This window comes from Burkholderia sp. YIM B11467, from assembly GCF_052952715.1.
In genome coordinates, this window is record NZ_JBQVSQ010000002.1 from 334,638 (window position 1) to 390,420 (window position 55,783).

General features: G+C 67.3%; 57 protein-coding genes and 2 pseudogenes (2 of these 59 only partly in view). 46 read left to right on the forward strand and 13 right to left on the reverse strand.

Annotated features, from left to right (window positions below):
• Positions 1 to 263 carry the beginning of a DHA2 family efflux MFS transporter permease subunit gene (locus ACTRWB_RS08670; RefSeq protein WP_446901601.1) on the reverse strand. Its footprint begins 1,126 nt before the window's first position, so only the first 263 of its 1,389 coding nucleotides appear in the window; it begins with the start codon at positions 261 to 263; its stop codon lies beyond the left edge, outside the window.
• Positions 264 to 422: 159 nt separating this feature from the next.
• Between ACTRWB_RS08670 and ACTRWB_RS08675 the strand changes: the two genes are divergently transcribed.
• The gene (locus ACTRWB_RS08675) at positions 423 to 1,283 is read left to right on the forward strand and encodes a LysR family transcriptional regulator (RefSeq protein WP_129515037.1); all 861 of its coding nucleotides are present in this window, start codon (positions 423 to 425) and stop codon (positions 1,281 to 1,283) included.
• Between the two features lie 60 nt (positions 1,284 to 1,343).
• Here the strand turns inward: ACTRWB_RS08675 and ACTRWB_RS08680 are convergent, their stop codons facing one another.
• The gene (locus ACTRWB_RS08680; protein ID WP_129515036.1) at positions 1,344 to 1,694 is read right to left on the reverse strand and encodes a VOC family protein; all 351 of its coding nucleotides are present in this window, start codon (positions 1,692 to 1,694) and stop codon (positions 1,344 to 1,346) included.
• 260 nt (positions 1,695 to 1,954) lie between these two features.
• Between ACTRWB_RS08680 and ACTRWB_RS08685 the strand changes: the two genes are divergently transcribed.
• From ACTRWB_RS08685 to ACTRWB_RS08720, 8 genes are all read left to right on the forward strand, one after another.
• Positions 1,955 to 3,094: an LLM class flavin-dependent oxidoreductase gene (locus ACTRWB_RS08685; RefSeq protein WP_129515035.1), complete on the forward strand. Its 1,140-nt coding sequence runs from the start codon at positions 1,955 to 1,957 to the stop codon at positions 3,092 to 3,094.
• A 166-nt stretch (positions 3,095 to 3,260) separates the two neighbouring features.
• Positions 3,261 to 4,454 carry an acyl-CoA dehydrogenase family protein gene (locus ACTRWB_RS08690; RefSeq protein ID WP_412024434.1) on the forward strand — a complete coding sequence of 398 codons (1,194 nt, stop codon included), beginning with the start codon at positions 3,261 to 3,263 and terminating at the stop codon, positions 4,452 to 4,454.
• A 10-nt stretch (positions 4,455 to 4,464) separates the two neighbouring features.
• The gene (locus ACTRWB_RS08695; protein WP_446901602.1) at positions 4,465 to 6,225 is read left to right on the forward strand and encodes an FAD-dependent oxidoreductase; all 1,761 of its coding nucleotides are present in this window, start codon (positions 4,465 to 4,467) and stop codon (positions 6,223 to 6,225) included.
• A complete protein-coding gene (locus tag ACTRWB_RS08700; protein ID WP_048251065.1) occupies positions 6,222 to 6,740 on the forward strand; it encodes a flavin reductase family protein in 519 nt (172 codons plus the stop codon). The genes ACTRWB_RS08695 and ACTRWB_RS08700 overlap by 4 nt, the downstream gene beginning before the upstream one ends.
• A gap of 39 nt (positions 6,741 to 6,779) precedes the next feature.
• Entirely contained in the window at positions 6,780 to 7,007 is a 228-nt protein-coding gene (locus tag ACTRWB_RS08705; RefSeq protein WP_446901603.1) for a hypothetical protein, read from the forward strand.
• Positions 7,008 to 7,017: 10 nt separating this feature from the next.
• A complete protein-coding gene (locus ACTRWB_RS08710; RefSeq protein WP_446901604.1) occupies positions 7,018 to 8,061 on the forward strand; it encodes a 2Fe-2S iron-sulfur cluster-binding protein in 1,044 nt (347 codons plus the stop codon).
• Between the two features lie 40 nt (positions 8,062 to 8,101).
• On the forward strand, positions 8,102 to 9,688 hold the full coding sequence (locus ACTRWB_RS08715; RefSeq protein ID WP_446902035.1) for a FadD3 family acyl-CoA ligase: 1,587 nt from the start codon (positions 8,102 to 8,104) through the stop codon (positions 9,686 to 9,688).
• Positions 9,689 to 9,720: 32 nt separating this feature from the next.
• Positions 9,721 to 10,494 carry an SDR family NAD(P)-dependent oxidoreductase gene (locus tag ACTRWB_RS08720; RefSeq protein WP_446901605.1) on the forward strand — a complete coding sequence of 258 codons (774 nt, stop codon included), beginning with the start codon at positions 9,721 to 9,723 and terminating at the stop codon, positions 10,492 to 10,494.
• A 126-nt stretch (positions 10,495 to 10,620) separates the two neighbouring features.
• Here ACTRWB_RS08720 and ACTRWB_RS08725 read toward each other — a convergent pair.
• Together ACTRWB_RS08725 and ACTRWB_RS08730 are read right to left on the reverse strand one after the other, a co-directional pair.
• Positions 10,621 to 11,151: pseudogene (locus ACTRWB_RS08725) on the reverse strand (hypothetical protein); the annotation flags it as partial.
• Positions 11,152 to 12,000: 849 nt separating this feature from the next.
• A complete protein-coding gene (locus ACTRWB_RS08730) occupies positions 12,001 to 12,249 on the reverse strand; it encodes a hypothetical protein (protein ID WP_446901606.1) in 249 nt (82 codons plus the stop codon).
• An 81-nt stretch (positions 12,250 to 12,330) separates the two neighbouring features.
• Here ACTRWB_RS08730 and ACTRWB_RS08735 point away from each other — a divergent pair, with 81 nt between their 5' ends.
• From ACTRWB_RS08735 to infA, 23 genes are all read left to right on the forward strand, one after another.
• Positions 12,331 to 13,008 (forward strand): hypothetical protein, encoded by a 678-nt coding sequence (locus ACTRWB_RS08735; RefSeq protein WP_446901607.1) that lies wholly within the window; start codon positions 12,331 to 12,333, stop codon positions 13,006 to 13,008.
• A 394-nt stretch (positions 13,009 to 13,402) separates the two neighbouring features.
• Positions 13,403 to 13,639, forward strand: coding sequence for a FitA-like ribbon-helix-helix domain-containing protein (locus ACTRWB_RS08740; RefSeq protein WP_048251071.1), 237 nt, complete (start codon positions 13,403 to 13,405; stop codon positions 13,637 to 13,639).
• Positions 13,626 to 14,042, forward strand: coding sequence for a type II toxin-antitoxin system VapC family toxin (locus ACTRWB_RS08745; RefSeq protein WP_230684579.1), 417 nt, complete (start codon positions 13,626 to 13,628; stop codon positions 14,040 to 14,042). Before ACTRWB_RS08740 ends, ACTRWB_RS08745 begins: the two co-directional genes overlap by 14 nt.
• 199 nt (positions 14,043 to 14,241) lie before the next feature.
• Positions 14,242 to 15,138, forward strand: a complete 897-nt coding sequence (locus ACTRWB_RS08750) for a VOC family protein (RefSeq protein ID WP_343494476.1) — start codon at positions 14,242 to 14,244, stop codon at positions 15,136 to 15,138.
• 9 nt (positions 15,139 to 15,147) lie between these two features.
• Positions 15,148 to 16,041, forward strand: coding sequence for a CoA transferase subunit A (locus ACTRWB_RS08755; RefSeq protein ID WP_446901608.1), 894 nt, complete (start codon positions 15,148 to 15,150; stop codon positions 16,039 to 16,041).
• Between the two features lie 10 nt (positions 16,042 to 16,051).
• Positions 16,052 to 16,849: a CoA-transferase subunit beta gene (locus tag ACTRWB_RS08760; RefSeq protein ID WP_446901609.1), complete on the forward strand. Its 798-nt coding sequence runs from the start codon at positions 16,052 to 16,054 to the stop codon at positions 16,847 to 16,849.
• An 8-nt stretch (positions 16,850 to 16,857) separates the two neighbouring features.
• Complete coding sequence (locus ACTRWB_RS08765; RefSeq protein ID WP_446901610.1) at positions 16,858 to 17,778, forward strand: enoyl-CoA hydratase; 921 nt, start codon at positions 16,858 to 16,860, stop codon at positions 17,776 to 17,778.
• On the forward strand, positions 17,775 to 18,875 hold the full coding sequence (locus ACTRWB_RS08770; RefSeq protein ID WP_446901611.1) for an NAD(P)H-dependent flavin oxidoreductase: 1,101 nt from the start codon (positions 17,775 to 17,777) through the stop codon (positions 18,873 to 18,875). Before ACTRWB_RS08765 ends, ACTRWB_RS08770 begins: the two co-directional genes overlap by 4 nt.
• A 19-nt stretch (positions 18,876 to 18,894) precedes the next feature.
• Positions 18,895 to 19,704, forward strand: coding sequence for an enoyl-CoA hydratase family protein (locus tag ACTRWB_RS08775; RefSeq protein WP_446901612.1), 810 nt, complete (start codon positions 18,895 to 18,897; stop codon positions 19,702 to 19,704).
• Complete coding sequence (locus ACTRWB_RS08780; protein WP_048251079.1) at positions 19,701 to 20,870, forward strand: acyl-CoA dehydrogenase family protein; 1,170 nt, start codon at positions 19,701 to 19,703, stop codon at positions 20,868 to 20,870. Before ACTRWB_RS08775 ends, ACTRWB_RS08780 begins: the two co-directional genes overlap by 4 nt.
• A 35-nt stretch (positions 20,871 to 20,905) precedes the next feature.
• Positions 20,906 to 21,973: an acyl-CoA dehydrogenase family protein gene (locus tag ACTRWB_RS08785; RefSeq protein ID WP_446901613.1), complete on the forward strand. Its 1,068-nt coding sequence runs from the start codon at positions 20,906 to 20,908 to the stop codon at positions 21,971 to 21,973.
• A complete protein-coding gene (locus ACTRWB_RS08790) occupies positions 21,973 to 23,124 on the forward strand; it encodes an acetyl-CoA C-acetyltransferase (protein ID WP_446901614.1) in 1,152 nt (383 codons plus the stop codon). Before ACTRWB_RS08785 ends, ACTRWB_RS08790 begins: the two co-directional genes overlap by 1 nt.
• Before the next feature lie 33 nt (positions 23,125 to 23,157).
• Positions 23,158 to 24,036 carry an SDR family oxidoreductase gene (locus tag ACTRWB_RS08795; protein ID WP_446901615.1) on the forward strand — a complete coding sequence of 293 codons (879 nt, stop codon included), beginning with the start codon at positions 23,158 to 23,160 and terminating at the stop codon, positions 24,034 to 24,036.
• Between the two features lie 3 nt (positions 24,037 to 24,039).
• Positions 24,040 to 25,293, forward strand: a complete 1,254-nt coding sequence (locus ACTRWB_RS08800) for an acyl-CoA dehydrogenase family protein (protein WP_446901616.1) — start codon at positions 24,040 to 24,042, stop codon at positions 25,291 to 25,293.
• A complete protein-coding gene (locus ACTRWB_RS08805; protein ID WP_446901617.1) occupies positions 25,290 to 26,486 on the forward strand; it encodes an acyl-CoA dehydrogenase family protein in 1,197 nt (398 codons plus the stop codon). The genes ACTRWB_RS08800 and ACTRWB_RS08805 overlap by 4 nt, the downstream gene beginning before the upstream one ends.
• Positions 26,483 to 27,283, forward strand: coding sequence for an SDR family oxidoreductase (locus ACTRWB_RS08810; protein WP_193100422.1), 801 nt, complete (start codon positions 26,483 to 26,485; stop codon positions 27,281 to 27,283). Before ACTRWB_RS08805 ends, ACTRWB_RS08810 begins: the two co-directional genes overlap by 4 nt.
• Positions 27,283 to 27,768, forward strand: a complete 486-nt coding sequence (locus tag ACTRWB_RS08815) for a MaoC family dehydratase (RefSeq protein WP_412025627.1) — start codon at positions 27,283 to 27,285, stop codon at positions 27,766 to 27,768. Before ACTRWB_RS08810 ends, ACTRWB_RS08815 begins: the two co-directional genes overlap by 1 nt.
• Positions 27,769 to 27,791: 23 nt before the next feature.
• Positions 27,792 to 28,997: an acetyl-CoA C-acyltransferase gene (locus tag ACTRWB_RS08820; RefSeq protein ID WP_446901618.1), complete on the forward strand. Its 1,206-nt coding sequence runs from the start codon at positions 27,792 to 27,794 to the stop codon at positions 28,995 to 28,997.
• 148 nt (positions 28,998 to 29,145) lie between these two features.
• Entirely contained in the window at positions 29,146 to 30,105 is a 960-nt protein-coding gene (locus tag ACTRWB_RS08825; protein ID WP_193100425.1) for a WD40/YVTN/BNR-like repeat-containing protein, read from the forward strand.
• Between the two features lie 88 nt (positions 30,106 to 30,193).
• The gene (locus ACTRWB_RS08830) at positions 30,194 to 32,653 is read left to right on the forward strand and encodes an efflux RND transporter permease subunit (RefSeq protein ID WP_446901619.1); all 2,460 of its coding nucleotides are present in this window, start codon (positions 30,194 to 30,196) and stop codon (positions 32,651 to 32,653) included.
• A gap of 68 nt (positions 32,654 to 32,721) precedes the next feature.
• Positions 32,722 to 33,801 (forward strand): Rieske 2Fe-2S domain-containing protein, encoded by a 1,080-nt coding sequence (locus ACTRWB_RS08835; protein ID WP_048251090.1) that lies wholly within the window; start codon positions 32,722 to 32,724, stop codon positions 33,799 to 33,801.
• Positions 33,802 to 34,084: 283 nt separating this feature from the next.
• The gene (locus ACTRWB_RS08840) at positions 34,085 to 34,288 is read left to right on the forward strand and encodes a cold-shock protein (protein ID WP_006483056.1); all 204 of its coding nucleotides are present in this window, start codon (positions 34,085 to 34,087) and stop codon (positions 34,286 to 34,288) included.
• A gap of 471 nt (positions 34,289 to 34,759) precedes the next feature.
• Positions 34,760 to 35,023, forward strand: a complete 264-nt coding sequence (infA, locus tag ACTRWB_RS08845; RefSeq protein ID WP_048251091.1) for a translation initiation factor IF-1 — start codon at positions 34,760 to 34,762, stop codon at positions 35,021 to 35,023.
• A 167-nt stretch (positions 35,024 to 35,190) separates the two neighbouring features.
• Here the strand turns inward: infA and ACTRWB_RS08850 are convergent, their stop codons facing one another.
• Positions 35,191 to 35,997, reverse strand: a complete 807-nt coding sequence (locus ACTRWB_RS08850; RefSeq protein ID WP_446901620.1) for an alpha/beta fold hydrolase — start codon at positions 35,995 to 35,997, stop codon at positions 35,191 to 35,193.
• 416 nt (positions 35,998 to 36,413) lie between these two features.
• Between ACTRWB_RS08850 and ACTRWB_RS08855 the strand changes: the two genes are divergently transcribed.
• Positions 36,414 to 37,661, forward strand: coding sequence for an alkaline phosphatase family protein (locus ACTRWB_RS08855; protein WP_446901621.1), 1,248 nt, complete (start codon positions 36,414 to 36,416; stop codon positions 37,659 to 37,661).
• Positions 37,658 to 37,906 (forward strand): hypothetical protein, encoded by a 249-nt coding sequence (locus tag ACTRWB_RS08860; RefSeq protein ID WP_446901622.1) that lies wholly within the window; start codon positions 37,658 to 37,660, stop codon positions 37,904 to 37,906. The genes ACTRWB_RS08855 and ACTRWB_RS08860 overlap by 4 nt, the downstream gene beginning before the upstream one ends.
• 223 nt (positions 37,907 to 38,129) lie before the next feature.
• On the opposite strand, the gene ACTRWB_RS08865 is transcribed toward ACTRWB_RS08860, so the two are convergent.
• Complete coding sequence (locus ACTRWB_RS08865) at positions 38,130 to 39,488, reverse strand: alpha/beta fold hydrolase (RefSeq protein WP_446901623.1); 1,359 nt, start codon at positions 39,486 to 39,488, stop codon at positions 38,130 to 38,132.
• A 184-nt stretch (positions 39,489 to 39,672) separates the two neighbouring features.
• Here ACTRWB_RS08865 and ACTRWB_RS08870 point away from each other — a divergent pair, with 184 nt between their 5' ends.
• Complete coding sequence (locus ACTRWB_RS08870) at positions 39,673 to 40,575, forward strand: LysR family transcriptional regulator (protein ID WP_446901624.1); 903 nt, start codon at positions 39,673 to 39,675, stop codon at positions 40,573 to 40,575.
• 180 nt (positions 40,576 to 40,755) lie between these two features.
• Here ACTRWB_RS08870 and dmpG read toward each other — a convergent pair whose 3' ends face one another.
• From dmpG to ACTRWB_RS08900, 6 genes are all read right to left on the reverse strand, one after another.
• Entirely contained in the window at positions 40,756 to 41,787 is a 1,032-nt protein-coding gene (gene dmpG / locus ACTRWB_RS08875) for a 4-hydroxy-2-oxovalerate aldolase (protein ID WP_446901625.1), read from the reverse strand.
• A 16-nt stretch (positions 41,788 to 41,803) separates the two neighbouring features.
• Positions 41,804 to 42,703 (reverse strand): acetaldehyde dehydrogenase (acetylating), encoded by a 900-nt coding sequence (locus ACTRWB_RS08880; RefSeq protein WP_129515002.1) that lies wholly within the window; start codon positions 42,701 to 42,703, stop codon positions 41,804 to 41,806.
• Between the two features lie 13 nt (positions 42,704 to 42,716).
• Positions 42,717 to 43,499, reverse strand: coding sequence for a 2-oxopent-4-enoate hydratase (dmpE, locus tag ACTRWB_RS08885; RefSeq protein ID WP_446901626.1), 783 nt, complete (start codon positions 43,497 to 43,499; stop codon positions 42,717 to 42,719).
• A gap of 94 nt (positions 43,500 to 43,593) precedes the next feature.
• Positions 43,594 to 44,976, reverse strand: a complete 1,383-nt coding sequence (locus tag ACTRWB_RS08890) for a DUF1329 domain-containing protein (RefSeq protein ID WP_446901627.1) — start codon at positions 44,974 to 44,976, stop codon at positions 43,594 to 43,596.
• Between the two features lie 41 nt (positions 44,977 to 45,017).
• Positions 45,018 to 46,583: a DUF1302 domain-containing protein gene (locus ACTRWB_RS08895; protein WP_446901628.1), complete on the reverse strand. Its 1,566-nt coding sequence runs from the start codon at positions 46,581 to 46,583 to the stop codon at positions 45,018 to 45,020.
• Between the two features lie 156 nt (positions 46,584 to 46,739).
• Entirely contained in the window at positions 46,740 to 47,519 is a 780-nt protein-coding gene (locus ACTRWB_RS08900; RefSeq protein WP_446901629.1) for an SDR family oxidoreductase, read from the reverse strand.
• Positions 47,520 to 47,657: 138 nt separating this feature from the next.
• On the opposite strand from ACTRWB_RS08900, the gene ACTRWB_RS08905 reads away from it, so the two are divergent.
• The 5 genes from ACTRWB_RS08905 (at position 47,658) to ACTRWB_RS08925 (ending at position 51,624) form a co-directional block, all read left to right on the forward strand.
• Positions 47,658 to 48,494 (forward strand): alpha/beta fold hydrolase, encoded by an 837-nt coding sequence (locus tag ACTRWB_RS08905; protein ID WP_446901630.1) that lies wholly within the window; start codon positions 47,658 to 47,660, stop codon positions 48,492 to 48,494.
• Positions 48,495 to 48,555: 61 nt separating this feature from the next.
• The gene (locus ACTRWB_RS08910) at positions 48,556 to 49,344 is read left to right on the forward strand and encodes an SDR family NAD(P)-dependent oxidoreductase (RefSeq protein WP_048251101.1); all 789 of its coding nucleotides are present in this window, start codon (positions 48,556 to 48,558) and stop codon (positions 49,342 to 49,344) included.
• A 38-nt stretch (positions 49,345 to 49,382) separates the two neighbouring features.
• Entirely contained in the window at positions 49,383 to 50,132 is a 750-nt protein-coding gene (locus ACTRWB_RS08915) for an electron transfer flavoprotein subunit beta/FixA family protein (protein ID WP_446901631.1), read from the forward strand.
• 16 nt (positions 50,133 to 50,148) lie between these two features.
• Positions 50,149 to 51,093 carry an electron transfer flavoprotein subunit alpha/FixB family protein gene (locus ACTRWB_RS08920; RefSeq protein WP_446901632.1) on the forward strand — a complete coding sequence of 315 codons (945 nt, stop codon included), beginning with the start codon at positions 50,149 to 50,151 and terminating at the stop codon, positions 51,091 to 51,093.
• 3 nt (positions 51,094 to 51,096) lie between these two features.
• Positions 51,097 to 51,624, forward strand: coding sequence for an acyltransferase (locus tag ACTRWB_RS08925; protein ID WP_446901633.1), 528 nt, complete (start codon positions 51,097 to 51,099; stop codon positions 51,622 to 51,624).
• Between the two features lie 19 nt (positions 51,625 to 51,643).
• Here the strand turns inward: ACTRWB_RS08925 and ACTRWB_RS08930 are convergent, their stop codons facing one another.
• A complete protein-coding gene (locus ACTRWB_RS08930; protein WP_446901634.1) occupies positions 51,644 to 52,054 on the reverse strand; it encodes a hypothetical protein in 411 nt (136 codons plus the stop codon).
• A gap of 138 nt (positions 52,055 to 52,192) precedes the next feature.
• Here ACTRWB_RS08930 and ACTRWB_RS08935 point away from each other — a divergent pair, with 138 nt between their 5' ends.
• The 6 genes and pseudogenes from ACTRWB_RS08935 to ACTRWB_RS08960 form a co-directional block, all read left to right on the forward strand.
• Complete coding sequence (locus ACTRWB_RS08935) at positions 52,193 to 52,441, forward strand: hypothetical protein (protein ID WP_446901635.1); 249 nt, start codon at positions 52,193 to 52,195, stop codon at positions 52,439 to 52,441.
• A gap of 289 nt (positions 52,442 to 52,730) precedes the next feature.
• A complete protein-coding gene (locus ACTRWB_RS08940; RefSeq protein WP_048251107.1) occupies positions 52,731 to 53,030 on the forward strand; it encodes a hypothetical protein in 300 nt (99 codons plus the stop codon).
• Positions 53,031 to 53,209: 179 nt separating this feature from the next.
• Positions 53,210 to 53,854, forward strand: coding sequence for a DUF1326 domain-containing protein (locus ACTRWB_RS08945; protein WP_446901636.1), 645 nt, complete (start codon positions 53,210 to 53,212; stop codon positions 53,852 to 53,854).
• On the forward strand, positions 53,851 to 54,642 hold the full coding sequence (locus ACTRWB_RS08950) for a DUF2182 domain-containing protein (RefSeq protein WP_446901637.1): 792 nt from the start codon (positions 53,851 to 53,853) through the stop codon (positions 54,640 to 54,642). The genes ACTRWB_RS08945 and ACTRWB_RS08950 overlap by 4 nt, the downstream gene beginning before the upstream one ends.
• 1 nt (position 54,643) lies before the next feature.
• Positions 54,644 to 54,799: pseudogene (locus ACTRWB_RS08955) on the forward strand (copper-binding protein); the annotation flags it as partial.
• 259 nt (positions 54,800 to 55,058) lie between these two features.
• Positions 55,059 to 55,783 carry the 5' portion of a collagen-like triple helix repeat-containing protein gene (locus ACTRWB_RS08960; RefSeq protein ID WP_446901638.1) on the forward strand. The gene runs 610 nt beyond the window's last position, so 725 of the gene's 1,335 nt are visible here — the first part of the coding sequence; the start codon lies at positions 55,059 to 55,061; the stop codon falls past the right edge of the window.

Genomic DNA, 55,783 nt, shown 5'->3' on the forward strand with positions numbered 1-55,783 from the left:
GACGCGAGCACGAACACGAGGATCGCGACCGAGAACACGCGGCGCGTGCCGAACCGGTCGGCGAGCCAGCCGGACGCCGGCGTGAGCATCGCCATCATCAGCGTGTAGGCGACCACGACCGGCTGCATCGCAAGCGGCGACGCGTGCAGGCTTTGCGCGATCGAAGGCAGCGCGGTGTTGACGATCGTCGTGTCGAGCGACTGCATGAAGAACGCAGCGGCGACGATCCAGAGCAGCACGGAGTGAGTGGGTTCCCGGGACATGGCGAAATCGGTGGTGCGAAAGCCCGGCGCGGGTGGCGCCGCTGCGCGGTCGCGCGGTGCCTGCCGGTCTTCAAGCGCTCGATGGTACCGATTCCGATGGTCATCGGGAAGCCGACTGAAGACATTGACTGTCATCGTTTATGCCGATGACAATGCAGGATGCTCAATCCCGTCTGGCTCAAGACGTTCGCGACCGTCACGAACTGCCGCAGCTTCACCGAAGCGGGCCGGCAGCTCGGGCTCAACCAGTCGAGCGTCAGCGAACACATCCGTCGCCTCGAAGAGAGCGTCGGCCGGCGGCTGTTCGTGCGCGACACGCATTCGATCGCGATGACGGCCGACGGCGAGGCGCTGCTCGTGCATGCGAACGTGATCCTGCAGGCGCTGAACCGCGCGGAATCGCAGTTCCGCAAGCCGCGGCTGCAGGGGCGCGTGCGGCTCGGCGCGTCGGACGATCTCGCGCTCGTCGCGCTGCCGGACGTGCTCGCGGCGTTCCGCGCCGCGCACCCCGACGTCGCGCTGGAGATCACGACCGGCATGACGAGCCGGCTCTACGAACTGATGGACGCGGGCGCGCTCGACCTGATGGTCGGCAAGCGGCGGCTCGGCGAGCGGCGCGGCACGCCGCTGTTGCGCGCGCGGCTCGAATGGGTCGCGCGGCCCGGCACCGTCGTCGATCTGGAGCGGCCGCTGCCGCTCGTGCTGGTCGCCGAGCCGAGCGTCACGCGCGCGGTCGTGCTGAACGCGCTCGCGGAAAAGGGGATCGGCTGGGAAGTCGTGTGTTCGAGCAGCAGCCAGCCGGGCTGCATCGCGGCCGCCCGTGCCGGGCTGGGGCTCACCGCGACATCCCAGTATCTGTCGGCGCGCGGCCTGGCGCCGCCCGTGAACGGCGACGGGCTGCCGGTGCTGCCCGACGTCGAATTCATCGCGCTGGCCGCGAAGCGGCTCAGCCAGCCGGCCGGCACGCTGCTTGAACTGCTGGAAACCAGCGACCTGCGCGCGCCGGGCGCGGACGCGTAGCGCGCCTGCCGCACCTGCCACGCGTGATTCGCGCGCATCCGGTGCCCGCGCCGCACATCGTCATGCCGACCGTTTCTGCGAAATCACCAGCAGCGCGCCGTTCTTGTCCTCCAGCACCGCGCGAAATTCGTGCGGCCCGGCCTGCACGGGCACGCGCACCGATGCACCGGCCTTCACGACCCGCGCCATCGCCGCATACAGATCATCGTCCTCGTCGACCCGCAGCGTGAGCGCCGCGCGCTCGACGATCTGCTCGTCGCCGGCCACCAGCGCGATCGTCAGCGGGCCGCCGTCGAGCGCGCAATAGCGGTCGCCGTCGCGGAACTTCACGCTCAGGCCCAGCCCGTCGACGAACAGCGGCAACGCCGTGTCGATGTCGTCGACCGGATACAGCAGCATCGATACCTTCATCCCGGATCTCCCTTGTCTTGATGTGGGCGGCGTGCAATGCGCCGCCGCTCGATGCTAGCGCGCCGTTCGCGCGTTCACGCAGTCCGATCGGATGACCGTGAAACCCCTCTGTCCCCGCCGGCATGCCGTTACTCCAAACAGACGATGCCCGCGCCCGCCCGCGCGCCGACACTCCCATTCGTGGACCGTCGCTATTGGTCCGTATCGTGCGGGCGGGCCGCACGACCCCGACTCGTCCAACAAACATGGAGACGCACGCAATGAAGTTTTCCCTCATCTACGAAGCCCAGACCACCGACGCATCGCGCGAGGGCGACCACCGGGTGTTCAAGGAGACGGTCGAACAGGCGCTGCTCGCCGAGCAGGTCGGCTTCGACACGATCTGGTGCGTGGAGCACACGTCGCTGACCAACTATGCGCACATGAGCGCGCCGGAAACCTTCCTTGCGTACCTGGCCGGCCGCACGACGCGCATCGGCCTCGGCCACGGCGTCGTGTGCCTGCCGCCGGCGATGAATCACCCGATCAAGGTCGCCGAGCGCGTCGCGCTGCTCGACATCCTGTCGGGCGGCCGCGTGCATTTCGGTGTCGGCAAGGGCGGCAGCCAGCAGGAAGCGGGCGCGTTCGGCTACGACCTCAACGAACTGCAGCCGATGATCGACGAGTCGATGTACCTGGTGCCGAAGATGTTCGTGCAAGACGAGATCGAGCACGACGGCAAGTACATCAAGATCCCGAAGCGCCCGATCCACCCGAAGCCGTTCCAGGATCCGCACCCGCCGATGTATCTCGCGTGCACGAACACCGACGCGCTGCTGCGCGCCGGCCAGCGCGGGATGGGCGCGCTGGTGCTCGGTTTCGGCGGCCCGGACGAAGTCGCGAAGAAGAACGCGGTGTACCGCGAAGCGTGGGCGAACCGCAAGCCGGAAGACCAGGTCGGTTTCCGCCCGACCCAGCACCTCGCGGCGCTGTGCCCGACGGTCGTGATGGCCGACGGCCAGGCGGCCCGCAAGATCGGCATCCGCGGCCAGCGTTATTTCATGGAATCGCTCGCGTACTGGTACACGGGCGGCGAGCGTCCGGACCCGGCGAAGTGGGGCGACGACCTCGTGCAGGCCGACACCGGCGAGATGGTGATCCGCTCGCGCTTCGCGTCGGAGGAAGTCGTCGTGAACTTCGCCGACCCGGCGCTCGCGATGATGAACCCGAACCACGCGTACGGCACGGTGGACGACTGCATCGGCTACGTCGGCCGCCTGCAGGAGGCGGGCGTCGACGAAGTGCTGTTCCTGTGCCAGATGGGCACGGTGCCGCATGAAGCGCAGCTGGAGACGATCCGCAACATCGGCGAGCACGTGATCCCGTTCTTCAACAAGGAAAAGGAACGGGCCTGCGCGTAAGGCCGGCCGCGCCGCGCCCGTCGTCCCTTCGGACGATGCGGCGCGGGCGCGCGACGCCGACCATCGGCGGCAGGACCCATCGCTCGCGGCGCGGGCCGCGACGAACAACTTTGAGAGAGACCGGAGCCGGCGCCGCGGCGCGCGCTCCGTTCCACAGGAGACATTCGTGCATCGCGACAACGATACGAACGCACTGGCCGCCACGCTGATCGCCCGGGCCGAGGCGCTTGCGCCGACGCTGGCCGGCCGTGCCGCGCAGGCGGAAGCGCAGGGCCGCATCCCGGCCGAGACGATCGCCGACATGCAGGCCGCCGGCTTCTTCAAGGTGCTGCAGCCGAAGCGCTACGGCGGCTACGAGCTCGATCCGCAGACCTTCTTCGACATCCAGATGGCGCTCGCGCGCGGCTGCATGTCGACCGCGTGGGTGTACGGCGTCGTCGGCGTGCACAACTGGCAGCTCGCGCTGTTCGACGAGCGCGCGCAGCAGGATGTATGGGGCAACGACCCGGCGACGCTGATCGCGTCGACCTACATGCCGGTCGGCCGCGTGACGCCGGTCGACGGCGGTTTCCGCCTGTCGGGCCACTGGAAGTTCTCGAGCGGCAGCGAACTGTGCGAATGGGTGTTCCTCGGCGCGCTGGTGCCGGCAGCCGTTGCCGGCCAGCCGCCCGAATACCGGACCTTCCTGCTGCCGAAATCCGACTACCGGATCCAGCAGGACTGGGACGTGCTCGGCCTGCGCGCGACCGGCAGCCACGACATCGTCGTCGACGACGTGTTCGTGCCCGCGTACCGCACGCACAAGGCGATCGACGGGATGATGGGCACCAGCCCCGGCCTCGCGGTGAACGATGCGCCGCTGTTCAAGCTGCCGTTCGCGCAGATCTTCGTGCGCGCGGTGTGCACGTCGTGCATCGGCGCGCTGCAGGGCGCGCTCGACGATTTCACCGGTTATGCGGCGACGCGGGTGTCCGCGAACAGCGGCGCGAAGACGACCGACGATCCGGGCGCGCAGAACGCGTGCGCGAACGCGGCCGTCGCGATCGACGAGATGAAGGTGCTGCTCAAACGCAATTTCGCCGAACTGATGGCGTCCGTCACCGGCGGCCCGGCCGTGTCGATCGAGCGCCGCGTGCATTTCCGCTACCAGTCCGCGCAGGTCGCCGAGCGCTGCGCGCAGGCCGCGAACGCGCTGCTGCGCTACGCGGGCGGCAACGGCATCTATCACCGCAATCCGCTGGTGCGCCGCTTCCTCGACCTGCACGCGGCCCGCGCGCACTACGCGAACAACGTGGACCGCTTCGGCCAGAACCTCGGCGCCGTAATGCTCGGCCGCGAGAACACCGACTTCTTCATCTGACGAGGCCGAGATGAGCGACCCGCAAGCACAGCAATACGTGTTCGACGTGGTGGTCGTCGGTTCGGGCGCGGGCGCGCTGCTCGCCGCGTGCCGCGCGGCCGACCGCGGCCTGTCCGTCGTCGTGATCGAGAAGACGGCGCTGTACGGCGGCACGTCGGCCGTATCGGGCGGCGGCATCTGGGTGCCGTGCAACCACCATATCGCGGCGCTCGGCGTGACCGATACGCGTGAGGCCGCGCGCCGCTACATCGAAGCGTGCGTGGCCGGCGCGTCGACGCCCGACAAGCTCGACGCGTATCTCGACCAGGCACCGCAGATGCTGCGCTACCTGGAATCGAAGACGCCCGTGCGTTACCAGTCATTGCCGAAGTACGCGGACTATTTCCAGAAGGTGCCGGGTGCGATGCCGGGTTACCGCGCGCTCGATCCGCTGCCGTTCGACGGCGGGCTGCTCGGCGACGAGTTCGACCGGCTGCGGCCGCCGTCGCCCGGCACGCTGATCGGCGGGCGCGTCGCGGTGACGTCGAAGGAAGCGCACACGCTGTTCTCGCGCGGGCCCGGCTTCATGAAGCTCGCGATCGCACAGTTCGGCCGCTACTGGCTCGACCTCGGGATGCGCCGCCGCACGCGGCGCGACCGGCGCCTGACGCTCGGCAACGCGCTGATCGGCGGGCTGCGCCGCGCGCTGCTCGACCGCAACGTGCCCGTGTGGCTCGACACGCCGATGCGCGACCTGCTCGACGTGGACGGCCGCGTGACCGGCGTGCGCGCGCAGCGCTTCGGGCAACCGGTGACGATCGCCGCGCGGCGTGGCGTGATCCTCGGTGCCGGTGGCTTCGAGCGCAACCAGCCGATGCGCGAGCGCTACCTGCCGCAGCCGACGCAGGCGCAGTGGAGCGCGACGCCGCCGTCGAACACCGGCGACGCGATCGCCGAAGGCCATCGGCTCGGCGGTGCGCTGGCGCTGATGGAACACGTGTGGGGCGCGCCGACGGTCGGTGTTGCCGGCGAGGAGAAGCAGCGCGCGCTGTTCGTCGAACGCAACCTGCCGGGCTGCGTGATCGTCAACCGTCTCGGCAAGCGCTTCGTCAACGAGGCCGCGCCGTATTCCGAATTCGTGCCGGCGATGTATCGCGACCATGCGCGCACCGGCGTGAGCGTGCCAGCGTGGATGGTGTTCGACGCGCGTTTTCGCCGCAAGTATCCGTGCGGGCCGATCATGCCGGCATCGATGATGCCCGACTCGCGGATTCCCGCAGCGTTTCGCGACGTACTCGTGAAGGCCGACACGATCGACGCGCTCGCCGCGCGGATCGGCGTCGACGCGGCCGGCCTGCACGACACGCTGCGCGACATGGCGCGCTACGCGGTCACCGGCATCGACGAAGCGTTCGGCAAGGGCGACAACGCGTTCGACACCTACTACGGCGATCCGCAGAACACCCCGAACCCGTGCCTCGGGCCGGTCGACCAGGCGCCGTTCTACGCGGTGCGGATCGACGCGGGCGACATCGGCACGAAGGGCGGGCTCGTCACCGACGCGTTGGCCCGCGTGCTGCGCGCCGACGGCGCGCCGATCGACGGCCTCTATGCAATCGGCAACACCAGCGCATCGATGATGGGCACGAGCTACCCCGGCGCGGGCTCGACGCTCGGCCCGGCGATGACCTTCGGTTTCATCGCCGCCGACCACCTGGCCGCGCAGGCGGCCGACGCCGGCGGCCGGCCAGCCCGGCCATCCACGACTGAACTTGACGGAGTCCGACCATGAGCGATCTCACCACCCACCCGCTGCGCACCGACATGCTGCTCGCGATGCGCCGCCTCGCGCGCTCCGTCACGGTCATCAGCAGCGCGCACGACGGCCGGCGCTACTCGATGTCCGCGACGGCGGTCGATTCGCTGTCGACCGATCCGCCGTCGCTGCTGATCTGCATCAACCGCACCGCGTCGCTGTATCCGCCGCTCGATGCGGGTGCGCCGTTCTGCGTGAACGTGCTGTCGGCGCGCCACGAAGGCATCGCGATCGACTGCAGCGGCCGCCTGAAGGGCGAAGCGCGCTTCACGACCGGCGATTGGCACACGTCGCCGCACGGTGTTCCTTATCTGCGCGATTCGCAAGCGAGCTTCGTGTGCGAGCAGGACGGCCGCTTCGAATACGGCACGCATACGGTGTTCATCGGGCGCATCCGCGAGGTGCTGATGAGCGGCGACGTCGATCCGCTCGTCTATCTCGACGGCGCCTACACGACACCCGGCGCACCCGCGAACCGCGTGGCCGCGTGACGGCCGCACGGGTTTTACAGCATCCGCAAGAGACGAACCATGACACGCAGACTGAACGGCATCACCGCGAACGTTGACGAGGCCCGGCGCGATGCCGGCGCATCGGCCGCGCGCGAGATCGTGCGCATGCTCGGCGGTGCGGCAGCGCAGGTGCTGAACGCGTTCGCGTACGTCGCACCGGCGCTTGCGTCGAACGCGGCGCTGGTCGTTGCCGGTCGCGAAACCGGCCACGGCGAGCGTGCCCGCCATCCCGCCGGCACAGCGTGAGGAGCCGGCGATGAGTGATTCGCGCTTCCACCGGCTGACTGTTGCCGAAGTGATTTCCGAAAGCGACGACGCGTGCTCGTTCGTGTTCGACGTACCGGCCGCGCTGCGCGACGCATTTGCGTACCGGCCCGGGCAGTTCCTGACGCTGAACGTGCCGTGCGCGGATGCGACCGTCGCGCGCTGTTATTCGCTGTCGAGCGCGCCCGGCATCGACGCCGCGCCGAAGATCACCGTCAAGCGCGTGCGCGACGGCCGCGCATCGAACTGGTTGTGCGACCGCGTGCAGGCGGGCGACACGCTCGACGTGCTGCCGCCGGCCGGCGTGTTCACGCCGCGCACGCTCGACGGCGACTTGCTGTTGTTCGCGGGCGGCAGCGGCATCACACCCGTGCTGTCGATCCTGAAATCGGCGCTCGTGCACGGGCGCGGGATGCTGACGCTGATCTATGCGAACCGCGACGAGCGCTCGGTGATTTTCCGCGACGAGCTGCAGCAGCTCGCGCAGCGCCATCCGGGCCGCGTGCGCGTGATCCATTGGCTTGACAGCGTGCAGGGCATCCCGCAGCAGCGCCATCTCGAGGAGCTCGCGCGGCCGTTCAGCCAGCAGGAGACGTTCATCTGCGGGCCCGCGCTGTTCATGGAGAACGCGCTGACCGCGATGCTCGGCCTCGGGCTGCCGCGTGCGCGCGTGCATGTCGAGCGGTTCGCGTCGCTGCCCGATGCGCCGGCGCAGGCCGATACCGCGGCGTCGGCCGCGGCAACGGCGGCGTCCGGCGACGGCGCGGCGATCGAGACGGTGCTCGACGGCGACGCGTTCGCGTTCGACAGCGCGCCCGGCGAAACACTGCTCGACGCGATGTTGCGCGCAGGCGTGCCGGCGCCGAATTCCTGCCGGATGGGGCAATGCGGCGCGTGCATGTGCCGGATCGAGCGCGGCGAGGTCGCGCTCGACAGCAACCACGTGCTCGATGAAGACGAGATTGCAGCCGGCTGGACGCTCGCCTGTTGCGCGCGGCCCGCGAGCGATGCGCTGCGCGTGGTGTTTCCCGATTGAGCGTGCCGCGCCGGCGGCGCGCACGGCAACCCTGATGCCTATGACGATGGACAATGAAATCCTGACCACGCCCGCGTTGATCGCGCGGGCTGCCGCGCGCCACGGCGCGCATCCGGCGATCGAGTCGGAGCATGGCCGGCTGACCTACGCGGAACTCGACGCGGCGCGCCTCGATGCGGCGCGCGCGCTGCTGGCAAGCGGTATCGAAGCCGGCGATCGCATCGCGGTCTGGGCGCCGAACCTGCCGCAATGGATCGTCGCGGCGCTCGCGATCCACACCGTCGGCGCGATCCTCGTGCCGGTCAATACGCGGATGAAGGGGATGGAGGTCGGCGGCATCCTGCACGACGGCGGCGCAAGGCTGCTGTTTTGCTGCGGCACCTTCCTCGGCGAATCCTATCCGGAGATGCTCGCGCCGCACCGGCCCGCGACGCTCGAGCGTGTCGTCGTGTTCGACGGCGATGCGCCGCGAGGCGCGCGCGACGAGACCTGGAACGCGTTCCTCGCGCGCGGCGCGGCGGTGCCGCTTTCCGCGGTGCGCGAACGCGAGGCGCGGGTGACGCCCGACACCGTGATGGACCTGATGTTTACGTCCGGCACGACGGGCCGCCCGAAGGGCGTGATGACCGCGCACGGCCAGAACCTGCGCGCCGCGCAGGCGTGGGCGGCGATCGCGGGCGTGCGCCACGACGATCGTTACCTGATCGTCAATCCGTTCTTCCACACGTTCGGCTACAAGGCTGGCTGGCTCGCCGCGCTGTCGAGCGGCGCGACCGTGCTGCCGCATCTCGTGTTCCAGCCGGCCGACGTGCTGCGGCGCGTCGCGGACGACCGCGTGTCGGTGCTGCCCGGCCCGCCGACGTTGTACTACGCGTTGCTCGATGCGCCCGATCGCGCGACGCGCGACCTGTCGTCGTTGCGGATCGCGGTGACGGGCGCGGCGGCGATCGCGCCGAGCCTGATCGAGCGGATGCGTGCGGAGCTCGGCTTCGAAACGGTGCTGACCGGCTATGGGCTGACCGAATCGTGCGGCTTTGCGACGCTGTGCCGTCACGGCGACGACGCGGAGACCATCGCTTATACGTCGGGTCGGCCGATGCCGGATGTCGAGCTGCGTATTGCGGGGCCGGGAGGTGCGGCACTCGGGCCGGACGAGACCGGCGAGATCTGGGTGCGCGGCTACAACGTGATGCGCGGCTATTTCAACCAGCCGGACGCGACGCGCGAGACCGTCGATGCGGAAGGCTGGCTGCATACGGGCGATCTCGGCTGCGTCGATGCGAACGGCAACCTGAAGATCACCGATCGAATCAAGGACATGTTCATCGTCGGCGGTTTCAACTGCTATCCGGCGGAGATCGAGCGGCTGCTCGCCGCGCATCCGGCGATCGCGCAGGTCGCGCTGGTCGGCGTGCCCGATACGCGGCTCGGTGAGGTCGGGCACGCGTATGTCGTGCTGCGTCCCGGCGCGCATACCGACGCCGACGAGCTGAACGACTGGGCGCGCCGCAACATGGCGAATTACAAGGTGCCGCGGTTTTTCACGTTCGTCGAGCAACTGCCGACGAGCGCGGCGGGCAAGGTGCTGAAGTACCGGTTGCGCGCGGCGACCGAAGCGGCGGCCTGATCGGTGCTGCCACATACGAACGGGATGAACGCATGAACGACAACGGGTTTCCGCAGGGCGCGGTGCTGGTGTTCGGCGGCAGCGGCGGGATCGGGCAGGGCGTCGCGCTCGAGTTCGCGCGCGCCGGCGTGCCGGTCGCGGTGGGTTACCGCAGCAAGGCCGACGTGGCCGAACGCGTCGCGCGTGATATTCGCGGCGAAGGTGTGGCGGCCACCACGCACTGCGTGGACGTGACCGATTCGGCGCAGGTCGATGCCGCGCTCGCGGCCGCGATCGACGCGCATGGCCGCGTGCACACGGTCGTCTGGGCAGCCGGGCCGTTCGTGAACCAGCGCCATATCGGCGACATGACGCACGACGACTGGCGGCGCGCGATCGAGGTCGAGACGATCGGCTTCTTCGTGGCGGCGAAAGCCGCGCTGCCGCACTTCCGCGCGTCGGGCGGCGGATCGTTCGTGACGCTCGGTTCGGCCGGGCATCTGCGCTGGCCCGATCGCGACGGGCTGTCGGTCGCGCCGAAGGCGGCGAACGAGGCGCTGGTCAAGGGGCTCGCGCGTGAGGAGGGCAGGTACAACATTCGCGCGAATTCGATCCTGGTCGGCGTGATCGAAGCGGGGATGTTTCCGGTGCTGCTCGAACAGGGGCAGTTCGATCAGGCGTGGATCGACGAGACGCAGAAGATGCTCGCGCTCAAGCGCTGGGGAAAGGCGCACGACGTGGGGCGGGCGGCGGTGTTTCTGGCGTCGGACAGGGCGGATTATGTTACGGGGCAGCAGTTGAATGTGTCGGGTGGGTATGGGTTGTAGCGGGCGTGAAAAAGCCCGCTTGGATGAGCGGGCTTCAGATTTACTCAAGGTGTGTCAGATGCCCGGAACAGCGACATCACCAGTTTGTGCACTTTTTGTCAGTATGCACTTCTGGTACGCGTATCACGATGTCACGCATTCCTTGTCGTGACAATTTTCCTCCCGGAAATCCCGCTGTTGCACGAGCTGCATCGTGACAGATCGAAAATTCAGGAGTGGTTTTGGCCTTGACACAGTCGAAGGTCGTTTGTTGCAGTGGAGACGCCATCACATCGCTTGCGGGGTGGTTGGCAATCGGATGAGCCACGGGCGAGTTCGATTGGGTCAAAGGGACGTACGTTGACCATAGGGAGTCAGTTGTCCGGACATTGCATCCTCAATCATCGCGCCGATTAGCGAATTAGGTACAACCCGTAACGTTTCGGTTTGAAGAACCGATTTGCCATCCATGGTTTGCGACTTGGCGAAATCACACGGAGCCTTGCACGTGATGCGATTCGAAATGCTCGGATCGTCCTCGTCGACCAACAGCAGAATATAATTACCGTCCTTCAGGCCAATGTAGCGCATCATGACGAGGGCCTTTGTCGCTTTTCCTGCTCTCACGTCGTCTTCACTGAGCGCTGGCTCGTAACCATACGTGCCATCCTGACTCATTGCGTAGTTGTGTGACGGGGGCCGAGGTGCAGGCGAAGCAACTACCTGCGGTGGAGGTTGTTGTGCCGTGGCGGTATCGCTCGACGCGCCGGGGCTCGCTGCGGAAGATTGAGTGTTGTTGTCGGACTGATTCGAATTACAACCTGCTACCACGGCTGCAGCCAACAAAAGAAATACGATGCGATTCACATTTTACCCGCTAGTCGATTGGTCTCATTTACTGCCGATGGCATCCCGAGTTACTGGAGAATGGCTGCGTCACCAGTGATTTTCTAGTGGTCAGGTTGATTGCCAAATCGGCCTGCTCTTGGTCGATGGATTGTACCAAGACACGCAGTTCACGTGTTGTCATAGGAAGTCCGTAAATCAGCACATCGTGATTGGATTTGCTTTACAGAGAGGCACGACGGTTTTCATGATGTTGAAGTTGAGGCGAATTGTGCATCATGACAATGCCATTATTTTTTGCAGCTGCAGTTACCTCGCACTGGTCGTCACGTAATCGACGTCTTCATCGGTCCGCCGTTGTAATCTCGACTGATGTATTGATCCATTGACGGACAAGATGCATGCGCACGCATCGGTATTCACCCTGCCTCGGCACGCGCGATTGCGCATCGGCCTCGCTTGCGACCGGCGCGAGGTCACACCTTTGCAACGCTTCTTCAATCTATTTCGCCGCGCGCGATTGATCGCATTGACGAATCGCGTGCGCTGACGGCCGTCTGGCCTCATTCGATACGCGTTGCGGCATCAACGCGCGATACGGCGAATCGCGTGTTTCGCCTTCGTCTGCCGAATACGGATACGTTCCTGAAACATTTCTCCCGATTCCGCCCCGCGTGACCGTCAGTGTCCGGCGGTAACGCTTGTCCCGCTTCGGTTTGCGCCGCATGGCACGCGCTTTGCGGTTGACCCGGTGCCGCCGGTGCAAACGAAATTGGCAAGAACGATGAGCGCATCGGCGGCATGCAACGACATCGAAACAAACGGGGAATCGGATCGGGTCGCGGGCGCCGCCTGTTGCGGTGTACGCGTCGCGCAGGCCGTATCGGCCATGCGCACGGTGTAGCGCGTTCCCGATTCGTCGAACAGCAAGCTTGCTTGCAAGGTGTCGTGCCGGGGATCGCGCCACGCATTGCGCAAGGGGCGCATGCGGGGGGACGGCGCGCCCGGCACATGTCGGGGGAGGCGCCCGTGAAAATGACGGTGAGCCAATGGGCAGCCGCCGCGGTGCTGTTCGCCGCGAGCGCGCACGCGCAGGAGATCTACCTGCAGGGCGGTACGCAGGGCGTCGGTATTGGCGCGACCGTGAGCTTCAATTCGATGCTCGGTGCGCACGCGGATTTCAATGCGATCGATCTTTCGCATGACTTCACGGTGGCCGGCAATCGCTATCAGGACGACCTGAAGCTGCGCCAGGGCGGCTTGTACGCGGACATCTTTCCGTGGCGGGGCAGCGGTTTCCGCGCGACGGTCGGGATGCGCTTCAACGACGACGAGCTGCGCGGCGTATCGGAGCCGACCAACGGGACTTACGTGTTCGGCGGCAAGCGTTATCCGGCGTTGCCGGGGATGTATGCGGTCGCGGAAGCGCGCTATCCGACCGTGATGCCGTATGTCGGGATCGGCTACGGGCATCGGCCGGCGTCGAAAGGGCTGGGATTCGTCGCCGACCTCGGCGTCGCATACGGGATACCGAAGTGTTCATACACGCTGTCGCCGGAGCTGGCGGCCGCTGCGGGACCGGCGAAGAGCCAGATCCTGGTCGCCAGCGGGCTGGACCAACTGCGGCAGGTGATGTCGCGCTATCGGTGGTACCCGGTCTTGCAGATCGGGATTTCGTATCGGTTTTGAGCGGGTGAGTTGTCGTCGAGCGTGTTGAGCGGTGTGTTGCCGATAGGGACGTGCCAACAAGTCACGTGCGATTTGGCCAGATGGACGGGGGCTGCCTCGCGTGATCCACCCGGACGCGGCGAATGCAGTCGCCCCACGTGGGTCTGCGCGAGCTTGCGCAGGCTGGACCGCGTCGATTAGCCAATCGGCCGTCTGTTCCGTCGTTCCGATCCGGCATACCTTGCAGACAGCAGTTCGACGTGTCGGGCGAGTGACGAAAGCCGAATGGATTCATGCGGCGGTTGCCGCTCGCCGACGCCAACCACCGTTTTCCCTCAGTCGATGACGATGATAGCAATGCTTGCATTTCACCGTCACATTGCTATCATTGATAGCAATCTGGATGGAGGGACCTATGGCAAATCTTCTGGTGCGTAACGTGGATGACGATATCGTTCAGAGCCTGCGCGAGCAGGCTGCGGCAAATGGCAGGAGTGCCGAGGCCGAACATCGGGCCATTCTGGCCGATGCGCTCGGCCGGCCGAAGCGAAGGACATTTGCGCAAGTGCTGATGAGCATGCCCGATGTTGGCGAAGACACGGATTTCCAACGTGTTCAGGATTCCGGCGAGGTCAGGCGTGTTTTTGATTGATACGAACGTCATCAGCGAAATCAGGAAGGGCAAGCGAACCAACCGCGGCGTGCGGGCGTTCTTCAGGCAGGCCGAAGCCGACGCGAGCCCGCTTTACCTGTCCGTCGTGACAGTGGCCGAACTTCGGCGCGGCGTCGACCTGATCCGTCATCGCGGCGATCACAGCCAGGCGTCGGCGCTCGAGGCATGGATGGCGACGATCCTGTCCGGCTATGCGCCGAACATCCTGCCGGTCGATATCGAGACCAGCCAGATGTGGGGGCATTTGCGCGTGCCCGATCCGGCGCACGAACTCGACAAGCTGATCGCGGCCACCGCGCTGATCAACGATCTCACGGTCGTCACGCGCAATGTCGACGATTTTGCGCGCACCGGTGTCCGGCTGCTGAACCCGTTCGATTGATTCGGTTTGCCGCACCGCGGCAACCTGCCTCCGCTTCCCGTCTGTCCCTTCACGCGTAGCCCGTTCCGCCGGGCTTCCGCGCTTCTCCGCGCCACCACGATTCCCCGCCGCCTCTCGTCCCAACAGACGATGTAACACCACCCCCGACCGGCCAGAATCCTTTCACGAACAACGGATTCTGAACCAGGAGGAGGCCGACATGATCGATGTCCGTGCGCTTGGCTATGTCGTCGTCGAGGCGACGCGCGTCGATGCGTGGCGCCGCTACGCGGAAGACGTGCTGGGCATGCAGGCGCTCGACGCGCCCGACGGCGCGCTGTACCTGAAGATGGACGAGCGCGATTTCCGCTACGTGATCGTCCCCGGCACGACCGACCGCTATTTCGCGTCGGGCTGGGAACTGCCCGACGGCGCCGCGTTCGACGCCGCGCTTGCGGCGCTGCAGCGCGCCGGCGTCGAGCCGATCCGCGCGACGCCCGCCGAAGCCGCGCTGCGCCGCGTGCAGGCGATGGCATGGTGCACCGACCCGTCCGGCAACCGCCACGAGTTGTACTGGGGCGCGCGCTGCGATTTCCGCCGCTTCGTGTCGCCGCTGGGCGTCGCGCGTTTCGTCACCGGCGACATGGGGCTCGGCCACGCGGTGTTGCCCGCGCCGCAGTTCGACGCGACCGACGCATTCGTGCGCGGCGTGCTCGGCTTCGAGCTGTCCGACATCTTTCGGGTGAAGTTCACGGCCGATCCGGCCGAACCCGAAAAGCGCATCCATTTCATGCACTGCCGCAACGCACGCCATCACAGCCTCGCGCTGTTCGAGATGGCCGTGCCGTCGGGCTGCGTGCACGTGATGGCCGAAGTCGACTCGATGGACGAAGTCGGCCGCGCGCTGGACCGCGTCGCCGCGCACGACGTGAAGATGTCGGCGACGCTCGGCCGGCACTGCAACGACCAGATGATCTCGTTCTACATGAAGACCCCCGGCGGCTTCGATCTCGAATACGGCTTCGGCGGCCTCACGGTCGACTGGTCGAAGCACGCGGTATTCGAGGCCACCAAGGTGAGCCAGTGGGGCCACGATTTCAGCATCGGATACCGGTAAGCCAGCACGATGACGATGAAACCTCTCGACAAGACGATGTCCGCGCGCGACGTGGTCGCGCAACTCGCCGACGGCATGACGATCGGTATCGGCGGATGGGGGCCGCGGCGCAAGCCGATGGCACTGGTGCGCGAAATCGCGCGCTCGAACCTGAAGGACCTGACGGTCGTCGCGTACGGCGGCGCCGATGTCGGCCTGCTGTGCGCGGCGGGCAAGGTCCGCAAGGTGGTGTTCGGCTTCGTGTCGCTCGACGTGATCCCGCTCGAACCGCATTTCCGCCGTGCCCGCGAACAGGGCCGCGTCGACGTGCTCGAACTCGACGAAGGGATGCTGCAGCTCGGCCTGCGTGCGGCCGCCGCGCGCCTGCCGTTCCTGCCGACGCGCGCCGGGCTCGGCACCGCGCTGCTCGATCACGCGCCGGAACTGCGCACGGTGAGCTCGCCGTACGACGACGGCGAGACGCTGCTCGCGATGCCGGCGATCGAACTCGACGTCGCGCTGCTGCACGTGAATGCGGCCGACCGGATGGGCAACACGCGCATCGACGGCCCCGATCCGTTCTTCGATGCATGGATGGCGCGTGCCGCGCAGCGCTGCTACGTGTCGGCGGAAACGGTCGACGCATCGATCGCGACCGAAGACCTCGACGCCGCGAAACGCAACCCGTTCGAGCGTTCGCTCGTCACGGGCGTCGTGCACGCGCCGGGCGGCGCGCACCCGACGTCGTGCGGGCCGGCCTACGGCTGGGACTTGCCGCACCTGCGCGCGTACTGCGCGAGCGCGGAAGACGATGAGAAAACGGCGGCGTACCTGTGCGACGTGGTCGGCCAGGACGAACGCCAGTACCTCGAAGGCGTCGGCGGGCTGTCGCACGTGACGACGCTGCCGTTGCCGATTCTGTAAAGGAGCGCCTGTGAGCGAATCTCTCGACCATTCCCTCGCGGAACTGATGATCGTCGCGTCCGCGCGACTCTGGCGCGACGACGGCGAAGTGCTGGCGACCGGCATCGGCACGGGCCCGCGGCTCGCGGCCGGCCTCGCGCGGCTCGCGTACAACAACGGGCTGATGCTGACCGACGGCGAAGCGTATCTCGTCGAGGAGCCGGTGCCGCTCGGCCCGCGCCCCGACGGCTATCGCGTGAAGGCGAGCGGCTGGATGACCTACGAACGCGTGTTCGACTGTCTGTGGCACGGCCGCCGCCATGCGCTCGTGATGCCGACGCAGATCGACCGCTTCGGCCAGGCCAACATCTCGTGGCTCGGCGACGACTACGCACAGCCAAAGACTCAACTGCTCGGCGCGCGCGGCTTCCCCGGCAACTCGACGAACCACGCGAACTCGTTCTTCGTCAGCGGCCACGGCAAGCGCACGTTCGTCGCCGGCGAAGTCGACATGGTGTGCACGGTCGGCTACAACCCGGCGCGCCGACTGCCCGGGATGAAGACCTTCGTCGACCTGCGCAGCATCGTCACCGACCTGTGCGTGATGGATTTCGGCGGGCCGGACCACGCGATTCGCGTGCGCTCGCTGCATCCGGGCGTGAGCTTCGACGAGGTGCAGGACGCGACCGGCTTCCCGCTGATCGCGCATCCGGAACTCGCCACGACGGCCGCGCCGAACGCGGAAGACCTGCGCATCGTCCGTGCACTCGATCCGCACAACCTGCGCGCGACGATCGTGCGCAACAATCCGGCGCCGCGCCGGGGATGAGGCCTGACATGGAAGCGACCCAGGTGACGTTCGGCGACGGTGTCGTCGACTACGCGGTCGAAGGCGGCATCGCGACGATCACGATGAACCGCCCCGAGTATCACAACGCGCAGAACTCGAAGATGACGTATGCGCTCGACGCGGCGTTCCGGCGCGCGGCGCACGACGACGCGGTGAAGGCTATCGTGCTAGCGGGTGCCGGCAAGCATTTCTCGGCGGGGCACGACATCGGCACGCCGGGTCGCGACATCCACGAGTCGTTCGATCGCGCATCGCTGTGGTACGACCACGTCGACAAGGAAGGCGGCGAATTCCTCTATGCACGCGAGCAGGAGGTGTACCTCGGGATGTGCCGGCGCTGGCGCGACCTGCCGAAGCCGACGATCGCGATGGTGCAGGGCGCGTGCATCGCGGGCGGGCTGATGCTCGCGTGGGTGTGCGACCTGATCGTCGCGTCGGAGGATGCGTTCTTTGCGGATCCCGTCGTGCGGATGGGGATTCCGGGCGTCGAGTATTTCGCGCATGCGTACGAACTGAACCCGCGCATCGCGAAGGAATTCCTGTTCCTCGGCGAGCGGATGCCGGCCGAACGCGCGTACCAGATGGGGATGGTCAACCGCGTGGTGCCGCGCGAGCGGCTGCGCGACGCGACCTACGCGATCGCCGCGAAGATCGCGACGATGCCGCGCCTCGGGCTGACGCTGACCAAGCAGGCGCTGAACCACGTCGAGGAACTGCAGGGCAAGCGCGCGGCGATGGACGCGGCGTTCGCATGGCATCACTTCGCGCATGCGCACAACGAGCTCGTCAGCGGCGACCGCCTCGGCGGCTACGACGCGCGCAGCATGGCCAGCTCGCAGCGCCAGCCGAACGGCGCGGACCGCGGCGATGCGGCGGCGCCGGTCGCCGTCAACGGAGCCGCAGCATGAGCACGACGCTTCACAGCCCGCTCCATACGCCGTTGTGCGACCTGCTCGGCTGTCGTTACCCGATCGTGCAGACCGCGATGGGCTGGGTGGCCGACGCGCGGCTCGTCGCGGCGACCGCGAACGCGGGCGGCTTCGGCTTCCTGGCCGGCGCGACGCTCGAGCCCGATCAGGTCGAGGCCGAGATCCTGAAGGTGAAGTCGCTGACGGATCACCCGTTCGGCATCAACTTCCACATGTTCCAGAAGAACGCCGCGCAGGTGGTCGATCTCGCGATCAAGCACCGGCTGCGCGCGGTCAGCTACGGCCGCGGGCCCGACGCGAAGACGATCCGCCGCTTCAAGGAGGCCGGCATCGTCTGCATGCCGACCGTCGGCGCGCCGAAGCATGCGGCGAAGGCGGTCGAACTCGGCGCGGACATCGTGACGGTGCAGGGCGCGGAGGGCGGCGGCCACACGGGCTCGGTGCCGACCACGCTGCTGCTGCCGAAGGTGCTCGACGCGGTGCGGGTGCCGGTCGTCGCGGCCGGCGGGTTCTTCGACGGGCGCGGGCTGGCTGCCGCGCTCGCGTACGGCGCGGCCGGCATCGCGATGGGCACGCGCTTCCTGATGACCGCCGAATCGCCGGTGCCGCGCGAAACGCTCGACCGCTACGTCGCGGTCGGCGACCCGGCGCGCATCCGCGTGTCGGACGCGCTCGACGGGCTGCCGCAACGGATGATCGACAACCCGTATCTGCTGAAGCTCGAACGCTTCGGCCGGCTGCGCCGCACGTTGTTCGCGCTGAAGACGGCCGAGGCCTGGCGGCGCCAGAACGGGCTGCGCACGAGCGACATGCTCGGCCTCGCGATCAAGGCGCTGCGCTCGCACGACTACACGGCAAGCCAGACGCTGATGGCCGCGAACGCGCCGTTCCTGATCCAGCGCGCGATCGTCGAGGGCCGCCCCGACGAAGGCGTGCTGCCGAGCGGGCAGGCGGCGGCGATGATCGGCGCGATCGAATCGTGCGACGCGCTGATCGCGCGGATTGTCGCGGAAGCCGGCGAGCGGCTCGACGCACTGGCCGCGCTGCGTGGCGCGGCAGCGGCGCGGGCCGCATGAAGAACATCACAGGGAGGCAATGGAGATGACAGCATCCAATCAACCGGCCGGCGCACAGCCGTTCCGGATCGATCGCGCAGACGGCATCGCCGAACTGGTGATCGCCCATCCGCCCGTGAACGCGCTCGACGCGCAGGGCTGGCATGCGCTTTCCCGCGCGCTGGACGCGCTCGGCGAAGACGACGACGTGCGCGTGATCGTCTTGCGCGGCGAAGGCCGCGGCTTCTGCGCGGGCGTCGACATCAAGGAACTGGCCGCGCATCCGGAGCGGATCGTGGCGGTCAACGCGGGCAACTACGAGACGTTTCGCGCGGTGCACCGCAATCCGAAGCCGGTGATCGCGGCCGTGCACGGTTTCGTGCTCGGCGGCGGGATCGGCATCTGCGGCGCGGCGGACATCGTCGTCGCGGCCGATTGCGCGCGCTTCGGCGTGCCCGAGATCGACCGCGGCGCGATGGGCGGCGGCGCGCACCTGCAGCGGCTGTTCGGCGTGCAGAAGGTGCGGGCGATGTATTTCACCGGCGACATGATCGACGCGGCCGAGGCGTACCGGCTCGGCGCGGTCGAGCAGGTCGTCACGCGTGACGCGCTGCGCGACGCGGCGCTCGCGATCGCCCGCAAGATCGCGGAGAAGAGCCCGGCGATGGTGCGGCTCGCGAAGGAGGCGCTGAACGGCGTCGAGGACGGCGATCTCGAGGACAAATACCGCTGGGAGCAAGGCTTCACGCTGCAGGCGTACATGACGAACGACTCGACGGAAGCGCGCGCCGCGTTCGTCGAGAAGCGCGATGCGCGTTTCGACGCCCAGGCCGAGGAGGCACGCGCATGAACCTGACCTATACGCCGCAACAGCAGGCGTTCCGCGCGGAAATCCGCGAATGGCTCGCGGCGCACGTGCCGCGCGAGCGGCTGCCGAGTTTCGACACCGAGGCAGGCTTCGCCGCGCACCGCGAATGGGAGCGCACGCTGCACTCGGGCCGCTGGAGCATGGTCACGTGGCCGCGCGAGCTGGGCGGGCGCGGCTGCGACCTGATCGAGTGGCTGATCTTCGAGGAAGAGTACTGGCGTGCCGATGCACCGATGCGCGTGAACCAGAACGGCATCTTCCTGCTCGGCCCGACGCTGATGGATTTCGGCACCGCCGAGCAGAAGGCGCGCTTCCTGCCCGCGATGGCCGCGGGCGAGCACGTGTGGGCGCAGGGCTGGTCGGAGCCGAACGCGGGCTCGGACATGGCCGCGATCCGCACGACGGCGGCCCGCATCGGCGACGAATACGTGCTGAACGGCCAGAAGATCTGGTCGACCCGCGCGGTGTGGGCCGACTGGCTGTTCGGGCTGTTCCGCAGCGATCCCGAATCGTCGCGTCACCACGGGCTCACGTTCCTGATGGTGCCGCTGTCGGCGCCGGGCATCACGGTGCGGCCGATCCGGCAGTTGAACGGGCAGACGGGCTTCGCGGAGATTTTCTTCGACGACGTGCGCGTGCCGGTCGAGAACCGCCTCGCGGCCGAAGGTGCGGGCTGGCAGGTCGCGATGGCGACGGCCGGCTTCGAACGCGGGCTGATGCTGCGTTCGCCCGCGCGTTTCCAGCGCACCGCGCAAGCGTTGCGCGACCTGTATCTCGCGCACCGCGACAGCGCGGACCGTGACCCGACGCTGCGCGAGCGCGTGGTATCGGCGTGGATGGATGCACAGGCCTATGCGCTGTCGACCTACGCGACCGCGAGCCGCTTGCTGAAGGGCGGCCACATCGGCGCGGAGTCGAGCACCAACAAGGTGTTCTGGTCGGAGCTCGACCTGCGCATGCACCAGACGGCGCTCGACATCCTCGGCGCGCAGGGCGAGGTCGTCCCGCAAACGGCCGCGCAGCACGCGACGCTCGGCCACTGGCTCGACGGTTTCCTGTTCGCGCAGGCCGGCACGATCTACGCGGGCACCAACGAGATCCAGCGCAACATCGTCGCCGAACGGATGCTCGGCATGCCGCGCGCGTAACGGCGCCGGCGACTCCCTCACTGAACGGACATCGTATGGATTTCGTATTCGATGAAGACCAGGAAGCGCTCGCGGACAGCGTGAAGCGCCTGCTGATGACCGAGATGACGCCCGAGCTGATCCGCGAGCTCTGGGCCACGCCGACCGGGCGCTCGGATGCGCTGTGGGCGCTGTTCGCGTCGCAGGGGCTGACCGCCGTGTCGGTGCCCGAGGCGCACGGCGGCCTCGGCCTGACCGAAGCGGAATGGGCGCTGCTCGCACAGACCTACGGATATTTCGGCAGCCCCGAGCCGCTGCTCGACACGGCGCTCGTGTCGGCCGGCGTGCTCGCGCGGCTGCCGGCGAGCGACTGGCGCGACGCGCTGCTGCGCGACATCGCCGAAGGGCGCGCGCGTGTCGCGCTCGTGCATCCGGTGAACCCGTATGCGGCCGACGTGCACGTCGCGCAAGTGCTGCTGTGCGAAGACCGCGGCGAGCTGCATCGCGTCGATCCCGCGCAGTGCGCGTGGCGCGCGGTGGACAGCGTCGACCCGTCGCGGCGGCTGTTCACGCTCGACTGGGAACCGTCGCCGGCCACGCGCATCGCGGGCGCCGCCGAGGCCGCGCCGCTGCTGGATCGCGCGCTCGACCACGGCGCGTTCGCGGTCGCCGCGCAGTTGCTCGGCCTCACGCAGCGCGTGCTCGACGTCGCGATCGACTACAGCGCGCAGCGCAAGCAGTTCGGCAAGGCGATCGGCTCGTACCAGGCGCTCAAGCATCTGCTCGCGGACGTCGCGATCCGCTACGAGTTCGCGCGGCCGGTGGTCGCGCGCGCGGCGCAGGCGATCGCCGACGATCACCCGCAGCGCGCGGTGTTCGTGTCGCACGCGAAGCTCGCGGCGACGTCGGCCGCGCAACTGGCCGCGCGCCACTCGATGCAGGTGCACGGCGCAATTGGCTACACGTGGGAGCTCGACCTGCAGATCTTCATGAAACGCATCTGGGCGCTCGCCGGCAGCTGGGGCGACAGCGCGTTCCACAAGGCCCGCGTGGCCGACGCGATCCTCGGCGACGCGTTGCCGATCGGCCCCGCGCAGACCTTCGACCTCGAGGAACTGAACTGATGAAACAAGCCTATATCGTCGACGCGCTGCGCACGCCGACCGGCCGCCGCAAGGGCGGGCTCGCGCACGTGCATGCGGCGGACCTCGGCGGCTTCGTGCTGAAGACGCTCGTCGAGCGCAACGCGATTCCCGCCGACGAATACGACGACGTGGTGTTCGGCTGCGTCGACACGATCGGTCCGCTCGCGGGCAACATCGCGCGCACCTGCTGGCTCGCGGCCGGATTGCCGCTGCAGGTGCCGGGCGTGACGGTCGACCGCCAGTGCGGCTCGTCGCAGCAGGCCGTGCACTTTGCCGCGCAGGCCGTGATGAGCGGCGTGCAGGACGTCGTCGTCGCGGGTGGCGTGCAGACGATGACGCAGATCCCGATCTCGTCCGCGATGACCTGCGCGGCGCCGCTCGGTTTCACCGATCCGTTCTCGGGCAGCCAAGGCTGGCGCGCGCGCTTCGGCGACGCGCCGGTGTCGCAGTTCGTCGCCGCGCAGCGGATCGCCGATCACTGGAACCTGTCGCGCGACGCGATGGAGCGTTATGCGCTCGAAAGCCACCGCCGCGCGGTCGCGGCGATCGAGGCCGGCCATTTCAAGCGGGAAATCGTGCCGTTCGAAGGTGTGATGCACGACGAGACGCCGCGCCCCGATACGTCGCTGGAAAAGATGGCGACGCTCGAACCGCTGACGCCGGGCGGCTCGTTGACGGCCGCCGTCGCGAGCCAGACCTGCGATGCGGCCGCCGCGCTGCTGATCGTGTCGGAAGACGCGCTGAAGCGCTACGCGCTCACGCCGCGCGCACGCATTCATCACCTGAGCGTGCTCGGTGACGATCCGCTGTGGATGCTGACCGCGCCGATCCCGGCGACGAAGGCCGCGCTCGCGAAGAGCGGGCTCGACTGGTCGCAGATCGACGTCGTCGAGATGAACGAGGCATTCGCGTCGGTTGCGCAGGCCTGGCTGGCCGACACGCGCTTCCCGCACGAGAAGACCAACCCGAACGGCGGCGGCATCGCGCTCGGCCATCCGCTCGGCGCGACCGGCGCACGGCTGATGACGACGCTGCTGCACGAACTGGAGCGTACGGGCGGCCGCTACGGCCTGCAGACGATGTGCGAAGGCGGCGGTCTCGCGAACGTCACGATCATCGAGCGCCTGTGAGCGCGTCACTTTCACGATCCACGAGGCACAAGCATGGGAATCTGTAACGGACGCACCGTCATCATCACCGGCGCGGGCGGCGGGCTCGGGCGCGAATACGCGCTCGCGTTCGCGGCCGAGGGCGCAGCGGTTGTCGTCAACGACATCCGGCACGAAGCCGCGCAGGCCGTGTGCGACGAGATCGCGCAACAAGGCGGCCGCGCGCTCGCGAATGCGGACGACATCACGCGCGTCGACACCGCGCAGCGGATCGTCGACGCGGCGCGCGAAGCATTCGGCGACGTGCACGTGCTCGTCAACAATGCGGGCATCTGCCGCGACAAGATGTTCACGAGCATGACCGAGCAGGACTGGGACGACGTGATGCGCGTGCACTTGCGCGGCCACTTCTGCCTGTCGAGCGTGCTGGCGCGCGTGTGGCGCGATGCCGCGAAGGCCGGCAATCCGGTCGACGCGCGGATCGTCAACACGAGTTCGGGCGCCGGCTTGCAAGGCTCGATCGGCCAGTCGAACTACGGCGCGGCGAAGGCGGGGATCGCCGCGCTCACGCTGATGCAGGCGGTCGAACTGCAGCGCTACGGCGTGCGCGTGAACGCGCTCGCGCCGGCCGCGCGCACGTCGATGACCGAAGGCGTGTTCGCCGACATGATGAAGAAGCCCGAAGACGGCGCGTTCGACTATTTCGATCCGGCCAACGTCGCGCCGCTGGTCGTGTGGCTCGGCAGTGCGCTGTCGGCCGACGTGACGGGCCAGGTGTTCGAGGTCGCGGGCGGGATGATCGCGGTCGCGGAAGGCTGGCGCACGGGCCCGAGCATCGATCGCGGCGCGCGCTGGGCGGCGGCCGAGGTTGGCCCGGCGGTCGCGCAGTTGCTCGCCGATGCGCGCCCCGCGCAGCGCGTGTACGGGAGCTGAGCGATGGATCTGGCGCTCACCGACGAACAGGCGATGATCCGCGACGCGGCGGCCGACGTGCTCGCCGAGCGCAGTGCGTCCGCCGACGTGCGCCGCGCGCTCGAGCAATCGGCCGGCCGCGACGACGCGCTGTGGGCCGCGCTCGCGGGCGAACTCGGCTGGAACGCGCTGGCGCTGGCCGAGGCGGCGGGCGGGCTCGGGCTCGGCGCGGTCGAGCAGACGGTGCTGATGGAACAGCTCGGCCGGCGCGTTGCGTGCGTGCCGTATTTTTCGACCGCGTGTCTCGCGGCGACCGCGCTGACCGGCTGCGACACGCCGCTGGCAACCGGCTGGCTCGCGAAGATCGCCGAAGGCGCGTGCAGCGCGACGCTGGCGTTGCCGCTGGACCTGCGGGCTGGCACCGTGGCCTCTTGGCTGCTGCCGATCGTCGCGGAGGAAACGGCGGGCGGTTATGCGCTGTCCGGCGCGATCAAACAAGTCATCGACGGTGCGCGCGCCGACCTGCTGCTGGTGCCCGCGCGAATCGCGAACGAAGGGCAGTCGCTCGCCGTGTTCGCGATCGACGTCGCGACGGCAACCGGCCTGACCGTCACGCCGCTCGAAACACTCGACGCCACGCGGCCGATCGCGCGCGTGGCGTTCGAAGAGACTCGCGTGAGCCGCGACGCATTGCTGGCCGGCCGCGATGCAGCACAGGTGCTGGAGCGCACCGCGTGGTTCGCGGCGCTCGCGCTGGCTGCCGAACAGCTCGGCGGCGCACAGCAATGCCTCGACCTGACGCTCGACTACACGAGCCAGCGCGTGCAGTTCGGCCGCACGATCGCGTCGTTCCAGGCCGTCAAGCACCGTTGCGCACAGATGATGGTGTCGATCGAATCGGCGCGCTCGGCCGTGCTCGGCGCCGCGCATGCATGGGACGCGGAAGCCGGCGCGACGCCGGGCGCCGCATTGCGCGCCGATATCGCCGCCGCGAAAGCCGCCGCGAACGACGCGTATGCGTTCTGCGCGCAGGAGGCGATCCAGTTGCACGGCGGCGTCGGTTTCACGTGGGAATACGACCCGCATCTCTATTTCAAGCGCGCGCAGGCGTCGGGTGCGCAGTTCGGCACGACGCCGCAACTGCTCGAGTGGATCGCGCGCCACGCGATCGACGGTAGCGTGGCCAAGTGCGACGAAACCGAAACGGCCGCATCGGCCGCATCACCGGTCATCGCCGCAACCCGCCCATCCGCCGCACGCGCAGGAGCCCTTCAATGAACAGCGAAACGCGCGAACAGCAATTGCGGCACGAAGTGGCCGACTGGGTGCAGTCGCACCTGACCGGCGAATTCGCCTGCCTGAAATACCGCGGCGGCCCCGGCGACGAGGAAGCGTGGCCGGAACTCCGCAAGGCGTGGGAACAGGCACTCGCGAAGGGGGGCTGGACAGGCCTCGGCTGGCCGACCGACGCCGGCGGGCGCGGCTTCTCGGTCGCCGAGCAGGTGATCTTCCACGAGGAATACGCGCGTGCGGGCGGCCCCGGGCGGATGGGCCATATCGGCGAAGGGCTGCTCGGGCCGACGCTCGTCGCGTGCGGCACCGACGACCAGCGCGCGCGCTTCCTGCCCGGCATCCTGGCCGGCACGCAGTTCTGGTGCCAGGGCTATTCGGAGCCGGGCGCGGGCTCCGACCTCGCGAACGTGCGCACGCGCGCCGAACAGGACGCAGACGGCACGTGGCGCGTGTACGGCCAGAAGGTGTGGACGTCGCTCGCACACGATTCCGATTGGATCTTCGTGCTCGCGCGCACCGATCCCGAGTCGAAGGGCAACAAGGGGCTGTCGTTCCTGCTGATGCCGCTCGATCAGCCGGGCCTCGAGATCCGGCCGATCAAGCAGCTCAACGGCGGAGCGGAATTCAACGAAGTGTTTTTCGACGGTGCGCGTGCGCAAGCGTGCGACCTGGTCGGCGCGCCGGGCGACGGCTGGCGGATCGCGATGACGCTGCTCGGCTTCGAGCGCGGAATGTCGACGCTCGGCCAGCAGATGCAGTTCGTTCGCGAGCTCGAATGGGTGATCGACGCCGCGCGTGAATCGGGCGCGGACCGCGATCCCGTGCTGCGCCAGCGGATCGGCCGCGCATGGGCCGGGCTGCGCGTGATGCGCTACAACGCGCTGCGAATGCTGTCCGGCGCGGACGACGCCGACGGCGGCGCGCCGCTGCGCCGCGAAGCGCTGATCTACAAGTACTACTGGTCGAACTGGCACCGCGACCTCGGCCAGCTTGCGATGGACGCGCTGGGGCCGCGCGCGAACGTGATCGATCCCACCGACGAAAAGCTCACCCATCTGCAGCGCGTATTCCTGTTCTCCCGTGCGGACACGATCTACGCCGGCACCAACGAAATCCAGCTCAACATCATGGCCGAGCGCGGGCTCGGCATGCCAAGAGAACCGCGAGGACAAGCATGACCGAACCCCAGATCCAGAAGGCCCCCGCCTACGTGCCGGGCCACCAGTTGCTCGCCGGCAAATCGGTGCTGATCACGGCTGCGGCCGGCGCCGGCATCGGCTTCGCGGCCGCGCGCCGTTGCGCGGAAGAGGGCTGCCGCGCGCTGTTCATCTCCGACATCCACGAAAAGCGCCTCGAACAGGCGGTGCAGACGCTGCGCGCCGAAACGGGGCTGCAACAGATCCATGGCCGCCTGTGCAACGTCGCGGTCGAGGCCGACGTGCAGGCGCTCGTCGCCGACGCGCAGGACAAGCTCGACGGCGTCGACGTGCTGATCAACAACGCCGGGCTCGGCGGGTCGACCCGCATCGTCGATATGGACGATGCCGAATGGTCGCGCGTGATCGACATTAGCCTTACCGGGACGTTCCGGATGATGCGCGCGATGCTGCCGCACATGCAGGCCCGCGGCCGCGGCGCGATCGTCAACAACGCATCGGTGCTCGGCTGGCGCGCGCAGGCGGAACAGGCGCACTACGCGGCGGCGAAAGCGGGCGTGATGGCGCTCACGCGCTGCGCGGCGCTCGAAGCGTCGCCGTACGGCGTGCGCATCAACGCGGTCGCGCCGAGCATCGCGATGCACGATTTTCTGAAGAAGTCGGCCCCGGCCGACTTGCTGAATCAACTGGCGTCGCGCGAAGCCTTCGGGCGCGCCGCCGAAGTCTGGGAGGTCGCGAACGTGATGGTGTTTCTTGCAAGCGATTACGCGTCGTACATGACGGGCGAAGTGCTGTCAGTCAGCAGCCAGCACGCATGATGGACACGACCCTCGACCCCGTGCGCGCGACGCCCCGCGTGTTCGCGCATCCCGGCGAACTCGCGGCGGCCGTCGGCGAGACGCTCGGCGCGAGCGCGTGGCTCGCGATCGACCAGATCCGCATCGACGGCTTTGCCGATGCGACGGGCGATCACCAGTGGGTGCACGTCGATCCGGTGCGCGCGAAGGACGGCCCGTTCGGCGCGTGCATCGCGCACGGTTACCTGACGCTGTCGCTCGTCAACTATTTCCTGCCGCAGATCGTGCGCATCGACGGTGCGCGGCTCGGCGTCAACTACGGCTGCGACAGGATCCGTTTCCCCGCGCCGGTGAAGGTCGGCGCGCGTGTGCGCGGCGTCGGCGAGCTGCTGCGTGTCGAGCCGCTCGAAGGCGGTGTGCAGGCGTGGATTCGCGTGACCGTCGAGATCGAAGGCGAAGGCAAGCCCGGCTGCGTCGCCGACACGATCAGCCGTTACTACTTCTAGATCCAGATTCAGAGAGCCAGCACATGGAAGACGCAGTCATCGTTTCCGTCGCACGCACGCCGATCGGCAAGGCGTTTCGCGGCATGTTCAACGACACCGAGGCGCCCGCGCTGGGCGGCCACGTCGTGCGCACGGCGCTCGAACGCGCGGGTGTCGCGCCGGCCGACGTCGACGACGTGCTGATCGGCTGCGCCGCACAGCAAGGCACGCAGGGCTACAACATCGGCCGCCTGTCGGCCGCGGCGGCCGGGCTGCCGGCGTCGGTGCCCGGCATGGCGATCGACCGCATGTGCTCGTCGGGCCTGATGTCGATCGCGAGCGCCGCGCGCAGCATCGGCGCGGGCGATGCGCGGATCGTCGTCGCGGGCGGCGTCGAGTCGATCTCGCTCACGCAGAACAAACACAAGAACGCGTATCGCGCGCGTTCGCAGGCCGTGCTCGACCACCAGCCGGCCGCGTACATCGCGATGATGGAAACGGCCGAGATCGTGTCGCGCCGCTACGGGATCTCGCGCGCCGCGCAGGACGCTTACGCGCTGCAGAGCCATCAGCGCACGGCCGAAGCACAGGCCGCCGGCCGCTTCGACGCGGAAATCGCACCGCTCGACGTGCGCCGCGCGCTGTTCGACAAGGAAGGCAACCCGGCCGGTCACGAAGACCTGCGCGCGGCGCGCGACGAAGGCGTGCGCGCCGACACGACGGCCGAGCGGCTCGCGGGGCTGAAGCCGTCGTGGAGCGGCGGCAAGGTCGTCGAGCAGGGCGAGTTCGTGACGGCCGGCAATGCGTCGCAGCTGTCGGATGGCGCGGCGGCCGTGGTCGTGATGTCGCGCAGCGAGGCGACGCGCCGCGGGCTGACGCCGCTCGGCGCGTTCCGCGGCCTCGCGGTGGCCGGCTGCGAGCCGGACGAGATGGGCATCGGCCCGGTGTTCGCGATCCCGAAGCTGCTGGAGCGTTTCGGGATGACCGCGGCCGACGTCGGGCTGTGGGAGCTGAACGAGGCGTTCGCGTGCCAGGCGCTGTATTGCCGCGACACGCTCGGCATCCCCGACGACCGGCTGAACGTGGACGGCGGCGCGATCGCGCTTGGCCATCCGTTCGGGATGTCGGGCGCACGGATGACGATGCACGCAATGCTCGAAGGCGCGCGGCGTGGCGTGCGGCACGCGGTCGTGACGATGTGCATCGGCGGCGGGATGGGTGCCGCCGCGCTGTTCGAAGTCGGCGCGTAGCAGGTGCCGGATCGGCCGCCGGAGACGGCGGCCAGCCATTCAGGACCATTCGAGGCCGCGGCAAAGACCGACGGCCCGGAGATTTGCAGGCGATTGCCGTTGGCGCTTCGGCGCGAACCGCCGTCGAACGCAGACACAGGAGACAAGCATGAAACGAACTTTGCCCGGACTCGCGATGTCGGCGCTCGTGCTCGGCGCCGCGCTGTTCGCGTTTTCGCCGCGCCCGCTGCCGGCGTTCCCGGTCACCGCGATCCATGCGGACCGGCTGCAGATCAACGGGCTCGCCAGGGCCGGCGCGCGCATCGTCGCGGTCGGCGAACGCGGCGTGATCCTGCTGAGCGACGACGCGGGCGCCCACTGGCGGCCGGCGTCGGTCACGCCTGACCAGGCGTCGACGCTCACGCAGGTGCGCTTCATCACGCCGACGCTCGGGATCGCGGTCGGCCACGACGGCCGGATTATCCGCAGCGACGACGCGGGCGTGCACTGGCGCGAGGTGCACATGGACCACGACCATTCCGATCCGCTGTTGTCCGTGTGGGGCACCGCCAACGGCCCGCTGTTCGCGGCCGGCAGCTTCGGCCAGCTGCTGCGTTCGGACGATGCGGGCGTCAACTGGCAGACGGTCAAGACACCCGCCGGCGACCGTCACCTGAACGCGATCGTCGGCGACGGCCACGGCAACCTGCTGGTCGCGGGCGAGAGCGGCACGCTGCTGCGCTCGACCGACAACGGCGTCACCTGGGACAAGCTGCCTTCGCCGTATGCCGGCTCGCTGTTCGGCGCGCTGATGCTCGCGAACGGCGACTGGGTCGCGTACGGGATGCGCGGCAACGTGGTGCGCAGCACCGATCGCGGCGCGACCTGGACGCACGTCGACAGCCACGTGCCGGTGTCGTACTTCGGCGCGACCCAGCTGACCGACGGCGAACTCGTGCTGGTCGGCCAGGGCGGCGCGATCGTCGCGTCGCGCGACGGCGGGTTGACCTTCGACGTGCGCAAGCTCGGCGGCGTGCAGAGCCTCGCGGCCGTGCTCGACATGGGCCACGGCGCACTGCTGCTCGGCGGCGAGGCCGGCGTCGCGCCGCTCGCCGCGGCGCCGTCCTGATGCGCGGCCACGGCGGCCGCAGTGGCCGCCGGTTGCCGTCCGCTTTGGTTCGTTTCGCATCGCCAGTCCGTACCGACACGAGAATTCCATGAACGACCTGTCACGCCCCCCTGAAGCCGTTCCCGCGTCGCGCCTCGCCACCTTCGTCGAGCGCTGCGCCAACACGATCATTCGCCGGCGCCGGCTGCTGATGCTGCTCTGCGTGGCGGTGACGCTCGCGCTCGGGCTGTCCGCGACGCGCCTGAAGCTCGATCCGGGCTTCAACAAGATGATCCCGATGCAGCACCCGTACATGCAGGTGTTCGAGCGTTATGCGGGCGCGTTCCCCGGCGCCAACACGATCCTCGTGAGCCTGCGCTGGAAGGGCGACGGCGACATCTACAACCAGACGTTCATGGATGCGCTGCGCCATGCGACCGACGATGTGTTCTTCATCCCCGGCGTGAACCGTTCGCGTGTGTTCTCGCTGTTCACGCCGAACGTCCATTACACCGAGGTGACCGAGGCCGGCTTTCGCGGCGACGTGGTCGTGCCGGGCCAGTTCTCGAGTGCGAACCCGGACGATCTCGCGAAGGTGCGCCGCAACGTCGCGCGTTCGGGGCAGATCGGCCGCCTCGTCGGCAACGACCTGAAGTCGGCGCTGATCCGTGCCGAGCTGCGCGAGACCGACCCGGCCACCGGCAAGCGGCTCGACTACAGCGCGGTCGCGCGCCAGCTCGAGGAGATTCGCGCGAAATACGCGAAGCAGGGCATCGACGTGAACATCATCGGCTTCGCGAAGCTGGTCGGCGACGTCGAGAGCGGCATCGCGGGCGTGATGGCGTTCTTCGCGCTCGCGTTCCTCGTGACGGCCGCGCTGCTGTTCGGCTATACACGCTCGCTGAAGACCACCGTGCTGGCGCTCGTCGTCGCGCTGCTGCCGGTCGTCTGGCTGCTCGGCGCGCTGCCGCTGCTCGGGCTCGGCATCGACCCGATGTCGATCCTCGTGCCGTTCCTGATCTTCTCGATCGGCGTGTCGCACGCGGTGCAGATGACCAACGCATGGAAGCAGGCGCTGGTGCGCGGCGAGTCGTCGGTCGACGCCGCCCGCGACGCGTTCCGCAAGCTGTTCGTGCCGGGCACCGTCGCGCTGCTGACCAACGCGCTCGGCTTCATGGTGATCATGCGGATCAAAATCGACATCGTGCGCGAGCTCGGCATCACCGCGTGCCTCGGCGTGTTGCTGATGATCGTCACGAACAAGGTGTTCCTGCCGATCCTGCTGTCGTACACGCGCCTCGAACGCGGCACACTGGCCCGCGCGCAGCGCACGGCGGCGGCCGGCGGCAGCCGGATGTGGTCGCGCTTCGCGGTGTTCGCCCGGCCGGCACCCGCGCTCGGCGTGTTCGCGGTGGCGCTCGCGCTGCTCGCGTACGGCACGCTCGAATCGCGCAAGCTGGAGATCGGCGACATCGGCACCGGCGCGCCGGAATTGCGCGCGAACTCGCGCTACAACATCGACAACGCGGCGATCACGCACCAGTACAACATCGGCGTGGACGTGCTGTCGGTGATCGTCGAGACGACCGGCTTCGACGACGCGTGCCTGCATTACCCGGTGATGAGCGCGATCGAGAAGTTCGAGATGAACATGCGCGGCGTGGCCGGCGTGCAGTCGGTGACGAGCGTGTCGTCGCAGGGCAAGGTGTTCATCGCCGCGTTCAACGAAGGCAACCCGCGCTGGGCCGCGCTGCCGCGCTCCAGCGACGGGCTCACGCAGGGCTCCAACGCGTTCGACCCCGACAACGGGATGAACACCGCGAACTGCAAGGCGATCCAGGTCCTGATCTACACGAAGAACCACGAGGGCACGACCATCGCGCACATCGTCGACGAGATCAAGCGCTTCGCGGCCGAGAACCCGACGCCGAACGTCGCGTTCCGGCTCGCGGGCGGCAACGTCGGCGTGATGGCCGCGACCAACGAGGCCGTCGGCGACGCGGAGATCGCGATGCTGCTGTCGATCTTCGGTGCGATCGCGCTGCTCTGCGCGGTCACGTTCCGCTCGTGGCGCGCGGTGCTGTGCATCGTCGTGCCGCTCACGCTCGTGTCGATCCTGTGCAACGCGGTGATGGCGCGGCTCGGCATCGGGCTGAAGGTCGCGACGCTGCCGGTGATCACGCTCGGCGTCGGGGTCGGCGTCGACTACGGGATCTACCTGTACGAGCGCCTGCAGCACGACATCCGCCATGGCGCGTCGCTGCCGGACGCGTTTGCCGATGCGATGCGCCAGCGCGGCACGGCGGCGCTGTTCACGGCCGTCACGATGTTCATCGGCGTCGGCACGTGGGCGTTCTCCGCGCTGAAGTTCCAGGTCGACATGGGCGTGCTGCTCGCGTTCATGTTCCTCGTGAACCTGTTCGGCGCGGTGTTCCTGCTGCCCGCGCTCGCCGCGTGGCTCGGCGTCGAGCGGGCCGAGCGCCGCGCGACACAGTCGTCGCCGTCGCCGGTGGCCGCGTCGCCACGGCAGCAGGCGACCGCGTTCGAGCACGGCAATCCGATGCGCTGAGCGGCGCACCCCCATTACCCCGCGCGCGGCGGGCCGCCGCGCGTTCCCCACGAGAGGAGTCAACCCACATGTCCGCACGCCCTTACAAGATCGAAGCCCAGCCGCTCGCGCAGCGCTATGCGCGCGGCTGGCACTGCCTCGGGCTCGCCCGCGACTACAAGGACGGCAAGCCGCACACGCTGAACGTGTTCGGCCGCAAGCTCGCCGCGTTCGCCGATTCGACCGGCAAGGTCAATGTCGTCGACGCCTACTGCCCGCACATGGGCGCCGACCTGAGCCTCGGCACGGTCCAGGGCGACAACCTCGTGTGCCCGTTCCACGGCTGGGCCTGGAGCGGCGAAGGGCAGTGCGCGTCGATCCCGTACTGCAAGCGGATTCCGCCGAAGGCGCGCATCGGCGCATGGCCGACCTGCGAGGAAAACAACCTGCTGTTCGTCTGGAACGACCCGGAAGGCAATGCGCCGCCGGCGGACGTCGCGATTCCGCGTCTCGACGTGTGCTTCTCCGACGAATGGTCGGACTGGGTGGTCGACAAGATGGTGATCCAGGCCAACTGCCGCGAGCTGGTCGACAACATCTCGGACGTCGCGCACTTCGCGACCGTGCACCGCGCGCCGATCGACTATTTCGCGAACCTGTTCGAGGATCACAAGGCGACGCAGCTGATGGTCGGCCGCAGCGAGAAGCTCGGCGGCGACAGCCTGACCGCGCTGTCGACGTATTTCGGGCCGGCCGTGCACATCACGCAGATGACGGGGCAGAGCAACGGGCAGCCGATCCACTCGGTGCTGCTGAACTGCCACGTGCCGATCGACATGAACAGCTTCGAACTGCGTTACGGCGTGATCGTGAAGAAGGTGGTCGGGCTCAGCGACGAGCAGAACCTGGAGATCGCGAACGCGTACGTGAAGGAAGCGCAGCGCGCGTTCTACGAGGACGTCGACATCTGGCACAGCAAGACGCGGATCGACAACCCGCTGCTGTGCGAAGGCGACGGTCCGCTGTACCAGATGCGCGACTGGTATTCGCAGTTCTATCTGGACGCGGCTGACGTCCGGCCGACGAGCGTCGCGCGTAAGGCATTTGAAATGCGGATTCGCGACGGCGCCGAGCCGCCGGCGTTGCATCACGTGTTCGAGCCGCAGTAAAAACGGGCGCGCCGGCCGAAAAATGAGGGGCGCATCGAAATGCGCTCCGTCGGCCGGCAACACCCGCCGCATAAGGCGCACGCGGCATTCGCGCGCCCGCGCTGCATAGAAAGAACTTGACGAAACGGCGGTTGCCGCGTAGTGTCCGTGACCGAAGTCTTCAAGAAGTTCGATAGCTCATCATTGGCCGCACTCCGTGCGGCGGTCGTTGGCCTTTCCCTCTTTGATTCTTTCTGTGCCTGTCGTGGGCGCATGTTCAATTATTCGTATTAAGGAAGTATTTGTGGATACCGGTACCGTCAAGTGGTTCAACGAAACCAAGGGCTTTGGTTTCATCTCCCCGGACAACGGCGGCGACGATCTGTTCGCCCATTTCTCGGAAATTCGCGGCACGGGCTTCAAGACCCTGGCCGAAGGCCAGAAGGTCAGCTTCGAAGTGAAGCGCGGCCCGAAGGGTCTGCAAGCGTCGAACATCACGCCGCAGTAAGCCGCAACGGCATCGGCCGCCAATTGGCGGCTGCTGCCGGATGGACTTTCGCGCGGGGTGCCGGTATTCCGGCGGCCAGCGCGATTCCGATGCGCACGACCGATGCATCGCGTCATTCACGATGCATCGGTCGTGACGCCTCCCTCATCGCATGCCTGAACGGCGTGCGACGCAACGCCCTCGCGAAGCGCCCGCCGCTTCGCCAGCGCATCACCGCTTCAACGCATCAACCCGAGCAGACCGCCGCCATGCCGTAGTAGCCGGCGCGGTCCCGACTTGCGCGGCGCTCATTGCGCCGCCGCCACTGACCGCCCGAACGCCGCAACGCGCCGGGCTCCGATCGCAAGACAGGCCGGTGGCCCGTCTGAACGAACCGATACCCGGCAGCCTGCCAGCCGTCGTCCCGTTGCGGGAACGGCGCCCGGCAGATCGCCGCGGCCGCGGTCAATCACCTTGTCTGGAGGAATTGGTTTGGCAAAAGAAGAACTGCTGGAACTCGACGGGATCGTCGACGAAGTGCTGCCGGACAGCAAATACCGTGTCACGCTGGAAAACGGCGTCGTGGTGGGCGCGTACGCGTCGGGCCGCATGCGCAAGAACCACATCCGCATTCTCGCGGGCGACCGCGTGACGCTGGAACTGTCGATGTACGACCTGACCAAGGGCCGTATCAACTTCCGGCACAAGGACGCGAATTCGCCGCGTCCGCCGCGAACCGGGCAACCGCGCCGTTAAGCGGCAACGATCGGGCGCGTGACACCGCACCGATCGACTCTCGTCCGGCCACGCGGCCGGACGAACCGGATGGACGGCACGCGTCGTGCCGTTCCTCGGTCGCCGGCGGCGTCGTCACGCCGCGGCGGCCAGCACCATCTTCTCCGGTCGCGTTGCGCGTTCCACGCTCAAGCGGCCGCGTCCCGCAGGAAATCCTCGACGATCATCGCGAAGTACGGCGGACATTCCTGCATCGGGTAATGCCCGCAATTCGGAATCGTCACGAGCCGCGCGTTCGGGTGCCAGGCCAGGAACGTCGCCTGCATCGCCGCTTCGTCGAGCCCCGTATCCTTGTCGCCGACGATCACCAGAAAGCGTGTGTCCAGCCCGCGGATGTCGTCGACGAAATCCGTTCCCGTCAGCATGTCGAGATAGGCGAGCCGGCAACCCGGCGCCACGCGCTCGCGGTTCTGCCGCAGTTTCACGTCGGCCCAGCGTGCCGACAGCCCACCCGTCACGAATCGCACGAGCCGGCGAAACGCGTCGTCGTTTTCGGCCGTGCTCGCGAAGAACGCGCGCGCGTCGTCGTTCAGGCGATTACCGGCCGCGGACACCGGGCACACGGCGATCGCGCTCTTGATGCGCGACGGCGCGTTGGCGGCGATCCGCTGCGTCGCCATGCCGGTCATCGAATGGCCGATGATGTGAAAGCGCTGCCAGCCGAGCCGGTCCGCGAGCGCGAGGCAATCGGCCGCGATCTCGTCGACGGTGCAGGCGCCGTTCAGGTGGATGGAGGTTCCGTAGCCGCGCAGGTCGACGAAGACGTACGTGAAGGCGGTTTCGTCGAGATACGGCAATAGCGCCGCGTAGTTGGTCCGGTCGCCGAGCCAGTCGTGCATGACCATCACGCATTCGGGGCCCGTGCCGTGTTGCAGGTAGCCGAGGCCGTCGTGGTCGGCGTTCGGGCGGGAGGCGAGGGTGTCGACAGGGTTCATTTCAAGGAGTTTCCTTTTGGTGGGTGAACCAAAACGAAACGCCCTCCCGGCGGACCGGGAGGGCGTCTTGAAAGTGCATCGATCGTATCGGGCCGACTTGCGAAAGTCAACGTACGGCGCGCCATCCCGCCCGACTCGTCGATGCGCTGCGCATTGATCCGATCCGGCGTTTGTCGTCCGACAGTCGCGACGCGATCGTCGGCCCGATGTTCGTTACGCCGAACATCGCGCCGGCCGATGGTTGAACGCACGCGCGGCAGCGCGGTTCGCGTACGGCTTTACGTGCGGGCTGGCGCGGTCGTACACTCGTCGGCAATTCGCGGCTCGCGGGCATTGCTTTCAATTGCCTTCAATCGTTTTCAGCGCGCCGCCGATCGTGCCCGCCGGACATTCGTCGCGCGACGCCAGGAGGCGCCATGAGTGCAGACGCAGCCCCCGCAGCCCCGCCGGTTCAGCAGCGCATCCAGCACGTGTTCGTGCTGATGCTCGAGAACCGCTCGTTCGATCACCTGTTCGCGCTGTCGGGCTACCCCGACATCGTCGCCGCGTCGCCGGGCAACAGCAACGCGTACGGCGGCGCGGTCTATCCATTCGGCGGCGGTGCGCCGGACCGAATGCCGACCGATCCTTGCCACGAATTCACCGACGTGCTCGAGCAGCTCTGCGGCCCGGGTGTGCCGTTCGTGAAAGGACAGCCTTATCCACCCGTCGCCAACTCGGGGTTCGTGTCGAACTACGCGACGTCGCATTCCGAAGGCACGCCGCCGCAGCCGGCCGACGCGGGCAAGATCATGCAGGGCGCGGACGTGCAGACGAACGCGCCGTCGCTGTACGCGCTCGCAAACGCGTTCGTGCTGTGCGACGCGTGGCATGCGTCGATGCCGGGGCCGACCTGGCCGAACCGGTTCTTCCTGCACGGCGCTTCGTCGGCCGGGCTCGACCATTCGCCGACCAAGGAAGAAATGGGCGGGTGGGACACGGTCGACGGCTTCTCCTATCCGAAGGGTTCGATCTTCGGCGCGCTCGGCGACGGCAACTGGCGCATCTACCAGGACCAGACCGGCGATCCGCTCGGTCATGTTCCGCAGGTCGCGTCGCTGAAGGGCGTGAGCTTCTTCGACGTCGACGACCTCGCGCATTTCGAAGCCGATCTCGCGGCCGGCTACACGGCGCGCTACACGTTCATCGAGCCCGGCTACGGCGACATCGTGCACGGCACCTACGAGAACGGCAGCTCGCAACACCCGATGGACGGGCTGGCCGGCGGCGACCAGCTCGCCGCGCGCGTGTACAACGCGATCCGCAATTCGCCGGTGTGGAACAGCAGCCTGCTCGTGATCGTCTACGACGAGCACGGCGGCTTCTACGATTCGGTCAAGCCGGGCGCCGCGCCGCCGCCGAACGATGGCGCGGCCGCGACGCTGAACGCGAGCGGTTTCGGCTTCGACGTGTACGGCGTGCGCGTGCCGGCGATCGTGATTTCGCCATGGGTCGCGGCCGGGCAGGTCGACCACACGCCGTACGATCACGCGTCGGTGGCCGCGACGCTCGGCCGGCTGTTCGGCCTTGCGCCGCTGACCGACCGCGACCGCCTTGCCAACGACCTGCTGGCGCTCGTGACGGCAACGTGCCGGACCGACTGCCCGCAAAGGATCGGAACATGAGTACGACCCCGGCTGCGGACCCGCGCGATGCGCTGCCCGTGCGCGACGGCACGAGCCTGATCGCGTTTCTGCACATCCTGAAGAAAGCGCATGCGGCGCTGGTCGGTCAGGACAAGGCCCATCAGCGCTTCAGCGAGATCGTCACGCGCGGGCAGGCGCGGCAATACATCGAGGAACTGATGCCGTCGCTGCAGCAGGCGCGTGCGGCGCATCGGAAGCGTCGGCACGGCGGGAAGCATCGCTGACGGGTGATGCGGCGAGCGGATGTCGGTAGCGCGATCTGCCGAAGGAATTCGGGCGACGGCATACGGCGGATATGCCCGGTTGGGGCGCGTGATGGAAACGAAGCCGTGGGCCTCAGCTGTGGCATCCCGATTTCGTCACGAAATCGAGATGCCAGGCTCGCCGACTGGCCGAGTATTCTTCGCTCACGCACGGGCGTCGATTAGCTGAACTGAATAATGTGGACTACGTATTGAACGGCAGACCAGGTGTAGCTGGTTGCAAAGGACCCGGAACCACCAGCGAACTGCAGTTGCTCACCACGGGCTCGCCCGCCAGCACCTTCTTGATGAAGGGCAACGAGTCGACGAGCGAACCGTTCACCGCGCCGTTGTGCGTCAGGCCCGGATAATAGTGCCACTCGATGTCGGCCCCAAGGCTGCATGCGGTAGAGATAAAGTTGTACGCGGCTGGCGTCCCCGTTACCGAGTCGGCGAGCCCGGTTCCCGTGAACAACGGGACCTTCACCGAGAAGCCCGCGATAGGCGTCGGTAAGCGGCCCAGCACCGGTCCAACCAGGCTGACGGGCGGCCTTGCCTTCAGGTAATTGGCTTCCGTAATACCTTCCGAAATCTCCATCGTTTCGAGCGCGTCGACGCAATTCTTTGTCGCGGCGGCGAAAAGCGGCTTGGCGCTATCGGACAGATACGGCGTGATGTCGAAGGCCGGATTCTCCGCGGGCGCGGTGCCGAGCCAAATGAACATGTCGAACAGCGCATCACCCGAGACCGGCAGAAGCGCATTGCTGACAACGGGCGCCGGAATCTGCGGTGCCGGATTGGCGCCCGAAAACCCGAAGGCGACACCCGTTGCGACACCGCCCACGATGTGCACGTCAGGGGCATAGGTCGGCGCATATTGCAACGTGGCGATCGTCGCGCCCGAGCCTTGCGACTGGCCGACCAATACGACCTTGTTTGCGAGCACGCCCGGAAACATCACCAGCGCCGCACGCAGATTGTCGAGCGTGCTGTACGCTTCGGCCCGCGTCAACACGTAAGGGTGAGGGCCAGGCGTGCCGAGACCCTGATAGTCGGTTGCGACAACCGCGTAGCCTTGCGCGAGCAACGTACCGAGGTAAGCCTTGTCGCGATCCGACCGCTGCGTGTATGACTGGGCGCACACGTCGGCCACGCCGACGGTGCCGTGCGTCCACGCGATGACGGGCCAACCGTTTGCCGGCGGGGTTCCCTTCGGAAAATAGACAGCACCGGAAACGGCAACGGGCGTCTTTCCGTCGACGCCGTCAGTCGACGTGTAGAGCATGCGAACGTTCTGCGACGGGTCCGAGTTGTCGAGCGCAAGATTGGCATCCAGCGGTTGCTGACGCAGCAGTTGGCCCGGCGTACCGGGCACTCGACTGCTCCACACGTAGAACGATGGGACGCCGCCGTCGCCAACGGCTGCGTTGGACACGGGAACAGGGCCGCTTGGCGGCTGGGGGGCGCTGTCCGTGCTTCCGCCGCAGCCCGCCGCCAGAAGCATCACCGCGCTACCGAGCAAAACCAGCCAGATCGCGTCTCCAAACCATCTGATTTTTTTCATATATATCCACTTGCGTGGTCCATGAAATTATCTGGATTTCGGTCTCTGACGGAGAATGGCTACACTGAAGTGCCGTTTTCGTCCGGACCTGCCTTCCGTGAAGGAGGCCGAAGCATAGTGGTGCGGAAAATAAACTCGCAAAAGACGCTTTTTTGGTACATGCGATAACCTGGGATTGTCGTCAATGAAATACCCGCAGGTACTGGCATTCGTTCGCGCTGCAACGTTGGGCAGCATTCGTGCGGCAGCGCGTTCCATGGACATATCGCAGGCTGCGGTAACGAAGACGATCAAGACGCTCGAAGAGGATCTCGGTGTCGCGCTGTTCTCGCGGGGTGTACGCGGCGCTACGCTGACTGCCGCCGGGGCATCGCTGTTACCGCGGGCGATGCTTATCGTCAGCCAGATGGAACTCCTGCCCGGCGACATTCGTTCTGATGAGCGCGCCCGCGTCTCGATGGGCGTTTTGCCTGTTGCAACGGCTTTGTTGCTTCCGCATGCGTTGCCCGCTTTTGTGGCGTCCCGGCCGCACGCGCCGCTGCGCATCGCCGACGGCTTTCTGTCCAGTGTCCTACCCGGCCTGCGAGACGGATCGCTCGACTTCGGCATATGTGCGATCGAATCCGATCAACTCACGAACTTCTTCAGGTTCGAGCCATGGTTTCGATCACGCGCGGTGGTGGTCGCCCGACGAGACCACCCGTTGGCCGGGCGGCCATGCGGTATCGGCGATCTGGTGCGCTATGGATGGATTTACGCCGGATCGCGCGCGAGCGTGCTTGACTTGTTCTTCAATCATCCACGCTCCGGTGCGGCCGACGAGCCGTTGATCATCGAGGCACAGAACGTCACCGCAGGCATCGTCGCCGTGAAAAGCACGGACGCAATCTCGATAGCGCCCGGTGAGTTGGCCGCTCAGATCGTCGCCAATCCTGACATCGTGCTGCTTCAGGTGACCGATCCGCTGCCGGCGACGATTGTCGGCTTGCTGACGCGGGCGGACGGTGGTTTGTCGGCAAACGCACTGATGCTGGTCGAGTTACTGAGGGCAGCGATGCAACGCATCCCGGGGCTCGAGCATTGCTGATGCGTTGTTGCGTGAATCGAGCCGGCAGACGCACTCATCGAATGTAAGACAGGCCCCAGGGCAACCGGCGCGCAGCCGACATGCCCGGCATGGCGATCCGTTGCTTCTTCTCGCCTCCGTCAAAAGAAAACGGGGCTAGCGCCCCGTTTCACAATACCTCCGGACGGATACCGGCCTCGTTCAGGCCGCCACCTCCCGCGCCCGCACCATCGTCAGCGCCGCGTCCTCGATCATGTCCTCCTGCCCGCCGACGAGCCGCTGGCGACCCAGTTCGACGAGGATGTCGCGCGCGGGAATCCCGTACTTCGCTTCCGCGCGCTTCGCGAACAGCAGGAACGACGAGTAGACGCCCGCATAACCGAGCGTCAGCGCATCGCGGTCGAGACGGATTGGCGCGTCCATGATCGGCACGACGAGATCCTCGGCGACGTCCGAGATCGCGAACACGTCGACGCCCGTTTCGATCCCCATCCGGTCGCACACGGCAACGAACACTTCCATCGGCGTATTGCCCGCGCCGGCGCCGAGCCCGGCCGCGGCCGCGTCGATCCGGTTCGCGCCGGCGGCGACCGCCGCGACCGAGTTCGCGACACCCATCGCGAGGTTGTGGTGGCCGTGGAAGCCGAGTTCCGTCTCCGGCTTCAGCGCGTCGCGCACCTGGCCGATCCGCGCGGTCACGTCGTCGGGCAGCATGTGGCCGGCCGAATCGGTGATGTAGATGCAGTTCGCGCCGTACGACTCCATCAGCTTCGCCTGCACGACGAGCTGCTCCGGCGGCGACATGTGCGCCATCATCAGGAAACCGACCGTGTCGAGCCCGAGCGTGCGCGCGAGGCCGATGTGCTGTTCCGACACGTCGGCCTCGGTGCAGTGCGTCGCGACACGGATCGTGCCGACGCCGAGCTCGTGCGCCATGCGCAGGTGCTCGACGGTGCCGATGCCGGGTAGCAGCAGCGCCGACACCTTGGCCTGCTTCAGCTCCGGAATCACGGCGCTCAGGTACGCCTCGTCGGTATGCGCGGGGAAACCGTAGTTGACCGACGCGCCGCCGAGCCCGTCGCCGTGCGTGACCTCGATCAGCGGCACGCCGGCCGCGTCGAGCCCGCGCGCGATGTTGCGCATCTGGTCGAGCGTGATCTGGTGGCGCTTCGGGTGCATCCCGTCGCGCAGCGACATGTCGTGGACGGTGATCTTCTTGCCTGCAAGTGACATCGCGTGGCTCCTCAACTCAAGCGGTGGCGGCCGTCGCGGCCAGCATCTGTTCGGCGAAACGCTCGGCCGTGGCGGCCGCGGCGGCGGTCATGATGTCGAGGTTGCCCGCGTACTTCGGCAGGTAGTCGCCGAGCCCTTCGACTTCCATGAACACCGACACGCGATTGCCGTCGAACACCGGGCCGTTCTTCAGCGTGTAACCTGGCACGTAGCGCTGCACTTCCTTGACCATCGCATGCACCGACGCGGTAATGGCCTCGACGTCGGGCGGCCCGTCGGTCAGGCAGTGGATCGTGTCGCGCATGATCAGCGGCGGCTCGGCCGGGTTGATCACGATGATCGCCTTGCCCTTGCGTGCACCGCCGACCTGTTCGATCGCGCCGGACGTCGTGCGCGTGAATTCGTCGATGTTCTTGCGCGTGCCGGGGCCGACCGAGCGCGACGACACGGTCGCGACGATCTCGCCGTACGCGACCGGCTGCACGCGCGACACCGCGTACACCATCGGGATCGTTGCCTGGCCGCCGCAGGTCACCATGTTCACGTTCATCTGCGCGCTGTCGAGATGCGCGTCGAGGTTCACCGGCGGCACGCAGTACGGCCCGATCGCGGCGGGCGTCAGGTCGATCATCCGCACGCCGAGCGCGGTGAGCTTGTCGGAGTTGTCGCGGTGCACATAAGCCGACGTCGCGTCGAACGCGATGCGGATGTCGTCGGCGGCCACGTGCGGCAGCAGCCCGTCGACACCCTTGTCGGTGGTCTTCAGGCCGAATTCGCGTGCCCGCGCGAGGCCGTCGGAGGCCGGATCGACGCCGACCATCCACACGGGTTCGAGCACCGGCGAACGGCGCAGCTTGTACAGCAGGTCGGTGCCGATGTTGCCGGGACCGATCAGTGCGCATTTGATTTTCTTCATCGGGATGGTTCCTTTAGATAAAGCGGACGTCGCAACTGCCGATGCCGGAAATGTGCATCGACAGCGCGTCGCCGGCCGTGACCGGAATCAGTTTCGCGAGCGAGCCGGACAGCACGATCTCGCCGGCAAGCAGCGGCACGTCGTACGCGGCAAGCGTGTTCGCGAGCCACGCGACCGCATCGGCGGGGTGGCCGAGCGCCGCGTCGCCGCGCCCTTGCGCGACGGGCTCACCGTTCTTCTCGATCGTCATCTCGCACGCGGCGAGATCGAGGGTGCGCGGGTCGACGCGCGCGTCGCCGAGCACGTACACGCCGCACGACGCGTTGTCGGCGACGGTGTCCTCGATGCGGATCGCCCAGTCGCGAATGCGCGAATCGACGATCTCGAAGCAGGGCGCGACGGCGGCCGTCGCGGCGATCACGTCGGTGCGGTCGATGCCGGGGCCGCGCAGGTCGTGCGCGAGGATGAACGCGATCTCGCCTTCGGCGCGCGGCGCGATCAGCGAGTCGGTGGCAATCGCCTCACCGGCCGCGTAGTGCATGCCCGACAGCAGGATGCCGAAATCGGGCTGGCGCACGTTCAGCATGTCCTGCACGGCCTGGCTCGTCACGCCGATCTTCTTGCCGACGACCGCTTCGCCGTGTTCGACGCGGCGTTCGATGAAGCGCTGCTGGATGCGGTACGCGTCGTCGAGCGACAGCCGGCGCGGGCGGCTCGACAGCGGCGCGACCGGCGCACGCGCGTGCCACGCGGCGTACAGCTCGTCGCCGAGCGTCGTATGCAGGCGGGAAGACATGAAAGGGCCCTCGAATGGAAAAGGCCGCCGTCGCGGGCGGCGTCGTGCGCCGGAGCAGGGCTCCGGCGCGTGGGTCGCGGGCATTCCGCGTTGCTTAGTTACCCGAACTGCGGATCGCGTCCGGCGAGAAGTACGCCTCGTTGAACTGCGGGCTGTTGTCGAGCTTCGGCATCGGGCCTTCGTTCGTCAGGCGGTCGGCCATGTACGCGCCCGAGATCAGGTCGTGGAAGAACACCGCGCTCGGGTAGAACACCTTCGCGTCATACGCGTACAGCGACGTCGCGACGTTGGTGCGCCAGAGCTGGCCGCGTGCGTCGTAGTTGTCGGCGAGCAGCGATTGCCACGAGTCCTCGTCGATGTACAGCACGCGCTTCGCGTACTGGTGGCGATAACCGCTCTTCAGCGTCGCCTGCAGCACCCACACGCGATGCAGCTCGTAGCGGATATACGCCGGGTTCTCGTGGCCCTTGGTCAGCAGGTCGCCGTACTTCACCGCGCTGTCCATCACCTTGTAGTTGTCGTAGGGCACGTAGATCTCGCGCTTGCCGACGATCTTCCAGTCGTAGCGGTCGCCGGGGCCGTTGTACAGGCGATCGTCGTCGACGGTGCGGAAGCCGCCCGGGCCTTGCGGCTGGTCATAACCGTATTCGGGCGCCTGGCGCACGCGCCGCGTGCCGGGGTTGTACATCCACGTGCGCGACGAGTTGTCCGCGCCGGCCTTGTCCCAGTTCGTGAAGCCGACGATCAGCGAACCACGGTCGGACAGCGGCAGCTCCGTCGCGTTGCGGTAGTACGTGCGGTTGTTCAGGTCGCTCTTCACGTCGTACTTGCCGACGTTGCGCGGCGAGTAGATGTCGTAGCGCACCTTGCCCCACGCGATGTTGCCGTCGGAGTACACGACCGCCTGGTCGTAGGTGGCCTGCTCGGTGCCGATCGACGACGAGAAACGCTGGTTCCACAGCAGTTCGGCGGCGGTCTTCGGGATCGGGTAGGGCACCGTCGGCGGTGCGTTCGTGAGGCCGTTCGCGTCGGAGGTCATCGTCGAATCGGGTGCGTACGCACGGATGTCCTTGTAGACGGCATCCGGATAGCGGAAGTCGCGGTGGGTCGGGTAGACGATGATCTTGAAGGTGGTCGGATAACGCTTGAACATCGCCTTCTGACCGTCGGTCAGGTGCTCCGCGTACTGCGCCATGTTTTCCGCGGTGATCGTCGCGACCGGCTTCTCGCTGGCGAACGGATCGGGGTAGCGGCTGCCGCGCTTGTACTGCACGTCGGACGGCGCGCCGAGCCACTTGCCCGACCACTCGGGCACGCTGCTGTCCTTGCTCGCGGCGCGGACCGCGCCCATCGGGGTCAACTGGCCGTCGAGCGCCTTCAGGTCGTCCGTCGTGACCTTCGGGTACGACGCCGTCGCGGCGAGTGCGCACGCGGCTATCACCGACGCGCGCAGGAGGGGGAGATGAATTCGCTTCATGACTAATCCTCTTCTTGCTGAGTGACGAGCGGCCGGGCCGCTCAGAAGTGGTAGGTCGCCGTGGCCAGCACGTAGTCGCGGTCCGAGAGCGGGCGCGTGACCGGGTTCGGCGATCCGAGGAACTTTGCGTAGACGAGCGACAGCGACAGGTTGCTCAGGCGCGTGAAGGTCACGCCGGCCGTCACGCGGTGGTCGCCCTGGCCCGTCAGCGAGCCGAGCGCACCGGCCAGCGGCGACGTGCCCGCCAGGTCGTGCGTGTAGGTCAGCGGCACGTCGAGATCCCAGCCGTTGAACACGTTCTTGTAGCTGAGCGTCCACGCGATCTCGAGCGCGAGTGCGTTGCGCGTGTTCGCGAGCGTGGTCGACCCGCCGAGCTCCGAGATGCTGCCCGCGTGCACGTACGTGAGTTCGCCGATCAGCGACTGCGAGTTCGCGAGGAAGCTCGGCCCGATCGAGTAGATGCCGGACAGGTTGGTCTGCACGACGTTCGCGCGGGTCGACTGCACGCCCGTCGGCGTGTTGACGAGGACGGATGCGCCTTGCCGGTACGATGCCTCGCCCGCGACGTTCACCGGGCCGATCTGGGTGGAGAAGCTCGCGCCCGTCAGCTTGATGTTGTTGAAATAGGTCTGCTGGTACTGCAGCGTCGGGAAGAACGACGTGACGACGCTCGGGTTCATGTCGTTGTAGTGCAGGTAGTACAGGCCGAGCTCGGTGTCGCCGAGCACGCGGAAGCGCGCGCCGATACCCCACTGGTTGCGTGCGCTCGGCTTCTCGTCGGCGCCGCGCGGAATCAGCATCCCGCCCGGGCCGATGATGTATTGCGCGCCGGGGCCGGTGACGTCCGAATAGCTCCAGTAGGAACCCGGCGCGGTCAGGCGGTTCTGCTGGAACGAGAACTGGTAGTACGCAAGCAGGCTCAGGCGCGGCGTGATCTGCCACTGCGTCGAGATCTGCGGCACCGGCAGCAGGATGTCCTTCACCTCGGCGCCGGCCATGTACGACTTGGTCGCGTCGGACGGCCCCTGCGCGCCCGCGATGTTCGGGAAGAACAGGCTTTCGCCCCACGCGACGACCTGGTCGCCGACCTTCACGTTCAGGCTCGTTGAACCGATGTGGAACGTGTTGTACGCATACGCGGCGAGCAGCGTCGTGTGGCCGCCGGACCAATAGCGTGCGTTGCTCGTGAAGTTGTTGTACTGCCCCGAGTGGTTCACGGTGTCCGGCGCGTCGTTGTAGTTCGGACGGTGGTACGCCTGGTCGTAGAACGTGTCGGCACGGACGAACACGCCCCAGTCGTCGTGCTTCAGGTTCACTTCGCCGAGCAGGCTGACCTGGTTCTCGATCAGCTTGTTCTTCGCGAAGTTTCGATCGCCGTCGTCGCCGTTGATGTTCGCCGGCGTCAGCAGATTGCCGCTCGGCGCACGCGTGCGCATGCCGAGGCCGTAACTGAGCGTGAACGTATAGTCCAGCGTCGTGTCGGCGCCCAGCTCGATCGTGCTGCCTGCATGCGCGTTGGGAACGGCGCATGTCAGCAGCGCGGCGGCCAGCGTCGACAGCGTGGCGGTTGCCCGCTTGTCGGTACGGCGCGAAATCCGTTGATGCATGGTGTCTCCTCTTGGGGGTATCGACGACGGTCGTCTATGTGTGTTGTCGTGAGAGGCAGAGTAGGGAGATCGCGGTAGCAGGGAATCGTCAAAATGAACTAGATGACTTCCCTAGGACTGGCAACGATTCGTCCCGCACCGCTTGCATCGCATGGTTCAACGCGCGGCCGCCTGCGCGGCGCTCAGGAACGCGGGCCGCTCGCCGCCGCCGTCGAGCCGCAGGTTCGCGCCCGATGTGTACGACGCGTCGGGCGACGCGAGGAACAGGCACGCGGACGCGACGTCGTCCGGCGTCGCGAGCCGTCCGGCGGGAATCGTCGCGCGGATCGCATCGAGCGCGTCGTCGTTGCCGTAGTGACCTTCGGTGGCCGATTCGGTCTGCACGAGGCTCGGGCTGATCGCGCACACGCGCACGCGCGGCGCCCACTCGACCGCGAGCGACGTGACCGCGTTGACGAGGCCCGCTTTCGCGGCGCCGTACGCGGCCGTGCCGGGCGACGGCCGCGACGCGCTGACGCTCGCGATGAACAGCATCACGCCGCCTTGCGGCTGCGGCTGCATGATCGCGTTCACGCGCTGCGCGAGCTGCAGCGGCGCGATCAGGTTCAGCCGCACGATCGATTCGGTGAAGCGCGGCGACGCGTCGGCCGCGAGCGCGAACGGCGAGCCGCCCGCGTTGTTGACGAGCACGTCGAGGCCGCCCGCCGTATCGCGGATCGTCGCGAGCATCGTGTCGACCTGTTCGATGTCGCGCAGGTCGGCCGTGATGAACGCCGCCGTGCGGCCGCCGGCTGTAGGCGGCGTGTCGGGCGCGCTGCGTCCGCAGACGAACACGCGCGCCTCCGCCGCGAGAAACCGTTCGGCGATTCGTCGCCCGATGCCCTTGGTGCCGCCCGTCACGAGCACCGTCTTGCCGCTGTAGTCGAATCCGTTCATCGTCAGCCTCCGTTTCGGTGGGCCGATGATAGAAAGAAGCGCGCGCGGCTTCGTAGTCTGAAAGGATGATGCCGGCCGGCGCCGGCGGCGCAATCATCGGGGCACGCATCCATCGATCGACGAAGGAGACAACCCGCGATGACGATCCCCATGACGCCGCCGGCCGGCATCTTCACCGACGTACCGGGCGGCCTGCGCCTGCACCATTACGAGGCGGGCGAGGGCCGGCCCGTGGTGTTCATCCACGGCAGCGGCCCGGGCGCCAGCGGTTTCAGCAATTTCAAGCACAACGTCCCGGCGTTCGCGGCGGCCGGCTATCGCGCGATCGTCGTCGACCTGCCCGGCTACGGGCAGTCGTCCAAGCCGTCCGACGTCGCCTATACGCTCGATTTCTTCGTCGGTGCGCTGCATGCGCAGCTTGCCGCGCTCGGGGTCGGGCCGGCCGTGCTGCTCGGCAACTCGCTCGGCGGCGCGATCGCGCTGAAATACGCGCTCGACTATCCGGACGAGGTGGACGGGCTGATCATGATGGCGCCGGGCGGCGTCGAGGATCGCGACACCTATTTCCGGATGGAAGGGATTCAGCGGATGGTGAAGCTGTTCACCAATCGCCAGATGAATGACGACACGATGCGCGAGCTGCTGACGCTGCTCGTGCACGACCCGGCGATCGTTACCGACGCGCTCGTCGCCGAGCGGATGAAGGTGTGCGTCGAGCAGCCGACCGAAGTGCTGTCGACGATGAGCGTGCCGAACCTGACCGACGCGCTCGGCGACCTGCGCAGCCCGGTGCTCGGTTTCTGGGGCACGGACGACCGCTTCAACCCGGTCGGCGGCGCGCTGAAGTTCCTCGAACGCTGCCGCGACGCGCGCTTCGTGCTGATGAACCGATGCGGCCACTGGGTGATGGTGGAGCACGCCGATTATTTCAATCGGGAATGCCTCGATTTCCTTGCAGCGCGGAATACGCGATAACGCCGGATGCCATTGAAGGTCGCCCCGGCATGGGCGGCCCAGCTAATTACACGGAGACACCATGAAACTCATTGAAGAACTGTTCGACCTGCGCGGCAAGGTGGCCGCGATCACCGGTGGCGCGCGCGGCATCGGCGCGGAGACGGCCCGCACGCTGGCGGCCGCCGGTGCCAGCGTCGCGATTCTCGACGTGCTGTCGCAGCCGGCGGAAGCGCTGGTCGAGGAAATCCGCGCGCAGGGCGGCCAGGCGGCGTTCTGGTTGCTCGACGTCACGCAGGAGGCCGACGTGGCGCGCGTGTTCGGCGAGATCGTCGCGCGCTTCGGACGCCTCGACGTGCTCGTGAACAACGCGGGCATCGAAGGGCACAACGTGCCGACGCACGAACTCACGCTCGCGCAATGGCAGCGCGTGCAGGACGTGAACGTCAACGGCGTGTTCCTGTGCACGCGCGCGGCGATTCCGCACATCGACGCGGCCGGCGGCGGGTCGATCGTGAACCTGTCGTCGATGTACGGGATCGTCGGCGGCCCGGACGTGCCCGCGTATCACGCGTCGAAGGCCGCGGTGCGGATGATGGCGAAGGTCGACGCGATGCTGTACGCGGCGAAGAACATCCGCGCGAACTCGGTGCATCCGGGCTATATCCGCACGCCGATGCTCGAGGAAGCGTTCCGCCAGATGGGGCAGGACCCCGACAACGTGTTCGGTTATCTGCAGACGCACGTGCCGATGGCGAAGATCGGCAGCCCGCGCGACATCGCGGCCGGCATCCTGTATCTCGTGTCGCCGGCGGGTCGTTACGTGACGGGTGCGGAACTCGTGATCGACGGCGGGTACACCGCGCGCTGACGCGAGGCGGTACGCGCAACGGAACAGGAGACAGGCAGTTGAAAGTGCTCGTGGCAGTGAAACGCGTGGTCGACGCGAACGTGAAGGTCGGCGTGAAATCCGACCGGACCGGCGTCGACATCGCGAACGTGAAGATGTCGATGAACCCGTTCGACGAGATCGCGGTGGAAGAGGCCGTGCGATTGAAGGAGGCCGGTGTCGTGACCGAGGTGGTCGCCGTGTCGGTCGGCGTCGCGCAGGCGCAGGAAACGCTGCGCACGGCGCTCGCGATCGGCGCGGATCGCGCGATCCTCGTCGAGTCGAATGACGGCGTCGAACCGCTGGGCGTCGCGAAGGTGCTGAAGGCGCTGGTCGACAAGGAACAACCTTCGCTCGTGATTCTCGGCAAGCAGGCGATCGACGATGATTCGAACCAGACCGGCCAGATGCTGGCCGCACTCGCCGGATTGCCGCAAGCGACTTTCGCGTCGAAGGTGACGATTGCCGACGGCCGTGCCACGGTCGCGCGCGAAGTCGACGGCGGCGCGGAAACGCTGTCGCTGCAACTGCCGGCCGTGGTGACCACCGACCTGCGTTTGAACGAGCCGCGCTACGTGACGTTGCCGAACATCATGAAGGCGAAGAAGAAGCCGCTGGAAATCGTGAAGCCCGACGACCTTGGCGTGGACGTGACGCCGCGCCTGAAGGTGCTCAAGGTGAACGAGCCGCCGAAGCGCGCGGCCGGCGTGAAGGTGCCGGACGTGCAGACGCTGGTCGGGAAGCTGAAGACCGAAGCCAAGGTGCTGTAACAGGGAACGCAACGAAATGACGATTCTGGTGATTGCAGAACACGACGATGCGTCGATCAAGGCCGCGACGCTGAATGCAGTGGCGGCGGCGCACGCGCTCAACGCGGCAGGCGGTGGCGACGTTCACGTGCTCGTCGCAGGGCACAACGCGCAAGCGGCGGCCGAGGCGGCGGCACGGATTGCGGGTGTTGCGAAGGTGCTGTTGGCCGACGCGCCGCAGTTGGCTAATGGCCTCGCGGAAAACGTCGAAGCGACGGTCGTGAGCGTCGCGGCGCATTACTCGCATATCGTTGCGCCGGCTACTGCCTACGGCAAGAACGTCGCGCCGCGCATTGCCGCGAAGCTGGACGTCGCCCAGATCTCCGAGATCACGGCGGTTGTGTCGGCCGATACGTTCGAACGCCCGATCTACGCAGGCAACGCGATCGCGACGGTGCAGTCGGGCGACCCGGTCAAGATCATCACGGTGCGTGCGACGGGTTTCGATGCGGTGGCAGCCGTTGGCGGCAACGCTGCGATCGAGAAGATCGAAGCGGCCGCCGACGCCGGCAAGTCGCAGTTCGTGAGCCGTGAAGTGACGAAGCTGGACCGTCCGGAACTCACCAGCGCGAGCATCGTCGTGTCGGGTGGCCGTGGCCTCGGTAGCGGCGAAAACTACACGAAGGTGCTGGAGCCGCTGGCCGACAAGCTGCACGCCGCGCTCGGCGCGTCGCGCGCGGCGGTCGACGCAGGTTACGTGCCGAACGACTATCAGGTCGGCCAGACCGGCAAGATCGTCGCGCCGCAGCTGTACATCGCGGTCGGCATCTCGGGTGCGATCCAGCACTTGGCCGGCATGAAGGATTCGAAGGTGATCGTCGCGATCAACAAGGATCCGGAAGCGCCAATCTTCAGCGTGGCCGACTACGGCGTCGTCGGCGACCTGTTCACGCTCGTGCCGGAAGCGGCCGCGGCGCTCTGACCGATGCCGCTGTTCGAATTCAACGGGATGCGGCCGCGCGTCGATCCGTCCGCGTATATCGACCCGAGCGCGGTCGTGATCGGCGACGTGACGATCGGCGCGCGCTGCTACATCGGCCCGCATGCGAGCCTGCGCGGCGACTTCGGCGCGATCGTCGTCGATGAAGGCAGCAACGTGCAGGACGGCTGCGTGCTGCATGTCGGGATCGGCGAGACCTGCCGGCTCGGCGTCAACAGCCACATCGGCCACGGCGCGATCGTGCATGGTGCGACGCTGGAACCGGACACGATGATCGGGATGAACGCGGTCGTGATGGACGGCGCGACGATCGGCGCGACAACGATCGTCGCCGCCTGCGCGTTCGTGAAGGCCGGTTACGACGTGCCGCGCGGCGTGTTGCTCGCGGGCGTGCCGGGGCGGGTCGTGCGGCGCTTGAGCGATGCGGAGATCGACGCGAAGGCGAACGGCACGCGGATTTATCAGCAGCTGGCGGCGGATTGCTTGAGGACGATCAGGCCGATCGGCGGGTGAGCGGGGCGGCGGCCAGCCGTCATTCTGCGGATGCGTGCCTGGTGACGCGAAATCCTGTTGCCGTTGCCATAAACCCGAAAAATCCGAGGCTGGAGAGGGCTTGCCGAAGACGCGCCGAAAGTGGGGTGCCGTAGACCTCCAGAATCGAATAGCCGTCGCGATGCATTGTGCTGGTGTGGTGATCGTCCACGGCATCCAGTATTCCCGCGCACCAGCTTTCCCGGTCGCTGCCATATCGCAGGAAGGTGGTGACGCGACTTTCGCCGTCTTGCCCGGACGGGGCCAGCGACGCAGTCCAGATCTGCTTGACCACGGCATCGTTCACGGGGCTCGTCACGACCCACGTGTGCCGAACGATTGCGGCGATGTCGTGAATCCGTTCGCCGCTGTCGGGATCGACGATCAATGCGATCGTGTCCTGCTTCGTCATCCGTGTTCTCCGTCGTTTTCGCCGCGATCCCGCATCGGTCGCGCCTGCCGGTGGATCGGGCCGCTGCAGGATCGATTTGCGTCGCACATCGCCGTTGGCTTAAGATCGGCAGCAACTCATCCCACGCCTTCAGCGCCAATGAAAAACAGCACACGCCTGCGGGTCGCCGTGATTATCTCCGCTTTCGCCGTGTTCAACGTTTACATGCACGTTCAGCAGTTCATCAGTGGTTGCGTCTGGGTCAGGGGCCATCATCGCTGCAGTTTCGAAAACAGTGCGAATTTCGAGGGCTGGATGGATCTCGACCTGATGATCACCTGTTGCTGGGTCGCGGCGGCGGCGGTGAGCTGGATTGCCGTCGTGCAGTCGGCGAAGAAGCCGGGTTAGCGGCGCGATGTGGCAATTCGATCGAATCGACTCTGTCAATCCGTGACAACGCGTATCTGCTGGTCTTTACCGATTGCTCGATGCCGATGCCCGGCGTCGACGCCGAACCCGTGTTCCGGATCCATTCGAGCCTGCGGTTGGCCGAGGAGATCCCGGCGATCCTGGGCGGAATGAGCGGTTGAGCGCGGTTCGCGCGCGTGGATGGCGGCCGCCGGCGGTCGTTGTGTTTTCACCTTCCGTGCCGGGATAATGATCCCGCGTCGCGCACGCGGCGCGAACGGAGGCTCCCATGCAATTTCCGACGGGATCGGTGGTCGCGCTCAGCTCGGCCGCCGCGACGATGTTTTCGCTGGGCATGCTGTTTCTCGGCTACTGGGGATGGCACGAGCCGCTGCCCTGGCGGTTCGGCGACTACATCGTGATCTTGCCCGCGCTGTTGGGCTTCGCGTGCCTCGCCAGCGTGCCGTTTCTCGCGACATCGCCGATGAAAACCCCCGACGACGAGTCGCGCATGTTCGTCGCGCGGCGCGTGTTTCTGTGCGGCGCGATTGCGGTGTGGTGTGCGATCGTCGCGTCGCTGTTCGTGTGAGATCCGAGTGAGACGGCGGTCGCCGGAGCAGCACTCGCGCGAGTGCTTCGAAACGTCTTGCGTGACGCCGTGGCGCACGGTTTTCACGCGTCGAAACGGGCCTTCGTTCCAGCTTTGATTTCACCGTGGCGTGCACTAGATTCGAAGCGTTCACATGTCACTGAGCGCGAGGTGGAGTCATGACGCCGTGGGAGATTCAGGGCACCGAAATGATCAGCTGCAATTGTTCATACGGTTGCCCCTGCCAGTTCAATGCGTTGCCAACCAACGGCAATTGCGAGGCGATGGGCGCGATGTCGATCGACAGCGGTCACTACGGCGACGTGGTGCTCGACGGTGTCAGGATCGCGGTCGTGTTTCAGTGGCCGGGGCCCGTCCACGAAGGCAAGGGCAAGTGCCAGCCGATCGTCGACGAGCGCGCGAGTCCGGCACAGCGCGAGGCGGTGCTGAAGATCATGACCGGTCAGGATACCGATCCGTTTGCGACGATGTTCTCGGTGTATGCGTCGACGCTCGAGCACGCGTTCGATCCGATCTTCACGAGGATCGATTTCGACGTCGATGTCGATGCACGGCGCGGCCGGATTCACGTCGAGGGTGTGTTCGATGTCGAGGGCGAACCGATCCTCAACCCGGTGACGGGCGCCGAGCATCGCGTGCGGATCGACCTGCCGCACGGCTTCGAATACGAGCTGGCCGAGATCGGCTCGGGTACGGGGCGCTCGCAAGGCAACATCGTGCTGACCCTCGACGGCACCTATGCGCAGTTCGCGCGGCTGCACCTGAACAACCACGGGCTGATCCGGCATCGCGTCGCGGCATGATTCCCCTCGACAACTGGCTCGGGCGCGAGCGCGTCATCACGCTGCTCGGCATGGCCGCGCTCGTCGGCATCTGCTGGTTCTACTTGTGGACGGGTGCGGGAACCGGCATGTCGGCGCTGGAGATGACGACGGTCGCGCTGTTTCCGCATCGTCTCGCGGACGACATGGGCAGCATGGATCCGTCGCTGCCGACCGTGATCGTGATGTGGTGGGTGATGATGATTGCGATGATGACGCCCAGCGCGGCGCCGCTCGTGATGCTGTACCGGCGCGTGCTGCGACATCGCAGTGCCGACGGTGCGGGTTCGGCGTTCACGTCGGTGGCGCTGCTGGCCGGTTATCTGACCGCATGGTTCGCGTTCTCGATCGGCGCGGCGTTGCTTCAGAAGCTGCTGCAGCCGGCCGGGCTGATCTCCGCGATGATGCTGTGGTCGAAGAGCGCCGTCCTGTCCGCGATCGTGCTGGCGCTGGCCGGGCTCTATCAATTCTCGCCGCTGAAGCGTGCGTGCCTTCGGCAATGCCGTGCGCCGGCCGGGTTCCTGGTCGCGCACTGGCGCCCGGGTGTCGCCGGCAGTTTCCTGCTCGGCGCGCGGCACGGGATGTATTGCGTCGGCTGCTGCTGGTTGCTGATGGCGCTGCTGTTCGTCGGCGGCGTGATGAATGTCGTCTGGATTGCCGCGCTGTCGCTCGTCGTGTTCGCGGAAAAGATCCTGCCCGGCGGCGAACGTATCGGCCGCGCGCTGGGCGTCGTGCTGATCGCCTGGGCTGGCGTGACGTTGATCGTGTGATGCACTCGACAACATCGGGATGCCGCCGATGACGATGGCGTTCAAGATCGCCGATGCGGCCATGATCGCGCCGCTTGATGTGGGCGACCGGGTCGGGGTGCGGGTCGAAAGCGTCAACGGCACGCTTACGATCGTCAAGCTTGTGAAGCGACCGTGACGAAGATGCCGCGCATGCGCGGTCACGGCAGGTTTTTTCCATTCGTGCTACGTAACGCAGGGCCGATGTTACGTCGAGATTGCCGGCACGCCAGCGTCGATTGAACCGAAGGGCTGGACTCGCTTGCGATGCGTCGTGCCGGAAAGGGCCGCCAGGACGATCGCTGCTGGACGGTTGCAGGATTGTTAATGACGCCGATAGAGATGGCACGGTAGCTGCTTGCTGAAATGATCGCGCTGAATAGCTTACGGGGGCTTCCATGCAAAATCATTTCATCAAGGCGAACGTTGCGCTCGCCGCCATCGCCGCGGCGTGCGCGCTGGCTGCGTGCGGCGGCAACGACGTTACCTCGCCGACACCGGGCGGTAACACCATCGGAACGAGTACGACCGGTACGTCAAGCGGTACAAGTGGCACGAGCGGGAGCAGTGGCACGAGCGGCAGCAGCGGCACAAGCAGCAGCGGCACGAGCAGCAGCGGCACAAGCAGCAGCGGCACGAGCAGCAGCGGCACAAGCAGCAGCGGCACGAGCAGCAGCGGCACAAGCAGCAGCGGCACAAGCAGTAGCGGCACGAGCAGCAGCGGCACGAGCAGCAGTGGCACAAGCAGCAGCGGCACGAGCAGCAGCGGCACGAGCAGCAGCGGCACGAGCAGCAGCGGCACGAGCAGCAGCGGCACAAGCAGCAGCGGCACGAGCAGCAGTGGCACGAGCAGCAGTGGCACAAGCGGAACGCCGGGCACGAACGGCATCATCAGCTCGGTCGGTTCGGTCGTCACCGATGTGGGCGTCACGATCGCCGGCGCAAGCCCTCCGGGCGGAACCAAGGGCGTGACCACCGGGCTCGCCAACACGGTCACCGGCGCCGGCACGCTCATCCGCGATACGTCGAACGCGGTGAGCAACGGCATCGGTCAGATGGGTTTCACGACGAACCCGGTCGGCTCGACGGTCGCCGGCCTCGGCACGATCGTCGGCTCGACCAG

Bases quoted from the DNA above. Each gene is read 5' to 3' on its own strand.
- ACTRWB_RS08940 (WP_048251107.1), top strand. From the start codon at position 52,731: ATGCAATTTCCGACGGGATCGGTGGTCGCGCTCAGCTCGGCCGCCGCG.
- ACTRWB_RS08860 (WP_446901622.1), top strand. From the start codon at position 37,658: ATGAGTACGACCCCGGCTGCGGACCCGCGCGATGCGCTGCCCGTGCGC.
- ACTRWB_RS08775 (WP_446901612.1), top strand. From the start codon at position 18,895: ATGGAGATGACAGCATCCAATCAACCGGCCGGCGCACAGCCGTTCCGG.
- ACTRWB_RS08795 (WP_446901615.1), top strand. From the start codon at position 23,158: ATGGGAATCTGTAACGGACGCACCGTCATCATCACCGGCGCGGGCGGC.
- ACTRWB_RS08850 (WP_446901620.1), bottom strand. From the start codon at position 35,997: ATGAACCCTGTCGACACCCTCGCCTCCCGCCCGAACGCCGACCACGAC.
- dmpG (WP_446901625.1), bottom strand. From the start codon at position 41,787: ATGTCACTTGCAGGCAAGAAGATCACCGTCCACGACATGTCGCTGCGC.
- ACTRWB_RS08790 (WP_446901614.1), top strand. From the start codon at position 21,973: ATGAAACAAGCCTATATCGTCGACGCGCTGCGCACGCCGACCGGCCGC.
- ACTRWB_RS08765 (WP_446901610.1), top strand. From the start codon at position 16,858: ATGGAAGCGACCCAGGTGACGTTCGGCGACGGTGTCGTCGACTACGCG.
- ACTRWB_RS08675 (WP_129515037.1), top strand. From the start codon at position 423: ATGCTCAATCCCGTCTGGCTCAAGACGTTCGCGACCGTCACGAACTGC.
- ACTRWB_RS08930 (WP_446901634.1), bottom strand. From the start codon at position 52,054: ATGACGAAGCAGGACACGATCGCATTGATCGTCGATCCCGACAGCGGC.
- ACTRWB_RS08785 (WP_446901613.1), top strand. From the start codon at position 20,906: ATGGATTTCGTATTCGATGAAGACCAGGAAGCGCTCGCGGACAGCGTG.
- ACTRWB_RS08900 (WP_446901629.1), bottom strand. From the start codon at position 47,519: ATGAACGGATTCGACTACAGCGGCAAGACGGTGCTCGTGACGGGCGGC.
- ACTRWB_RS08815 (WP_412025627.1), top strand. From the start codon at position 27,283: ATGGACACGACCCTCGACCCCGTGCGCGCGACGCCCCGCGTGTTCGCG.
- ACTRWB_RS08710 (WP_446901604.1), top strand. From the start codon at position 7,018: ATGAGTGATTCGCGCTTCCACCGGCTGACTGTTGCCGAAGTGATTTCC.
- ACTRWB_RS08720 (WP_446901605.1), top strand. From the start codon at position 9,721: ATGAACGACAACGGGTTTCCGCAGGGCGCGGTGCTGGTGTTCGGCGGC.
- ACTRWB_RS08805 (WP_446901617.1), top strand. From the start codon at position 25,290: ATGAACAGCGAAACGCGCGAACAGCAATTGCGGCACGAAGTGGCCGAC.
- ACTRWB_RS08925 (WP_446901633.1), top strand. From the start codon at position 51,097: ATGCCGCTGTTCGAATTCAACGGGATGCGGCCGCGCGTCGATCCGTCC.
- ACTRWB_RS08910 (WP_048251101.1), top strand. From the start codon at position 48,556: ATGAAACTCATTGAAGAACTGTTCGACCTGCGCGGCAAGGTGGCCGCG.
- ACTRWB_RS08705 (WP_446901603.1), top strand. From the start codon at position 6,780: ATGACACGCAGACTGAACGGCATCACCGCGAACGTTGACGAGGCCCGG.
- ACTRWB_RS08905 (WP_446901630.1), top strand. From the start codon at position 47,658: ATGACGATCCCCATGACGCCGCCGGCCGGCATCTTCACCGACGTACCG.
- ACTRWB_RS08750 (WP_343494476.1), top strand. From the start codon at position 14,242: ATGATCGATGTCCGTGCGCTTGGCTATGTCGTCGTCGAGGCGACGCGC.
- ACTRWB_RS08740 (WP_048251071.1), top strand. From the start codon at position 13,403: ATGGCAAATCTTCTGGTGCGTAACGTGGATGACGATATCGTTCAGAGC.
- ACTRWB_RS08735 (WP_446901607.1), top strand. From the start codon at position 12,331: ATGTCGGGGGAGGCGCCCGTGAAAATGACGGTGAGCCAATGGGCAGCC.
- dmpE (WP_446901626.1), bottom strand. From the start codon at position 43,499: ATGTCTTCCCGCCTGCATACGACGCTCGGCGACGAGCTGTACGCCGCG.
- ACTRWB_RS08890 (WP_446901627.1), bottom strand. From the start codon at position 44,976: ATGAAGCGAATTCATCTCCCCCTCCTGCGCGCGTCGGTGATAGCCGCG.
- ACTRWB_RS08825 (WP_193100425.1), top strand. From the start codon at position 29,146: ATGAAACGAACTTTGCCCGGACTCGCGATGTCGGCGCTCGTGCTCGGC.
- ACTRWB_RS08700 (WP_048251065.1), top strand. From the start codon at position 6,222: ATGAGCGATCTCACCACCCACCCGCTGCGCACCGACATGCTGCTCGCG.
- ACTRWB_RS08695 (WP_446901602.1), top strand. From the start codon at position 4,465: ATGAGCGACCCGCAAGCACAGCAATACGTGTTCGACGTGGTGGTCGTC.
- ACTRWB_RS08865 (WP_446901623.1), bottom strand. From the start codon at position 39,488: ATGAAAAAAATCAGATGGTTTGGAGACGCGATCTGGCTGGTTTTGCTC.
- ACTRWB_RS08780 (WP_048251079.1), top strand. From the start codon at position 19,701: ATGAACCTGACCTATACGCCGCAACAGCAGGCGTTCCGCGCGGAAATC.
- ACTRWB_RS08685 (WP_129515035.1), top strand. From the start codon at position 1,955: ATGAAGTTTTCCCTCATCTACGAAGCCCAGACCACCGACGCATCGCGC.
- ACTRWB_RS08800 (WP_446901616.1), top strand. From the start codon at position 24,040: ATGGATCTGGCGCTCACCGACGAACAGGCGATGATCCGCGACGCGGCG.
- ACTRWB_RS08855 (WP_446901621.1), top strand. From the start codon at position 36,414: ATGAGTGCAGACGCAGCCCCCGCAGCCCCGCCGGTTCAGCAGCGCATC.
- ACTRWB_RS08770 (WP_446901611.1), top strand. From the start codon at position 17,775: ATGAGCACGACGCTTCACAGCCCGCTCCATACGCCGTTGTGCGACCTG.
- ACTRWB_RS08830 (WP_446901619.1), top strand. From the start codon at position 30,194: ATGAACGACCTGTCACGCCCCCCTGAAGCCGTTCCCGCGTCGCGCCTC.
- ACTRWB_RS08945 (WP_446901636.1), top strand. From the start codon at position 53,210: ATGACGCCGTGGGAGATTCAGGGCACCGAAATGATCAGCTGCAATTGT.
- ACTRWB_RS08870 (WP_446901624.1), top strand. From the start codon at position 39,673: ATGAAATACCCGCAGGTACTGGCATTCGTTCGCGCTGCAACGTTGGGC.
- ACTRWB_RS08920 (WP_446901632.1), top strand. From the start codon at position 50,149: ATGACGATTCTGGTGATTGCAGAACACGACGATGCGTCGATCAAGGCC.
- ACTRWB_RS08935 (WP_446901635.1), top strand. From the start codon at position 52,193: ATGAAAAACAGCACACGCCTGCGGGTCGCCGTGATTATCTCCGCTTTC.
- ACTRWB_RS08810 (WP_193100422.1), top strand. From the start codon at position 26,483: ATGACCGAACCCCAGATCCAGAAGGCCCCCGCCTACGTGCCGGGCCAC.
- ACTRWB_RS08680 (WP_129515036.1), bottom strand. From the start codon at position 1,694: ATGAAGGTATCGATGCTGCTGTATCCGGTCGACGACATCGACACGGCG.
- ACTRWB_RS08880 (WP_129515002.1), bottom strand. From the start codon at position 42,703: ATGAAGAAAATCAAATGCGCACTGATCGGTCCCGGCAACATCGGCACC.
- ACTRWB_RS08895 (WP_446901628.1), bottom strand. From the start codon at position 46,583: ATGCATCAACGGATTTCGCGCCGTACCGACAAGCGGGCAACCGCCACG.
- ACTRWB_RS08715 (WP_446902035.1), top strand. From the start codon at position 8,102: ATGACGATGGACAATGAAATCCTGACCACGCCCGCGTTGATCGCGCGG.
- ACTRWB_RS08820 (WP_446901618.1), top strand. From the start codon at position 27,792: ATGGAAGACGCAGTCATCGTTTCCGTCGCACGCACGCCGATCGGCAAG.
- ACTRWB_RS08755 (WP_446901608.1), top strand. From the start codon at position 15,148: ATGACGATGAAACCTCTCGACAAGACGATGTCCGCGCGCGACGTGGTC.
- ACTRWB_RS08835 (WP_048251090.1), top strand. From the start codon at position 32,722: ATGTCCGCACGCCCTTACAAGATCGAAGCCCAGCCGCTCGCGCAGCGC.
- ACTRWB_RS08950 (WP_446901637.1), top strand. From the start codon at position 53,851: ATGATTCCCCTCGACAACTGGCTCGGGCGCGAGCGCGTCATCACGCTG.